The organism is Micromonospora sp. CA-240977 (assembly GCF_050942285.1).
GTDB lineage: Bacteria > Actinomycetota > Actinomycetes > Mycobacteriales > Micromonosporaceae > Micromonospora.
In genome coordinates this window covers 7,218,467-7,273,650 of record NZ_CP192055.1, presented here as the reverse complement: position 1 = coordinate 7,273,650, position 55,184 = coordinate 7,218,467, and the positions used below count along the sequence as shown (strand labels likewise).

At 71.2% G+C, this 55,184-nt stretch carries 53 protein-coding genes, 1 tRNA gene and 1 pseudogene (1 of these 55 cut by a window edge); 33 read left to right on the top strand and 22 right to left on the bottom strand.

Features of this window, described 5'->3' with window-relative positions; translation table 11 throughout:
* Positions 1–170: 170 nt before the first annotated feature.
* A complete protein-coding gene (locus ACQPWW_RS33150) occupies positions 171–3,149 on the top strand; it encodes a DNA polymerase III subunit gamma and tau (RefSeq protein ID WP_433127731.1) in 2,979 nt (992 codons plus the stop codon).
* A 26-nt stretch (positions 3,150–3,175) separates the two neighbouring features.
* On the opposite strand, the gene ACQPWW_RS33145 is transcribed toward ACQPWW_RS33150, so the two are convergent.
* Positions 3,176–3,763, bottom strand: a complete 588-nt coding sequence (locus ACQPWW_RS33145; protein ID WP_357100274.1) for an NADPH-dependent F420 reductase — start codon at positions 3,761–3,763, stop codon at positions 3,176–3,178.
* Positions 3,764–3,829: 66 nt separating this feature from the next.
* Between ACQPWW_RS33145 and ACQPWW_RS33140 the strand changes: the two genes are divergently transcribed.
* The gene (locus tag ACQPWW_RS33140; protein ID WP_433127730.1) at positions 3,830–4,234 is read left to right on the top strand and encodes a winged helix-turn-helix transcriptional regulator; all 405 of its coding nucleotides are present in this window, start codon (positions 3,830–3,832) and stop codon (positions 4,232–4,234) included.
* Between the two features lie 121 nt (positions 4,235–4,355).
* On the opposite strand, the pseudogene ACQPWW_RS33135 reads toward ACQPWW_RS33140, so the two are convergent.
* Positions 4,356–5,271: pseudogene (locus ACQPWW_RS33135) on the bottom strand (IS982 family transposase).
* 67 nt (positions 5,272–5,338) lie between these two features.
* Positions 5,339–6,016: a DUF998 domain-containing protein gene (locus ACQPWW_RS33130; RefSeq protein ID WP_433127729.1), complete on the bottom strand. Its 678-nt coding sequence runs from the start codon at positions 6,014–6,016 to the stop codon at positions 5,339–5,341.
* Between the two features lie 202 nt (positions 6,017–6,218).
* On the opposite strand from ACQPWW_RS33130, the gene ACQPWW_RS33125 reads away from it, so the two are divergent.
* The 7 genes from ACQPWW_RS33125 to ACQPWW_RS33095 all read left to right on the top strand — a co-directional run bounded on the left by ACQPWW_RS33125 (position 6,219) and on the right by ACQPWW_RS33095 (position 13,374).
* Positions 6,219–6,527, top strand: coding sequence for a YbaB/EbfC family nucleoid-associated protein (locus ACQPWW_RS33125; RefSeq protein WP_238433593.1), 309 nt, complete (start codon positions 6,219–6,221; stop codon positions 6,525–6,527).
* 8 nt (positions 6,528–6,535) lie between these two features.
* Entirely contained in the window at positions 6,536–7,129 is a 594-nt protein-coding gene (recR, locus tag ACQPWW_RS33120) for a recombination mediator RecR (RefSeq protein WP_433127728.1), read from the top strand.
* Positions 7,130–7,374: 245 nt separating this feature from the next.
* On the top strand, positions 7,375–9,048 hold the full coding sequence (locus ACQPWW_RS33115; RefSeq protein WP_433127727.1) for an ABC transporter substrate-binding protein: 1,674 nt from the start codon (positions 7,375–7,377) through the stop codon (positions 9,046–9,048).
* A gap of 97 nt (positions 9,049–9,145) precedes the next feature.
* A complete protein-coding gene (locus ACQPWW_RS33110) occupies positions 9,146–10,153 on the top strand; it encodes an ABC transporter permease (RefSeq protein WP_433127726.1) in 1,008 nt (335 codons plus the stop codon).
* Between the two features lie 65 nt (positions 10,154–10,218).
* Positions 10,219–11,178, top strand: a complete 960-nt coding sequence (locus ACQPWW_RS33105) for an ABC transporter permease (protein ID WP_433134728.1) — start codon at positions 10,219–10,221, stop codon at positions 11,176–11,178.
* 112 nt (positions 11,179–11,290) lie between these two features.
* Positions 11,291–12,277, top strand: a complete 987-nt coding sequence (locus ACQPWW_RS33100; protein WP_433127725.1) for an ABC transporter ATP-binding protein — start codon at positions 11,291–11,293, stop codon at positions 12,275–12,277.
* Positions 12,274–13,374 carry an ABC transporter ATP-binding protein gene (locus tag ACQPWW_RS33095; RefSeq protein WP_433127724.1) on the top strand — a complete coding sequence of 367 codons (1,101 nt, stop codon included), beginning with the start codon at positions 12,274–12,276 and terminating at the stop codon, positions 13,372–13,374. Before ACQPWW_RS33100 ends, ACQPWW_RS33095 begins: the two co-directional genes overlap by 4 nt.
* Before the next feature lie 57 nt (positions 13,375–13,431).
* Here ACQPWW_RS33095 and ACQPWW_RS33090 read toward each other — a convergent pair whose 3' ends face one another.
* The gene (locus ACQPWW_RS33090; protein ID WP_433134726.1) at positions 13,432–13,821 is read right to left on the bottom strand and encodes a hypothetical protein; all 390 of its coding nucleotides are present in this window, start codon (positions 13,819–13,821) and stop codon (positions 13,432–13,434) included.
* Positions 13,815–14,456, bottom strand: coding sequence for an HNH endonuclease family protein (locus ACQPWW_RS33085; RefSeq protein WP_433127723.1), 642 nt, complete (start codon positions 14,454–14,456; stop codon positions 13,815–13,817). The genes ACQPWW_RS33090 and ACQPWW_RS33085 overlap by 7 nt, the downstream gene beginning before the upstream one ends.
* 107 nt (positions 14,457–14,563) lie before the next feature.
* On the opposite strand from ACQPWW_RS33085, the gene ACQPWW_RS33080 reads away from it, so the two are divergent.
* A complete protein-coding gene (locus ACQPWW_RS33080) occupies positions 14,564–16,057 on the top strand; it encodes an MFS transporter (RefSeq protein WP_433127722.1) in 1,494 nt (497 codons plus the stop codon).
* 56 nt (positions 16,058–16,113) lie between these two features.
* Here ACQPWW_RS33080 and leuA read toward each other — a convergent pair whose 3' ends face one another.
* Together leuA and ACQPWW_RS33070 are read right to left on the bottom strand one after the other, a co-directional pair.
* A complete protein-coding gene (leuA, locus tag ACQPWW_RS33075) occupies positions 16,114–17,865 on the bottom strand; it encodes a 2-isopropylmalate synthase (protein ID WP_433127721.1) in 1,752 nt (583 codons plus the stop codon).
* Positions 17,866–18,064: 199 nt separating this feature from the next.
* On the bottom strand, positions 18,065–19,375 hold the full coding sequence (locus ACQPWW_RS33070; RefSeq protein WP_433127720.1) for an MFS transporter: 1,311 nt from the start codon (positions 19,373–19,375) through the stop codon (positions 18,065–18,067).
* Between the two features lie 77 nt (positions 19,376–19,452).
* Between ACQPWW_RS33070 and ACQPWW_RS33065 the strand changes: the two genes are divergently transcribed.
* On the top strand, positions 19,453–20,439 hold the full coding sequence (locus ACQPWW_RS33065) for an ArsR family transcriptional regulator (protein ID WP_433127719.1): 987 nt from the start codon (positions 19,453–19,455) through the stop codon (positions 20,437–20,439).
* 12 nt (positions 20,440–20,451) lie between these two features.
* Here ACQPWW_RS33065 and ACQPWW_RS33060 read toward each other — a convergent pair whose 3' ends face one another.
* A complete protein-coding gene (locus tag ACQPWW_RS33060; RefSeq protein ID WP_433127718.1) occupies positions 20,452–20,982 on the bottom strand; it encodes a nitroreductase family protein in 531 nt (176 codons plus the stop codon).
* An 84-nt stretch (positions 20,983–21,066) separates the two neighbouring features.
* Positions 21,067–21,855, bottom strand: a complete 789-nt coding sequence (locus tag ACQPWW_RS33055; RefSeq protein WP_433127717.1) for a hypothetical protein — start codon at positions 21,853–21,855, stop codon at positions 21,067–21,069.
* 256 nt (positions 21,856–22,111) lie between these two features.
* On the opposite strand from ACQPWW_RS33055, the gene ACQPWW_RS33050 reads away from it, so the two are divergent.
* Both ACQPWW_RS33050 and ACQPWW_RS33045 read left to right on the top strand, forming a co-directional pair.
* Entirely contained in the window at positions 22,112–23,377 is a 1,266-nt protein-coding gene (locus ACQPWW_RS33050) for an aspartate kinase (protein WP_433127716.1), read from the top strand.
* A 5-nt stretch (positions 23,378–23,382) separates the two neighbouring features.
* Positions 23,383–24,444 (top strand): aspartate-semialdehyde dehydrogenase, encoded by a 1,062-nt coding sequence (locus ACQPWW_RS33045; protein WP_433127715.1) that lies wholly within the window; start codon positions 23,383–23,385, stop codon positions 24,442–24,444.
* Positions 24,445–24,462: 18 nt separating this feature from the next.
* Here ACQPWW_RS33045 and ACQPWW_RS33040 read toward each other — a convergent pair whose 3' ends face one another.
* The gene (locus tag ACQPWW_RS33040; RefSeq protein ID WP_433127714.1) at positions 24,463–24,969 is read right to left on the bottom strand and encodes a GNAT family N-acetyltransferase; all 507 of its coding nucleotides are present in this window, start codon (positions 24,967–24,969) and stop codon (positions 24,463–24,465) included.
* Between the two features lie 23 nt (positions 24,970–24,992).
* Positions 24,993–26,357, bottom strand: coding sequence for a diguanylate cyclase (locus ACQPWW_RS33035; RefSeq protein ID WP_433134724.1), 1,365 nt, complete (start codon positions 26,355–26,357; stop codon positions 24,993–24,995).
* 249 nt (positions 26,358–26,606) lie between these two features.
* Here ACQPWW_RS33035 and ACQPWW_RS33030 point away from each other — a divergent pair, with 249 nt between their 5' ends.
* The 6 genes from ACQPWW_RS33030 to ACQPWW_RS33005 all read left to right on the top strand — a co-directional run bounded on the left by ACQPWW_RS33030 (position 26,607) and on the right by ACQPWW_RS33005 (position 29,845).
* Positions 26,607–26,948 (top strand): ArsR/SmtB family transcription factor, encoded by a 342-nt coding sequence (locus tag ACQPWW_RS33030; RefSeq protein ID WP_433127713.1) that lies wholly within the window; start codon positions 26,607–26,609, stop codon positions 26,946–26,948.
* On the top strand, positions 26,949–27,176 hold the full coding sequence (locus ACQPWW_RS33025) for a hypothetical protein (RefSeq protein ID WP_357403855.1): 228 nt from the start codon (positions 26,949–26,951) through the stop codon (positions 27,174–27,176).
* On the top strand, positions 27,173–27,763 hold the full coding sequence (locus tag ACQPWW_RS33020; RefSeq protein WP_433127712.1) for a CDP-alcohol phosphatidyltransferase family protein: 591 nt from the start codon (positions 27,173–27,175) through the stop codon (positions 27,761–27,763). The genes ACQPWW_RS33025 and ACQPWW_RS33020 overlap by 4 nt, the downstream gene beginning before the upstream one ends.
* Positions 27,764–27,774: 11 nt before the next feature.
* Positions 27,775–28,260, top strand: a complete 486-nt coding sequence (locus ACQPWW_RS33015; protein WP_433127711.1) for a hypothetical protein — start codon at positions 27,775–27,777, stop codon at positions 28,258–28,260.
* Positions 28,261–28,406: 146 nt separating this feature from the next.
* Positions 28,407–29,186 carry a phosphodiesterase gene (locus ACQPWW_RS33010; RefSeq protein WP_433127710.1) on the top strand — a complete coding sequence of 260 codons (780 nt, stop codon included), beginning with the start codon at positions 28,407–28,409 and terminating at the stop codon, positions 29,184–29,186.
* A gap of 11 nt (positions 29,187–29,197) precedes the next feature.
* Entirely contained in the window at positions 29,198–29,845 is a 648-nt protein-coding gene (locus ACQPWW_RS33005; protein WP_433127709.1) for a histone deacetylase, read from the top strand.
* Between the two features lie 60 nt (positions 29,846–29,905).
* Here the strand turns inward: ACQPWW_RS33005 and ACQPWW_RS33000 are convergent, their stop codons facing one another.
* On the bottom strand, positions 29,906–30,694 hold the full coding sequence (locus ACQPWW_RS33000) for an alpha/beta fold hydrolase (RefSeq protein ID WP_433127708.1): 789 nt from the start codon (positions 30,692–30,694) through the stop codon (positions 29,906–29,908).
* 289 nt (positions 30,695–30,983) lie between these two features.
* Between ACQPWW_RS33000 and ACQPWW_RS32995 the strand changes: the two genes are divergently transcribed.
* Positions 30,984–32,711: a bifunctional metallophosphatase/5'-nucleotidase gene (locus ACQPWW_RS32995; RefSeq protein ID WP_433127707.1), complete on the top strand. Its 1,728-nt coding sequence runs from the start codon at positions 30,984–30,986 to the stop codon at positions 32,709–32,711.
* Between the two features lie 602 nt (positions 32,712–33,313).
* Here ACQPWW_RS32995 and ACQPWW_RS32990 read toward each other — a convergent pair.
* A complete protein-coding gene (locus tag ACQPWW_RS32990; RefSeq protein WP_433127706.1) occupies positions 33,314–34,600 on the bottom strand; it encodes an MFS transporter in 1,287 nt (428 codons plus the stop codon).
* Between the two features lie 140 nt (positions 34,601–34,740).
* On the opposite strand from ACQPWW_RS32990, the gene ACQPWW_RS32985 reads away from it, so the two are divergent.
* Entirely contained in the window at positions 34,741–35,214 is a 474-nt protein-coding gene (locus tag ACQPWW_RS32985; protein ID WP_433127705.1) for a hypothetical protein, read from the top strand.
* A 45-nt stretch (positions 35,215–35,259) separates the two neighbouring features.
* Here ACQPWW_RS32985 and ACQPWW_RS32980 read toward each other — a convergent pair whose 3' ends face one another.
* Both ACQPWW_RS32980 and ACQPWW_RS32975 read right to left on the bottom strand, forming a co-directional pair.
* On the bottom strand, positions 35,260–36,726 hold the full coding sequence (locus ACQPWW_RS32980; protein ID WP_433127704.1) for a hypothetical protein: 1,467 nt from the start codon (positions 36,724–36,726) through the stop codon (positions 35,260–35,262).
* Positions 36,723–37,289: a SigE family RNA polymerase sigma factor gene (locus ACQPWW_RS32975; RefSeq protein ID WP_433127703.1), complete on the bottom strand. Its 567-nt coding sequence runs from the start codon at positions 37,287–37,289 to the stop codon at positions 36,723–36,725. The genes ACQPWW_RS32980 and ACQPWW_RS32975 overlap by 4 nt, the downstream gene beginning before the upstream one ends.
* A gap of 141 nt (positions 37,290–37,430) precedes the next feature.
* On the opposite strand from ACQPWW_RS32975, the gene ACQPWW_RS32970 reads away from it, so the two are divergent.
* Together ACQPWW_RS32970 and ACQPWW_RS32965 are read left to right on the top strand one after the other, a co-directional pair.
* Complete coding sequence (locus ACQPWW_RS32970; protein ID WP_433127702.1) at positions 37,431–38,075, top strand: class I SAM-dependent DNA methyltransferase; 645 nt, start codon at positions 37,431–37,433, stop codon at positions 38,073–38,075.
* Positions 38,076–38,136: 61 nt separating this feature from the next.
* Complete coding sequence (locus ACQPWW_RS32965; RefSeq protein WP_433127701.1) at positions 38,137–38,568, top strand: hypothetical protein; 432 nt, start codon at positions 38,137–38,139, stop codon at positions 38,566–38,568.
* 177 nt (positions 38,569–38,745) lie between these two features.
* Here the strand turns inward: ACQPWW_RS32965 and ACQPWW_RS32960 are convergent, their stop codons facing one another.
* A complete protein-coding gene (locus ACQPWW_RS32960; protein WP_433127700.1) occupies positions 38,746–39,090 on the bottom strand; it encodes a hypothetical protein in 345 nt (114 codons plus the stop codon).
* A 155-nt stretch (positions 39,091–39,245) separates the two neighbouring features.
* Between ACQPWW_RS32960 and ACQPWW_RS32955 the strand changes: the two genes are divergently transcribed.
* The gene (locus ACQPWW_RS32955) at positions 39,246–39,779 is read left to right on the top strand and encodes an AAA family ATPase (RefSeq protein ID WP_433127699.1); all 534 of its coding nucleotides are present in this window, start codon (positions 39,246–39,248) and stop codon (positions 39,777–39,779) included.
* A gap of 79 nt (positions 39,780–39,858) precedes the next feature.
* Here the strand turns inward: ACQPWW_RS32955 and ACQPWW_RS32950 are convergent.
* Positions 39,859–39,935, bottom strand: a tRNA-Pro gene (locus ACQPWW_RS32950).
* 199 nt (positions 39,936–40,134) lie between these two features.
* Complete coding sequence (locus ACQPWW_RS32945) at positions 40,135–41,028, bottom strand: metallophosphoesterase (protein WP_433127698.1); 894 nt, start codon at positions 41,026–41,028, stop codon at positions 40,135–40,137.
* 25 nt (positions 41,029–41,053) lie between these two features.
* Here ACQPWW_RS32945 and ACQPWW_RS32940 point away from each other — a divergent pair, with 25 nt between their 5' ends.
* Entirely contained in the window at positions 41,054–41,509 is a 456-nt protein-coding gene (locus tag ACQPWW_RS32940) for a GatB/YqeY domain-containing protein (protein ID WP_393369297.1), read from the top strand.
* 117 nt (positions 41,510–41,626) lie between these two features.
* Here ACQPWW_RS32940 and ACQPWW_RS32935 read toward each other — a convergent pair whose 3' ends face one another.
* Complete coding sequence (locus ACQPWW_RS32935) at positions 41,627–44,059, bottom strand: penicillin-binding protein (protein WP_433127697.1); 2,433 nt, start codon at positions 44,057–44,059, stop codon at positions 41,627–41,629.
* A gap of 407 nt (positions 44,060–44,466) precedes the next feature.
* On the opposite strand from ACQPWW_RS32935, the gene ACQPWW_RS32930 reads away from it, so the two are divergent.
* Positions 44,467–44,787, top strand: a complete 321-nt coding sequence (locus ACQPWW_RS32930; protein WP_184179440.1) for a WhiB family transcriptional regulator — start codon at positions 44,467–44,469, stop codon at positions 44,785–44,787.
* Positions 44,788–44,793: 6 nt separating this feature from the next.
* On the opposite strand, the gene ACQPWW_RS32925 is transcribed toward ACQPWW_RS32930, so the two are convergent.
* The 3 genes from ACQPWW_RS32925 to ACQPWW_RS32915 are packed head-to-tail and all read right to left on the bottom strand — an operon-like array spanning position 44,794 to position 47,594.
* The gene (locus ACQPWW_RS32925; protein WP_433127696.1) at positions 44,794–45,945 is read right to left on the bottom strand and encodes an ArsA family ATPase; all 1,152 of its coding nucleotides are present in this window, start codon (positions 45,943–45,945) and stop codon (positions 44,794–44,796) included.
* Positions 45,946–45,999: 54 nt separating this feature from the next.
* Positions 46,000–46,977: an ArsA-related P-loop ATPase gene (locus ACQPWW_RS32920; protein WP_433127695.1), complete on the bottom strand. Its 978-nt coding sequence runs from the start codon at positions 46,975–46,977 to the stop codon at positions 46,000–46,002.
* A gap of 26 nt (positions 46,978–47,003) precedes the next feature.
* Positions 47,004–47,594: an Rv0361 family membrane protein gene (locus ACQPWW_RS32915; RefSeq protein ID WP_433134722.1), complete on the bottom strand. Its 591-nt coding sequence runs from the start codon at positions 47,592–47,594 to the stop codon at positions 47,004–47,006.
* A 529-nt stretch (positions 47,595–48,123) separates the two neighbouring features.
* On the opposite strand from ACQPWW_RS32915, the gene ACQPWW_RS32910 reads away from it, so the two are divergent.
* The 7 genes from ACQPWW_RS32910 to ACQPWW_RS32880 form a co-directional block, all read left to right on the top strand.
* The gene (locus tag ACQPWW_RS32910) at positions 48,124–48,606 is read left to right on the top strand and encodes a hypothetical protein (protein WP_433127694.1); all 483 of its coding nucleotides are present in this window, start codon (positions 48,124–48,126) and stop codon (positions 48,604–48,606) included.
* A 44-nt stretch (positions 48,607–48,650) separates the two neighbouring features.
* Positions 48,651–48,806 (top strand): DUF4177 domain-containing protein, encoded by a 156-nt coding sequence (locus tag ACQPWW_RS32905; protein ID WP_007466198.1) that lies wholly within the window; start codon positions 48,651–48,653, stop codon positions 48,804–48,806.
* On the top strand, positions 48,803–49,264 hold the full coding sequence (locus tag ACQPWW_RS32900) for a RidA family protein (protein WP_433127693.1): 462 nt from the start codon (positions 48,803–48,805) through the stop codon (positions 49,262–49,264). Before ACQPWW_RS32905 ends, ACQPWW_RS32900 begins: the two co-directional genes overlap by 4 nt.
* Positions 49,265–49,386: 122 nt before the next feature.
* Positions 49,387–50,223 carry an MBL fold metallo-hydrolase gene (locus ACQPWW_RS32895; RefSeq protein WP_433127692.1) on the top strand — a complete coding sequence of 279 codons (837 nt, stop codon included), beginning with the start codon at positions 49,387–49,389 and terminating at the stop codon, positions 50,221–50,223.
* Positions 50,220–53,855 carry an adenylate/guanylate cyclase domain-containing protein gene (locus ACQPWW_RS32890; protein ID WP_433127691.1) on the top strand — a complete coding sequence of 1,212 codons (3,636 nt, stop codon included), beginning with the start codon at positions 50,220–50,222 and terminating at the stop codon, positions 53,853–53,855. The genes ACQPWW_RS32895 and ACQPWW_RS32890 overlap by 4 nt, the downstream gene beginning before the upstream one ends.
* A 159-nt stretch (positions 53,856–54,014) precedes the next feature.
* Positions 54,015–54,518 (top strand): hypothetical protein, encoded by a 504-nt coding sequence (locus ACQPWW_RS32885; protein ID WP_433127690.1) that lies wholly within the window; start codon positions 54,015–54,017, stop codon positions 54,516–54,518.
* 30 nt (positions 54,519–54,548) lie between these two features.
* Positions 54,549–55,184: the 5' portion of a serine/threonine-protein kinase gene (locus ACQPWW_RS32880; RefSeq protein WP_433127689.1), read on the top strand. Its footprint extends 861 nt past the window's final position; only the first 636 of its 1,497 coding nucleotides appear in the window; it begins with the start codon at positions 54,549–54,551; its stop codon lies beyond the right edge, outside the window.

Genomic DNA, 55,184 nt, shown 5'->3' with positions numbered 1-55,184 from the left:
CCGGTTGATCCACTCGACATCCGTGATGTCGGGGCATCCCGGGCATGCGGACACCCCGATTTCCAGGAAGCCGAGTCGATCAAGCCCGAGGGCCCAGGCGTCCCGGCGGGGTGGGTGGTCACCCGCGCCCGACCGGCGCAGAATGGCTCGGTCGAGAGGAGGCGGGACGAGTGACGCTGGCGCTCTACCGCAAGTACCGGCCGCGTACCTTCGCTGAGGTCATCGGTCAGGAGCACGTGACCGAGCCGCTGTCGCAGGCGCTGCGCAGCGGGCGGCTCAACCACGCCTACCTCTTCTCCGGCCCGCGCGGCTGTGGCAAGACCTCCAGCGCCCGGATCCTGGCCCGCTCACTCAACTGTGAGCAGGGCCCCACCCCCGAGCCGTGCGGCAAGTGTGAGTCCTGCCGCTCGCTGGCCACCGACGGCGCCGGCTCGATCGACGTGATCGAGATCGACGCCGCCAGCCACGGTGGTGTCGACGACGCCCGCGAGCTGCGCGAACGCGCGTTCTTTGCGCCGGCCAGCAGTCGCTTCAAGATCTACGTGATCGACGAGGCGCACATGGTCTCGACCCAGGGCTTCAACGCCCTGCTCAAGCTGGTCGAGGAGCCTCCGGAGTACGTCAAGTTCATCTTCGCCACCACCGAGCCGGAGAAGGTCCTCGGCACGATCCGGTCGCGGACCCACCACTACCCGTTCCGGCTGATCCCGCCGAAGGTGCTCCGCCCGTACCTGGAGCAGCTCACCCAGGCCGAGGGCGTCGCCGTCGAGCCGGCGGTCTTCCCGCTGGTGGTCCGCGCCGGTGGCGGCAGCGCCCGGGACAGCCTCTCGGTGCTCGACCAGCTCATCGCCGGGGCCGGCCCGGAGGGGGTCAGCTACGCGCGGGCCGCCGCGCTGCTCGGGGTCACCGACGCCGCGTTGATCGACGAGATGTGCGACGCGCTGGCCGCCGGTGACGGCGCCGCCGCGTACGCCACCGTCGACCGGGTCGCCGAGGCCGGCCACGACCCGCGCCGGTTCGCCTCCGACCTGCTGGAACGGCTGCGCGACCTGATCGTGATCCAGCAGGTGCCGGACGCCGCCGCGAAGGGCCTGATCGACGGCCCCGCCGACCAGATCGAGCGGATGGCCGCCCAGGCCGCGCAACTCGGCCCGGCCACGCTCTCCCGCTGCGCCGACATCGTGCACGACGGCCTGGTGGAGATGCGCGGCACCACAGCGCCCCGCCTGCTGCTGGAGCTGATCTGCGCCCGGATGCTGCTGCCCGGCGTGGACGACTCCACCGGCGGCCTGCTCCAACGCCTCGAACGGATGGAACGCCGGCTCACCCTGAGCGGCACCGACGCGCCGTCGGCCGCCGCCGGCTCCGCTCCGGCCACCCACCAGGGAGTACGCCCACAGCCAGGCACCCCGGTCCCGGCTGCCGCGACCCCCGCACCCGTCAACGCCCCGACCTCCGCGCCGCCCTGGGCTGTCGACCCGGCCGCGTCCCCGGCCCACAGCACCGCTGCCCCGGGTGCTCCCGCGTCGGCTGCGGTGGTCTCCGGCGCACCGGCCTCGCCCGGCCCGGTCCCGGGCGTACCGGCTCCGACCTCCGGCGTACCGGCCTCGCACGTCTCGGCCGCCGACTCGCCGATCCCGGCAGCACCCGGCGCGTCGGCCGTCGCCGGGTCGGCGCCCGTCTCGCCCGACGGGTCGGCCCCCCGTCGTGTGGTGCCACCGTCGGCGGTGCTGCCCGACCCGGCCACGCCCCAGCCGCCCCGACCGGGCGCGCCGGCCGCAGCGCTGGACGCCGTCGCGGTCCGCCGCGTCTGGCCCGACGTGGTCGGCAAGGTCAACCGGACAAACAAGCGGATCGCCGCCCTGATGCGCGACGCCGTGGTGCGTGAACTTGACGGCGACATGCTGGTGCTCACTGTGAAGTCCACGGTGTTGGCCAAGATGATGGCCGATCACGCGGCGGTGCTCACCGACGCGCTCTACGAGGAGTTGGGCGGGCGCTGGCAGATCCGCTGCGAGGTCGCCGGCGAGCGCGGTGGGGTGTCGTTGTCCGGTCCCCAGCGCTCGCAGTCCGCCGCGCCGACCCGACCCGCGGCCCCCGCGACGAATCCGACCGGCGCGTCGAACGCGCCGAACGGGAACGCCGCTGCCGGCCCGACGAGCGCACCGCCCGCCGCGCCGAACTCGTCCGCGGCTGCCGACCTGCCGGGTGGGTCGCCCAGCGCGCCGAATCCGCGCGGCTCCGCCGGCCCGGTGACGGCGTCGCCCAGTGCACCGAACTCGACAGGCGGCGCTGGCTCGGGTGCCCGTGGTGGCCCGCCGGGAGGCGTGGGCGCGCGGGCCGAGGAGGGCGGCGGTGCACACGGTTCGGGACGGCAGGGCGGAACGCCGCCCGCCGCACACGCTCCGACCCGGCCGGGCACAGCGCAGCCGGTCGCGTCGGCGAACGACGAGGACGACTGGCCGGAGGCGGCCCGCCCTGGTGGTGGCGCACTTGCCGCCGAGGCGACCGACGACGAGGACTGGCCGGAGGCCGCCCGTCCCGGTGGCGCGTCGGCCGGGAACGACCCGGGCCCTGATGCCGGACCGGGCGGCCCCGGCTCGGCGCCGATCCCGACCGGCCCGAACGGCGGCGGCCCGAACGGTGGCGGCGGCCAGGGTGGCGGCGCGAACGGCAGCGGCCCGAACGGCGGTCACGCCAACGGCGGCGGCCCGAACGGTGGTGGACCGGGCGGTTCGGGTCGCCCCGGGCTGGCTGCCGGCGGCGGTAACCCGGGTGGGCGGGGCAACCCGACACCGGCGGCCCGGCAGCCGGCGGCAGCCGGTGGCGCGCCGGTGAGCAGCGCCATCGCCGCGGCTCGCGCGGCGGCGGCGGGGCGCGGTGTGCGTACCGGAGCGGCGGCCCGGCCCGTCGCGGACGCCGACTGGGCCGGCGAGCCGCCCTACGACCCGGACTTCGACGGCCCGGCGCGGGCCGGCCGGCCGGGTGGCGCGGCGACCCCGGTCTACGAGGGCTTCGACCCGGGCGACGAGCCGTTGGACGAGATCATCGACGAGAAGACCGCTCGGGAGTCCAGCGAGGAGCAGGCGGTACGGCTGCTGCGCGAGACGTTCGGGGCCGAGAAGATCGACGAGGTCGACGCCCGCTAGATGATTGAGTCTTAAATCTGGGCTGGTCAGTGGGCGATCGCCAGCGCGAACGGGACCGGTCCCAAGGCGGTGATGAGCGGGCGGACCATGAGCACAAATGACTCTGGCCACCAGGCAGTTTCGACGCCGCCGAGGTCGATGATCCGCTGTGGTGCCCAGCGAAGGTCGGTGAGCAGCCCTGCCACCGTCTTCTTGGCATCCGCGTCGTCGCCGCATAGGAAGGTCGACGGCGGTACGGCCAAGCTGACGGGGTCAGCCATCAACGCCGCCGGTCCCACCGTGTTCAGCGCCTTGACCACGCGAGTATCGGGAAGCAGGCGTTGAAGCTCCGCGGCGAGGTTGTGGTAGAGCAGGCGGGACGCGAAGCCGTCCGGCCCCTGCTCCACGGCGTTGGCGATGTCAACGAGCACCTTGTCGGCCAGGGCTTGGCGCAACCCCCCGAGTACCTCGACGGACACCACACCGGGTAGCGCGTTGACGACAATCTCAGCAGCGGCGGCCGTGGATTCCAGACGGTCGCGGGTACCGACGATGACGTCGTGTCCGGCGGCGGATAGCGCCGGAGCTAGCGCCCGGGACACGTTGCCGGCGCCGAGGATTCCGATCACACTCATGCGCTGACGGTAGGCTGGATGATGTCTTAACGGCAGTAGGCACCTTGAGGTGCCTGGAGAGACCGGATGGCCAGCAGCAGCGCACATGAACACCGGACCAGTGCACGCTCGACGTACCTGACATCAATGGCCGTGTGCCCGACACACCGCGTTCTGGATCGGCTGGGTGACCGCTGGGTCAGTCTGATCCTTAAGGAGCTCGCGCATGGGGCACGCCGGCACGGCGAGCTGGCCCGCGCCGTCGCCGGCGCCACCCAGAAAATGCTCACCCAGACGCTGCGGGCTCTGCAACGCGACGGTCTGATAGCTCGATCCGTGACCGATTCAATGCCCCCACGCGTCGAGTACCGGCTCACGCCACTCGGCGAGAGCATCCTTCCGGTGATGGCCCTGGTGACCCAGTGGGCCGAGCGACACATCGACGACATCGAAGCCGCACGCGTTACATACGATTCAGTCACGTCAAGCTGATCACGCCGATACCCCACGAACAGCCTCGCGTCACCGGATCAAGGCTTTCAACACAGTACGGACCGCTGTCGTATCTATACCTGGCAGTCACACGAAGTGACCGGCCGTTACCGGGAATGGCTCAATGGTCGTACGCGATGAGTGATCGTGGATGTGGTGCGCCGATGTTGGTGTTGTGCCAGATCACCGCGGCGAGGGCGAGTAGGCGCTGACCGATCCGGGCGAACAGGCCTGCCTGGTGGCGGGCGCCATGACGCTCGAGTGAGAGCTGGCCTTTGAGTGTCTGGAAGATCGATTCGATCCACTGGCGGCAGCGGAGCAGGGCTTTCTCGGCTGGGGTGCGGACCGGGTCCGACTTCGCGTTGGCGCGTTTCGGGCGGACGAGGTGTATCCCGGCCTCGTCGCAGAAGCGTTCGAACTCGGGTCCGGCGAATCCCCGGTCGGCCAGGATCACCTGCCCGCTGCTGATCAGTTCGTGATCGGCTTCGAGCAGGGCGGTCATGACCTCGCGTTCGTCGAGTTTCGGGTTCGCCAGGCACCAGAGCACGGGCATGCCCTCTGCCGTGGCCAGTAGATACAGGCGCATACCTACCCCAGAAGAACCGGGAATGCGAGGCGCTGTAGCCGTAGCCGGCGTCACCGGCCAGGTCGCTGCGTTTGACGGTCTCCCGTGACGTCCCGCAGGGCACCGGTGTCGAGTCGATCAGTCGCATGACCGGCACACCCGATCGGGTGACCTGAGCCAGGGCGCGGATGACGGTAGCGATCAACTCGCCGCTGGCGCGCACGCGTTTGCCGTACCCGGACGCGGTGGGCAGGTAGGGGAACAGGTCCCGCAGGTGAGCATGGGCATAGCGCATCCAGTGCCGCTCACGCGGGTATTCGAGCAGGACCTGGGCGATCAGCAGGCAGACCAACTCGGCGTCGGACAGTCGTTGCGGGCGGCCACGCCGACGACGGCCCCGAGGAATCAGATGATCGTCAACGAACACGTACAGTGCGGTCAGAAGGGTGTCGATGTCAGCAGTTACGAGCAGACAACGACACCCTTCGCTATGCGGTACGACCACACGCCTCACCAGCCCAGATTTAGGACCCAATCATCTAGTTCGCCACTGTCGACCGGGTGCGCGACGCCTGGCCGGCCGGCGTCTCGGCGAGCAGGACGCCGAGGCAGCAGGCCCAGAGGGGGAAGGGCAGCACGGCGACTCGTTCCATGCCGCCCACCCCGATCCCCGAGCCCTGCTGGGCGAAGAACAGCACGGTCCCGACCAGCGCGACGAGCCCGGCGGCGAGGGTGAGCCGTCGCTGCCGGCCGAGCGTCGTGGTGCCCGGCGCGAAGCCGGCGAGGAGCAGACCGACGTTGCCCAGTCCCATGATCAGGAATGCGCCGAGGACGTGCAGGTTCTCGTTGACGTCGGCCGGGTAGAGGGCCGCCAGGGCGTACCCGCCGGTGGCCAGCAGCAGGAGGCCCTGCGCCGAGCGCACCACGCCGCCGCGGCCGAGGAGCCGCCAGGTCAGCAGGAGCCCGGCGGCGAGCAGGACGGCGGTGACCAGGATCGCGGCGTTCATCAGGGGATGCCAGGGCGAGCAGACGTAGCGGGGTCTGGTGGTGTCCCAGGTGCCGCAGTAGGCGTTGCCGAGGTCGCTGATGTTGTGGGTGGCCCAGCTGTAGGCCGGCTGTCGCCAGCGAAGTCCGGTGACCAGGCTGGCGACGAGGAAGACCGGTGCGGCTGCCGCCCAGCACAGCGCGCCGGCCCGGCCGGTGCGGTTGAGGTTCATGCCGTCGAGCACACCAGCGCGACGGCTCCCGGCGCACTACGGGCAGATGGCCGGTTCGGGGTAGTGACAGCCGTACCCGGAGGGCTCGGCGTGGGGCACGCACCGGACGGGGGCATGGTCGGTCCCAGCGGATAGGCTGGGCGGCGGCCGAGCAGACGAGTGCGAGAAGGAGCCATCCGTGCGCCCAGGTGGACAGCCGAACATGCAGCAGATGCTGAAGCAGGCGCAGAAGATGCAGCAGCAGATCGCCGCCGCCCAGGCCGAGTTGGCCGAGGCCGAGCTGACCGGCACCGCCGGCGGTGGGCTGGTCACCGCTACCGTCTCCGGCGCTGGTGAGCTCAAGGCCATCAAGATCGACCCGAAGGCCGTCGACCCGGACGACGTGGAGACGCTTGAGGATCTGGTCGTCGCGGCAGTGCACAACGCCGCCGAGGCGGCCCGGGAGCTGACCGAGCGCAAGATGGGCCCGGTCGCCGGTGGCATGGGCGGCCTCGGCCTGCCCGGTTTCTGAGCCGACAGATGTACGAAGGTGCCATCCAGGACCTGATCGACGAGTTGGGCCGGTTGCCGGGCGTGGGTCCGAAGAGCGCTCAGCGGATCGCGTTCCACGTCCTGTCGGCGGATCCTGCCGACGTCAACCGGCTGGCCGGCGCGCTGCGCAAGGTCAAGGAGCTGGTGCGGTTCTGCACTACCTGCTACAACGTGGCCGAGTCCGAGCAGTGCCGGATCTGCCGCGACCCGCGCCGCACCGACGAGGTGCTGTGCGTGGTCGAGGAGCCCAAGGACGTGGTCGCCATCGAGCGGACCGGTGAGTTCCGTGGTCGCTACCACGTGCTGGGCGGCGCGATCAATCCGCTGGAAGGGATTGGTCCGGACAATCTGCGCATCCGGGAGTTGCTGATCCGGCTCGGTGGTGGCGGCATCCGGGAGTTGATCCTGGCCACCGACCCGAACACCGAGGGCGAGGCGACCGCCACCTATCTGGCGCTGATGGTGAAGCCGATGGGGATCGCGGTGACCCGGTTGGCCAGCGGTCTGCCGGTCGGCGGCGACCTGGAGTACGCCGACGAGATCACCCTCGGCCGGGCCTTCGAGGGCCGCCGGGCCGTCTGAGTCGTACCCCGCGGGGGTGGTGCCGTCGTCGACGGCGCCGCCCCCGTTCCGGTGTCCGGCCCGGCACGGATCGATGTGTCGCTCCATGTATTCACCGTGCCGTCGACTGTCAGACCTCGGCCCAAGGTGTCGGCTTGGTAGCGATTGCCTAACGCCCGTTCCGCTTCGCGTGTGACATGTCATAGCCTCCCGCACACGGACCGAGCCACAGCTCGGCGTGGTCATGCGCATGACAGAGGTGAGAGATGCAGGCGAGAAGGCTAAAAACGGCCGTGGCCATCGCGGCCGTAGCCGCTCTGGCGGTCGGCGCGGCCGGCTGCGCGAAGAGCGAGCGCGACGGCGACAGTGGCGAGGCCAAGACTGGCGGCACCTTCATCTTCGCGGGTGCCGGTGACCCGAAGAACTTCGATCCGATCTTCAACGATGACGGTGAGTCGTTCCGGCCGGTCCGGCAGATGTTCGACACCCTGGTCAGCCACAAGCCGGGCACCGCGGAGCTTCAGGGCGGTCTGGCGGAGAGCTGGGAGCACGACCCGGCGGGCAAGGTCTGGACGTTCAAGCTCCGTCAGGGCGTGAAGTTCCACGACGGTACGCCGTTCAACGCCGCAGCGGTCTGCTACAACTTCGACCGCTGGTACAACATGAAGGGCGCTGCCGCCCAGTCCCAGATGATCTACTACATGGACGTCTTCGGGGGCTTCGCCAAGAACGAGAGCGAGTCCGCCGGCAAGCCGATCTACAACAAGTGTGAGGCGCAGGGCGACGGCACCGCCGTCGTCACGCTGAACCAGTACAAGGGCGCCTTCCCGGGTGCCTTCGCGCTGACCTCGCTCTCGATCGCGAGCCCGGAGGCGCTGAAGAAGTACGACGCCGACACCGTGAAGCAGAGCGGCGACTCGTTCGAGTACAGCGCCTTCGCCACGACCAACCCGGTCGGCACCGGCCCGTTCACCTTCGGTGGCTGGGACAAGGCCAAGAGCGAGATCACCCTGAACCGCAACCCGGACTACTTTGGCGACAAGGCCAAGGTGGACAAGATGATCATCAAGGTCATCAAGGACGAGAGCACCCGCAAGCAGGAGCTTCGTGCCGGCACCGTCCAGGGCATCGACTTCCCGGCCCCGGCCGACCGCAAGGCGCTCGAGGGTGAGGGCTTCCAGGTCATCAACCGCCCGGCGTTCAACATCCTCTACCTCGGTCTCAACCAGAAGAACCCGAAGCTGAAGGACCTGCGGGTGCGTCAGGCGATCGCCTACGCGCTCAACCGTCAGCAGCTCGTGCAGACCAAGGGCCCGGGTGGCGCGAAGGTCGCCGACGAGTTCCTGCCGGACACCGTGCTCGGCTACGCCCCGGACGTGCAGAAGTACGACTACAACCCGGAGAAGGCCAAGCAGCTCCTCAAGGACGCGGGCGCCGAGGGTCTGACGCTCAACTTCTACTACCCGCCGGACGTCACCCGGCCGTACATGCCGAACCCGCAGGAGATCTTCACCGTCCTCGCCAACGACCTGCAGGCTGTCGGCATCAAGGTCAACGGTGTGCCTCGCCCGTGGAACGGTGGCTTCAAGGACGACGTGCAGCAGTTCGGCAAGCAGGACCTGCACATCCTCGGCTGGACGGGTGACTACAACGACCCGGGCAACTTCGTTGGCACGTTCTTCGGCCGGGCCAAGACCGAGTTCGGCGACCAGTCGATGACCGAGATGTTCGACGCCATCACCAAGGCCGACGGCACCGTTGACGACGCCGGCAAGAAGGCGGCCTGGGAGCAGGTCAACCGGGACATCGCCGCCAAGTGGCTGCCGGCCGTGCCGCTCTGGCACGCCCCGCCGGCCATCGTCGTCACCAAGGATGTCAAGGGCCTGGTGGCCAGCCCGTTGACCGACGAGCGATTCAACACGGTCAGCATCAGCAAGTGACGTTCCTCGGCTGAGGCCGTAGGCGTGATCGGCCCGGGTCCGGGGTTCCTCCCGGCCCGGGCCGATCCGCGATCTTTGAGAGTCTGGTGTGTGAGAGATGTTGCGAGTCATAGTTCGCCGCCTGTTGCAGCTGGTGGTGACCCTCATAGCGCTGTCGGCGTTGATCTTCGTCTGGCTGCGGAACCTGCCCGGTGGCCCGGTCGAGGCGCTGCTCGGCGAGCGGGCCACGCCCGAGCGTCGCGAGTTGCTGACCAAGGCGCTCGGCTACGACCAGCCGATCCTGGTGCAGTACGGCAAGTTCATGCAGCGGGTCATGACCGGCGACTTCGGCAACTCGATCCGAACCGGTGACCCGGTCACCGAGGTGATCAGCCGCGCCTTCCCGGCCACCATCGAACTGGCCCTCGCCGCGATGATCATCGCCGTCGGCCTCGGTGTGCCGCTCGGCTACCTCGCTGCCCGCTGGCGCGGACGGTGGCCGGACAACCTCACCATCGCCGGCACCCTGCTCGGCATCTCCATCCCGATCTTCTTCCTGGGCTACCTGCTCAAGGACGTCTTCACCCAGAACATCCACTGGTTCCCGCCGTCCGGGCGGCTCACCACCGGCCTGGACAACACGAACGTAACCGGGTTCTTCGTGCTCGACGGCCTGTTGACCAGGGAGTTCGACGTCAGCGCCGACGCGTTGTGGCACCTGATCCTGCCGGCGATCACCCTCGCCACCATTCCGTTGGCGGTGATCGTGCGGATCACCAGGGCCAGCGTGCTCGACGTCCTCAACGAGGACTACGTACGGACCGCCGAGGCGAAGGGCCTGCGCCACCGTACGATCCGCGGCCGGCACATCCTGCGCAACGCGCTCCTGCCCGTGGTCACGACCATCGGCCTGCAGACCGGTGCGCTGCTCTCCGGCGCGGTGCTCACCGAGAAGGTCTACAACTGGGGCGGCATCGGCACGCTGATCACCGACTCGATCAGCGGCGGCCGGGACTACCCGGTGCTCCAGGCGATCATCCTGCTGGCCGCGCTGGTCTTCGTGGTGGTCAACCTGCTTGTCGACCTCTCCTACGCCTTCATCGACCCGAGGGTGCGTGTGCGATGAGTGACCCGATCACCCAGGCCGGTACGCCGGCTCCCCGTCCCGGGGACGACAAGCCACGTCCCGGCATGAGCGAGCGCAGCATCGGCCTGCTCGGCGACCGTAAGAAGGCACGGCTCGACGAGTTGGCCCAGGCGAGCGCCGCCGACCGGGGCGGGATCAGCCTCGTCCGCGACGCCGTGCGCCGGCTGCGGCGCAACCCGGTCGCCATCGTCGGGGCCGTCATCGTGGGGCTGTTCGTCCTGGTGGCGATCTTCGCTCCGCTGATCGCGCCGCACGATCCGGTGCAGCGCTTCGACGCGCTGACCAAGGGCCTCACCGTGGACACCATCCCGGGGGCCAGCAACGGGTTCCCGCTCGGCTCCGACCCGCTCGGCCGGGACTTCCTGTCCCGCATGATCTACGGCGCCCGGCAGACGCTCTTCGTGGGCGTACTCGCGACCCTCATCGGTCTCGCGCTCGGGGTGCTGATCGGCGCGATCGCCGGCGCGTTCGGCGGCTGGGTCGACGTGGTCCTGATGCGGCTCACCGACGTGATGCTGGCCCTGCCGAGCCTGCTGCTCGCGATCACCCTTGTCGCGATGGCCAGCCGGTCGAGTCAGTGGACTGTCATCTTCGCGGTGGCCATCGTGAGCGTGCCGATCTTCGCCCGGCTGCTGCGCGGCTCGATGCTGGCCCAACGGGAGAGCGACCACGTGTTGGCCGCCCGCGCGCTCGGCGTCAAGGAGCGCAACATCGTGCTGCGGCACATGTTGCCCAACTCGTTGACCGCGGTGATCGTGCAGGCGACCCTGACCTTCGCGGTGGCCATTCTGGACGCAGCGGCGCTGTCCTTCCTGGGCCTCGGCGACCCGGACATCAACCGGGCCGAGTGGGGCCTGATGCTCGGCGTGGACGGCCAGCGCTACTTCGAGGTCCGCCCGGAGCTGGCGTACTTCCCCGCGCTCGCGATCATCGTGGTCGCGCTCGGCTTCACCCTGCTGGGTGAGGCGATGCGCGAGGCGATCGACCCGAAGAATCGGCGGTGACCACGGTGAGCGCTGTCAGCGCGCCAGGACCCCGTCCCGGGCGAGCGCGAGAAGTGAGCTTGCGAGCCCCACAGTCGCGAGCGAAGGACCACAGCAGTGAGGAAGTGACCCGATGAGCCTGCTCGACGTCCGTGACCTGAGCGTCGTGTTCCAGCGGCGCGGCGAGCGGCCCTTCACCGCCGTGGACAAGGTCAGCTTCACGGTGGAGCCGGGGCAGACGGTCGGCCTGGTCGGCGAGTCCGGCTGCGGCAAGAGCGTGACAAGCCTGGCCATCATGGGTCTGCTGCCCAAGCGCGGCAACAAGGTCACCGGGGAGGTGCTCTTCGACGGCACCGACCTGCTGAAGCTGCGCCTGGACGACATGCGCGACCGACGCGGCCGGGAGATCAGCATGATCTTCCAGGACCCGCTCTCCTCGCTGAACCCCGTCATCCCGATCGGGGTCCAGGTGGCCGAGGTGTTGGAGCGCCACCAGGGTCGGGATCGCAAGCAGGCGCTGCGCGAGTCGCGGGACCTGCTCGACGCGGTCGGCATCCCCGACCCGCAGCGGCGGCTCACCGAGTACCCGCACCAGATCTCCGGCGGAATGCGCCAGCGCGCGCTGATCGCCATCGCGCTGGCCTGCAAGCCTCGGCTGCTGATCGCCGACGAGCCGACCACCGCGCTCGACGTGACCATCCAGGCGCAGATCCTCACCCTGCTCAAGCAGTTGGTCGACGACACCGGCACCGCGCTCGTCATGATCACGCACGATCTGGGCGTGGTGGCCGGGCTCTGCGACACCGTCAACGTCCTCTATGGCGGCAAGGTGGTCGAGCGGGAGCGGCGGCACGAGTTGTTCGCGCACGCCCGGCACCCGTACACCCATGGGCTGCTCAGCTCGGTGCCCCGGCTGGACTCACCGCGCGGCGAGCGACTGCACGCGATCCGCGGGTCGGTCGCCGACAACATCCCGTGGGCCGAGGGGTGCGCGTTCGCGCCGCGCTGCGACAACGTTGTGGACGCGTGTCTCGAAGGGCCGCCGCCGCTCGAACCCACCGCCACCGGCGGCGACCTCCGCTGCAACAACCCCGTCTCCGAGGAGGTGGCGGTCCGATGACCGAACAGACCGAACCCCTGATCGAGCTGCGCGACGTCAAGGTCCATTTCCCGATCAAGAGCGGCCTGCTCTTCGACCGCACCGTCGGCTACGTCTACGCGGTGGACGGGGTGTCGCTGAGCATCCGCAAGGGCGAGACGTACGGCCTGGTCGGCGAGTCCGGCTGCGGCAAGTCGACGTTGGGTCGCGGCCTGCTGCGGCTCGTCGAGCCGACCGAGGGCGAGATCGTCTTCGACGGCACCGACGTGCGCTCGCTGAAGGGCGAGGCGATGCGGCAGGCCCGCCGCCGGATGCAGATGATCTTCCAGGATCCGCTCTCCAGCCTCGACCCCCGACAGTCGGTGGAGTCGCTGTTGGTGGAGGGGCTCAAGGCGCACGGGTTGGCCGGCGACAAGGTCGAGACGAACAAGCGGCTGCGCGAGACGCTGGAGGCGGTCGGCCTGCCGGCGTCGGCCCTCGGCAAGTACCCGCACGAGTTCTCCGGCGGCCAGCGCCAGCGGATCGGCATCGCCCGCGCGCTGGTGCTCGACCCGGACCTGATCGTCGCCGACGAGCCGGTCTCCGCGCTTGACGTGTCCATCCAGGCCCAGGTGCTCAACCTGCTCGAGGACCTGCAGAACGAGCGTGGCCTGACGTATCTGATCATCGCGCACGACCTGGCGGTGGTGCGGCACATCGCCGACACGGTGGGCGTCATGTACCTCGGCGGGCTGGTGGAGGAGGCGTCCAGCGACGACCTCTACCGCGAGCCGATGCACCCGTACACCCGGGCGCTGATGTCCGCGGTGCCGGTGCCCGATCCGCTCGTGGAGGACCGCCGGGAGCGGATCCTGCTCGCCGGTGACCTGCCGTCGCCGACCAACCCGCCGTCCGGCTGTCGGTTCCACACCCGGTGCCCGTGGGCGCAACCGACCAGGTGCGCCGACGAGCGGCCGGAGCTGCGCGACGTCGTCGGCGGACACCGGGTGGCCTGCCACTTCGCCGAGGACATCGCCGCCGGCCGGATCCGGCCGCACGAGGTGGAGGTGGAGCTGGTCCGCCCGAGCGAGGGCACCGGCCCCGTCGACCCGCCGGGGGAGCTGATCCCCACCCCGTGACGCCGCCAGGGGTCGTCCGGTGACGGACGGCCCCTGCCGGTGCGGGGTTCGGCTGGCTCAGCCCTCGGGGCGGTGCAGCAGGCCCACCGCGACGCCGTGCACCGCGTCCAGCCCCGCCGGGTCGGCAAGCGCGACCGACGTACTGGTCACCACGTACCACTCGTCGGCGTCCTTGTACTGCACCCGCAGCGTGACCTTGCCGTCCGCGTACTCGGTGCGCAACGTCAGATCACCGGTGACGACGCCGACCTCATCGGTCATCACGCCACCGGGACCGGGCACGATGTCGCTGGTGCGGCTCTGCGGGCCGGCCGCGCCGCCCGAGTCCGCGACCATGCCGGCGCCCGGCACGGCGGCGGGAGTCTCAGCGGTGCCGTCCGCGGTCATGCCGGCGGCGGCCGGGCCGCCCTCTCCGGCGGCGGTCACGATTCGCTCCCCACTCAACAGCCCTCCAACATGTCGGTCAGGGCGGCCTTCTCGGCGCTTGTCACAGTCAGCCGCCAGTGGTGCTTGACCGTCACCCAGTCCTGGGCATATTTGCACCAGTACGATCGGTTTGCCGGCTTCCACTGGGACGGGTCCTGGTCACCCTTTGCCCTGTTCGACGACGCGGAAACCGCGAAGAGCTGCGGACGGGTCGTGTCGTTTGCGAAATCACCGCGCTTCGCGTCGTCCCACTCGTCGGCACCCGAGCGCCACGCGTTGGCCAACGGCACCATGTGGTCGATGTCCACGTCGGAGGGATCGGAGAAGCTGCGGCCGTCGTACACGCTCTCCCAGCGCCCACCGACCACGTTGCAGCCGGAGAGCTTCACGTCCTTGCCGTCCCGCTGGAGGATGCTGTCCCGCACGTCGCAGTTCTTGCCGGTGTCCCGCCAGTGCGGGAAGCGGTCCCGGCTGTAACCCTTCATCGAGCCGGCGGTGGCCACGGTGAGCTGGCTCAGCTGCTCCGCCGCGTTGCCGCCGTCGGTCGAGGGCGGTGGCGTCACCGGCTCGTCCTGTGGGACGCAACCGGCCACGCCGAGCGCCAGCGCCGCGGCGAGCGCGGTCACCGCCGCTCGCGGTCCTGATCTGGTACGCACAGACGACACCTCTCCAGCTTGCGGTCTCCCGGCGATTGCGCACAGTACCCGGGAATGGTTTCGGCGTTTCGTGGCGTCTCCCACATGATGCAAGGCAGATTGGTGGGATGACCGCACCCGTACCGGCATCCGCCCTCCGGATGGGCACCACCGCCGGCCGGGGCACGCTCCTCGCCGCCGTACTCGCCTCTGGCATGGTCTTCCTCGACAGCACCGTCGTCAACGTGGCGCTGCCGAAGCTCGGGCAGGACCTCGACGCGAACGTCGCCGATCTCCAGTGGACCATCAACGGCTACCTGCTGATGCTCGCGGCGTTCGTGCTGCTCGGCGGCGCGCTCGGGGACCGCTTCGGCCGGCGGCGCGTCTTCCTCATCGGAGTCGTCTGGTTCACCGTCGCCTCGGTGCTGTGCGGGCTGGCCCAGGGCACCGGTTGGCTGATCGCGGCCCGGTTCCTCCAGGGCGCCGGCGGCGCCCTGCTCACCCCCGGGTCGCTCTCCGTGCTCCAGGCCAGCTTCCACCCGGACGACCGGGGTCGGGCCATCGGCGCCTGGGCCGGACTGTCCGGGGTGTCCACAGCGCTGGGCCCGTTCATCGGCGGCTGGCTGATCGACGCGCTGTCCTGGCGCTGGATCTTCTTCCTCAACCTGCCGATCGCCGTGCTCGTGGTGCTTGCCGCCATGCGCTGGGTGCCGGAGAGCCGGGACGAGAGCGCCTCCCGGACCGCGGTACCGGGTCGGGCCCGACGGCGGTTCGACGTCGAAGGGGCGCTGCTCGGCGCGCTCGCGCTGGCCGGCGTCACGTACGCCCTGATCGACGCGCCGGCGCGGGGTTTCGACTCGGCCCCGGTGCTGATCGCGGCGCTGGTCGGGGTGCTGTCCGCTGTGACATTCGTACTGCTGGAACGGCGACGGGGCGACGCCGCGATGCTGCCCACCGGGCTGTTCAGCAGCCGGCTCTTCTCGGTGCTGAACATCTTCACGGTGGTCGTCTACGCGGCGCTCGGCGGGTTCACCTTCTTCTTCGCCGTCTACCTCCAGAACGTGGTCGGGTGGTCGGCCTTCCGCACCGGCATCGCGTTGCTGCCGATGACCCTGCTGCTGTTGGCCGGGTCGGCCCGAGCCGGAGCGCTGTCGGCGCGGATCGGCCCGCGACTGCCGCTGACCGTCGGGCCGGTGCTCGCCGCGATCGGTCTGCTGCTGCTGCGCGGCGTCGGCCCGGGAGCGTCGTACTGGACCGACGTGCTGCCCGGGGTGCTGCTCTTCGGCATCGGGCTGACCCTTGTGGTGGCGCCGCTGACCGCCTCGGTGCTCGCCGCCGTGCAGGACCGGTTCTCCGGGGTGGCGAGCGGCTTCAACAACGCCGCGTCCCGGGCCGGCGGCCTGCTCGCGGTGGCGGCGCTGCCGCTGCTTGTCGGCCTGTCCGGCAGCGGCTACGCGCAGAAGGTCGAGCTGACCAACGCGTTCCGGGGCGCCATGGTCTGGTGTGCGGGGTTGTTGCTGGCCGGGGCCGTGCTGGCCCTCGTGCTTGTGCACCGGCCGCCCCGTGCGGCCCCACCGTCGCAGCCCTGCCCCTCGCTGCCCGCGGCCACGCCCCCGAGGTAGCGAACCATCCTCGGGGGCGCAGCGCGTGCGGTCAGCCGCGGACGCGGCCCGTGTGGTCAGCCGCGGGCGCGGTTGACGGCGCTGGTGACCGCCTTGATCGAGGCGGTGACGATGTTGGCGTCGGTGCCGACACCCCAGACCGTCCGACCGTCGACCTCGCACTCCACGTACGCGGCGGCCTGCGCGTCCCCACCGGAGGAGAGCGCGTGCTCGTGGTAGTCGAGCACCCGTACGCCCACCCCGACCGACTGGAGCGCGTTGACGTACGCGTCGATCGGGCCGTTGCCGATCGCGGCGAGCGAGTGCCGCTCGGTGCCCATGACGACCTGGGCCTCGATGTCGACCTTGCCGTCCGTGGTGCCGATCGTGTAGCTGCTCAGCCGGACCGCCGGGTCGGGCTGGTGGTCGAGCAGGTAGTGCGTCGCGAAGATCTCCCACATGGCGGCCGGGTCGACCTCGCCGCCGTCGTGGTCGGTGACGTGCTGCACCACACCGGAGAACTCGATCTGGAGCCGGCGCGGCAGGTCCAGTTGGTGCTCGCTCTTCATGATGTACGCGATGCCGCCCTTGCCGGACTGCGAGTTGACCCGGATGACCGCCTCGTAGGTGCGGCCCAGGTCCTTCGGGTCGATCGGCAGGTACGGAACGGCCCAGGTGTGCTCGTCCATCGGCACCCCGGCGGCCTTGGCGTCGGCGGCGAGGGCGTCGAAGCCCTTCTTGATGGCGTCCTGGTGGGACCCGGAGAAGGCGGTGTAGACCAGGTCGCCCGCGTACGGGTGGCGCTCGTGCACCGGCAGCTGGTTGCAGTATTCGACGGCCCGCCGGATCTCGTCGATGTTCGAGAAGTCGATCATCGGGTCGATGCCCTGGGAGAAGATGTTGAGGCCCAGCGTCACCAGGTCGACGTTGCCGGTGCGCTCGCCGTTGCCGAACAGGCAGCCCTCGATGCGGTCCGCGCCGGCCAGCAGGCCCAGCTCGGCGGCGGCGACCCCGGTGCCCCGGTCGTTGTGCGGGTGCAGGCTCAGCACCACGCTGTCCCGGCGCGGCAGGTGCCTGTGCATCCACTCGATCGAGTCGGCGTACACGTTCGGCGTGGCCATCTCGACGGTGGCCGGCAGGTTGATGATCAGCGGCCGGTCGGGCGTCGGGTCGATCACGTCGATCACCCGGGAGCAGACCTCCAGCGCGTACTCCAGCTCGGTGCCCGTGTACGACTCCGGCGAGTACTCGTAGAAGATCTCGGTGTCCGGGGTGTGGATCTCCGCGTACTTCTGGCAGAGCCGCGCGCCGGTGGTGGCGATGTCGGCGATGCCGTCCTTGTCCAGCCCGAAGACCACCCGGCGCTGGAGGGTGGACGTCGAGTTGTAGAAGTGCACGATGGCCCGCTTCGCGCCGCGCAGCGACTCGAACGTCCGGTCGATCAGGTGCTCCCGGCACTGGGTGAGCACCTGGATGGTGACGTCGTCGGGGATCATGTCCTGCTCGATGAGCTGCCGGACGAAGTCGAAGTCGGTCTGGCTGGCCGACGGGAAGCCGACCTCGATCTCCTTGTAGCCCATCTGGACCAGCAGCTGGAACATCCGCCGCTTGCGCTCGGGCGACATCGGGTCGATCAGTGCCTGGTTGCCGTCGCGGAGATCCACAGCGCACCAGCGTGGGGCGGCCTCGACAGTGCGGGTGGGCCAGGTGCGGTCCGGCAGGTCGATCCGGAACTGCTCCCGGTACGGCTGGTAGCGGTGGTACGGCATCCGGCTCGGGCGTTGCCGGGCGATCGGATCGGTATCGGCGTCGGTGACAGGTTGAGCCATCTCGGAGTGCTCCCTGGAACATGTGGCGTCAGCAGATCGGAAGGTGTCGGCGAGGTGCCGGGCGACGGTGCGCGGCGGTGCCGAGAGGAAGATCAGATGTGCTGGACGGCGCGATGCGACTCCGCGACGAGGTGCCGGCCGGTCAGGCCTCGTCGCGGCGGCTAAGGAGGAGAAGCGCCCGCCACATGACCAAGTCACCCTACGTGATGGAGCGGAGGGTGGAAAGGTTGGTCCGGACTATGGGATCGGAGTCATGGCCTGCTCCTCGACCTCGGCACCCAAGCCTCGGCGTCCGTCCGGCCCAGGCCACAGCGGGCACGATCGCCACTCCGACCAGCACGAAGATCGCTGCCGTCGGTAACCATCCCCAGCCGCCGGTGGTCACGCCGAGCGCGGTCAGCCCCGCCGGGGCGATCAGGTACTGCACCTGCTCGCCGAGCCGGAACGCCCCCACGTACGCGCCGCGTTGGCCGGCCGGCGGCAGGGTGGCGGTGAGCCCCCAGGTGCCCGCCGACTCGATCAGCTCGGCCAGGATCAGTACCGTCGCGGCGGCCACCAGCACCACGATGGTGAGCCAGCCCCGGGTGATCCCGGAGATCGGCAGGACCAGGCAGAACGAAGCGATCAGCAGGGCGCCCCGGCGAGAGGCCCGCGCCGCGTCCGCGGCGGTGTCGGCGCCCCGGCTGACGCGTACCTGGAGCAGCACGATCAGGACGGTGTTGAGCAGCACCAGAGCGGCGATGACCGTCTTCGGGGCGTCGGTGTGGGTGAGGATCCACAGCGGCATCACCGTCAGGTAGAGCGCCTGGTGGGCGGTGAGCAGCCCGGAGAGCAGGGACACCGCCATGAACGGGCGGTCCCGCAGCACGGCCAGCCGACTCATCGGCTCCGCTGGCCGGGTCACCTGCGGCAGTCGGGGCAGTCGCCGCACGAAGAGCGCCGTCACCAGGTAGACCGTCGAGATGAACCAGACCATCCCCCGGTACGCCTCGATCGTGTCCACCGCCAGCACCAGGCCGCTGATCACCGCGCCCAGGCCGAAGCCGACGTTCAGCGACGACCGCTGGTACGCCATCGCGGTGACCCGTTCGGCCGGGGCGAGCGCGTTGATCGAGTAGACCTGCCGGGCCACGCCGGTCGACGCGTCCACGGCCGCCAGCGCCACCACCACGGCGAGGAACCCGGCGAAGCCGCCCACGAACGGGTACGTCGCGAAGAGCGCCGCGTCCAGCACCAGCCCGACGATCCAGACCCGCTGCGGTCCGTACCGGTCGGTGAGACCGCCCAGCGGCACGGTGCCCAGCAGCGACACCCCCGCGGCGACGGAGAGCCCCAGCCCGACCTGGGCGGCGCTGAGCCCCAGCGCCCTGGTGAAGAAGACGGCGCTGCCGGCGTGGAACAGGCCGCTCCCGACGGCGTAGACCATGGCCTGCACAGCCAGGGCGCGGGTCAGCCCGGCCGGCGGCACGACGTTTCGGACAACGGTGCGGATGGTGTCTCTGGCCCCCATGGCCGCCGAGTGAACCGGGCACCCATGAGATCGGTCGAGTCTTTTAGGCTGGACCGAATCCTGCGCCGGGGGTGCGAGTGTCCGAGTTGCGGTTCAGCCTGTCCGACGTGGCGGGGGTGCGGCTCGCCGTGTCGCCGGTCAACGAGACGGTCATGAGCATGTGGGCGATGGCCAGCCCGGTCCGCTACGCGGTGCACCTGCCCTGGATCGACAGGGCCCGGGTGATCCTGCGTCGCCCCGAGGTGGCCGCCCGGGTCCGACCGCTGACGGCGCTGGCCCGGCGGGGGTGCTGGTTGCCCGACTTCCTCACCCCGGCGGCCCGGCCGAACGTGGAGATGGCCGAGCAGGTTGAGCAGATCGCCGCGACGCCGCCGCGCGTGGTGGTCCAGGATCTGCTGGCGACCACCCCGCGCCGGCCGCTGAGCCCGTTCGGGCAGGCGCTGCTCACCGACCCCCGCGGGCTGCTGCCGCAGCTCGTCGACGCGGTGCGGGTCTGGCACGAGGAGGCGATCGCCCCGGACTGGCCGCGGATGCGGGCGCTGCTCGACGCCGATGTGGCGTACCGGGCCGCCCAGCTCGCCGAGGGCGGCGCCGGTCGGTTCTTCGACCAGCTCCACCCGAGCCTGCGCTGGCTCGGCGACCGGGTGGTCAGCGACGACCCGTTCGAGCGGGACTTCGACCTGCGTGGTCGTGGGTTGGCGCTGAACCCGACGGTGTTCACGGACCGCCGGGTGCTGTGGAACCTCCTGGAGGACTCGCTGCCGGCCGGCGCGTACCCGGTACGGGCGGTCGGGACGCTCTGGGAGGCGGCCGAGCCACCGCCCGGCGATCCACTGGCTCGGGTGATCGGCTCGGGCCGGGCCGCGCTGCTGTACCTGCTCGACGCCGCGACCACCACCACCGACCTGGCCCGCCGCACCGGGATGTCCGCCGGAAACGTCTCCGCGCACCTGACCGCGCTGCACGCCGCCGGCCTCGTCTCCCGGTCCCGGCAGGGTCGGCACGTCCTCTACCGCAACACCGACGCCGCGCGGGTCCTGCTGCGGGCCGGCGGCGGTGGGTGAGCCCGCTGTCGGTCAGCGGAGCAGCAGGTCGGCGATCGGGCGGCGGTGCCGCAGGCCGGTCTCCCGGGCGCGCAGATCGGGCGGCAGGGTGAACGGGTCACCGAGCCGGCCGACGGCGGCGACCACCAGCGGGCGAACGCCGCCGGGCAGGTCGAGTTCGGTGGCGAGGCCGGTCTGGTCGAAGCGGGTCAGTTGACGCACGTGCAGGCCGAGCGCGGTGGCCTGGAGGGTCAGGTGGGCCATGGCCTGACCGAGGTCGTACGCGGCCCGCTCGGCGTCGCCGCCGGTGTGCGCGCCGACCACCAGTGTCGACGCGTGTCGGACCCAGCCCTGGTCGCCGTGCGGCAGGCTGATCAGGATCCGCTTCCAGGTGTCGTCGTCGCGGTGGCCGAGGGCGAACCGCCAGGGCTGGCGGTTGTCCGCCGACGGCGCCCAGCGGGCGGCCTCCAGCAGCGAGGCCGCCTCGTCCGACGTCACCTCGGCGCTCGGGTCGAAGGCCCGGGGGCTCCAGCGGAAGGCGAGTAGCGAGGTCAGATCGGCCATGGGTGAAGTGTTCCGGATGGGCGATTCGCCCCCCTTGGTGGGGTGGGCGAAATGTGGGCAAGGGCACCCGTAACGGGACGAAGATCAGGGCGTTCCCGCGCTTGGGCTGTCCGACGGGTCGGGGGTCGGGGGCGCGGCGGTGTCGAGCGGGTCCCGGTCGAGCACCACCGGGCCGGCCAACTGCACGGTGGCCGGCGCCGGGCCCGGCGGCGCGGCCAACCGCAGCGTCCCCGCCCCGGTCCGCACCCCGGTCGGAGTGCCGTCCCGCTCGTAGCAGTAGATGCCCACGTCCACCGGGGCGTTGAGCGACGCCGAGGTGGAGTCCACCGAGTAGCAGACGCCGGTGAGTCCCTCGGGTGGGCTGGCGGGAGCCACCGCCAGCGGTGCGCGCCGGTCGGTGAGCACATCCAGCCAGTCGGTGAGCGGATGCTGGACCCGGGGGTCCGACCGGCGGGGGATCGCGTCGTCGCGCTCACCGAGGCGTACGCAGCTCGCCGACTCCGGTCGCCCGGCCGACGGCAGGGCGCACTGGAACAGCCCCTCGGCCGTGGCGGCTATCGAGACGTCGGCGGCGCCACCCAACGCGCCGCCCGGCACGTCGACCCGCCAACTGCCGTCGTTCGCGCTGGTGAACGCGATGGTGCGAACCGGTTGGCCGGTCTGGGTGTACACGTACTGCGCCACCAGGTGGCGATCCTGGGCGGCCGCGGCGAGGGCGGCCAGCTCGTCCCGCGCGGCGTCCACCGTGACCGGTCCCGGATCGGCGGGCGGCGGGGCCGGAGGCTGCGCGTCGGTGCAGGCGACCAGGAGAGCTGGCAGGGCGAACACGAGCGGCCCGAGCACGCGGCCGGCCGAGCGGGTGGGGACGGGCACCGGCCCATTCTGGTGGGTGCGGGCTGTTTGGCGGGTGCCGGCACGTGATGGGCCGTTCCGGCGTGTCGGACGGGTCGTCCCCGCGTACCGCCGGAGCTGGTGGGAGCGGCCCGGCCGCCCCGCGCGGGCCGGATGGTGGGATCACCTGACCCGGCGTCGTTACCCGCCGGATACCCTCAAGGGGATTGACACGCGCCGCCGGCACCGGTTCCGGCGGCGTCGGCACGCTCAGGGTCGCTGGGAGGGAGTGCACGTCGTGGCACTCGTGGTGCAGAAGTACGGCGGGTCCTCCGTCGCCAACGCCGAGCGGATCAAGCGGGTGGCCGAGCGCATCGTCGACGCCCGCAAGGCCGGCGACGACGTGGTGGTGGTGGTCTCCGCGATGGGGGACACCACCGACGAGCTGCTGGACCTGGCCAACCAGGTCAGCCCGCTGCCGCCGGGCCGCGAGCTGGACATGCTGCTCACCGCCGGGGAGCGGATCTCCATGGCGTTGCTCGCCATGGCCATCCACAACCTGGGGTACGAAGCCCGCTCGTTCACCGGCTCGCAGGCCGGTGTGATCACCACCTCGGTGCACGGCCGCGCGCGGATCATCGACGTCACCCCCGGGCGGCTCAAGGGCGCGCTCGACGAGGGGTCGGTGGTCATCGTCGCCGGCTTCCAGGGTGTCTCGCAGGACACCAAGGACGTCACGACGCTGGGCCGGGGTGGCTCGGACACCACCGCCGTGGCGCTCGCCGCCGCCCTGCACGCCGACGTCTGCGAGATCTACACCGACGTGGACGGCATCTTCACCGCCGATCCGCGGATCGTGCCCAACGCCCGGCACATCCGCACCATCACCTACGAGGAGACGCTGGAGCTGGCCGCGTGCGGCGCGAAGGTGCTGCACCTGCGTAGCGTGGAATACGCCCGTCGGGCGGGGTTGCCGATCCACGTCCGTTCGTCATACTCGACCAACACCGGCACGATGGTCACCGGATCGATGGAGGACCTTTCCGTGGAGCAGGCACTGATCACCGGGGTCGCGCACGACCGCAGTGAGGCCAAGATCACGATCGTCGGGGTGCCCGACGAGCCGGGTGCCGCCGCGCGGATCTTCGACACTGTTGCCGGCGCCGAGATCAACATCGACATGATCGTGCAGAACGTCTCCACCGAGGGCACCGGCCGGACGGACATCTCGTTCACCCTGCCCAAGGCCGACGGCCCGACCGCGATGGCCGCGCTCAGCAAGATCCAGGAGCCGGTCAAGTTCAAGGGCCTGCTCTACGACGACCACGTCGGCAAGGTTTCGCTGATCGGTGCCGGCATGCGCTCGCACCCCGGGGTGGCCGCCGGCTTCTTCGCCGCGCTCGGCGCGGCCGGGGTCAACATCGAGATGATCTCCACCTCCGAGATCCGGGTCTCCGTGGTCTGCCGGGACACCGACCTCGACGCCGCCGTCCGCGCCATCCACGACGCGTTCGAGCTGGGCGGCGATACCGAAGCCGTGGTCTACGCGGGGACAGGTAGGTAGCGCCGATGACGGCGCTGCCCACCCTCGCCGTGGTCGGAGCGACAGGTGCCGTCGGCACCGTGATGTGTGAGCTGCTCAGCGGGCGTCGCAACGTCTGGGGCGAGATCCGGCTGCTCGCCTCCGAACGCTCGGTCGGCAAGCGGGTGCGCTGCCGAGGTGAGGACGTCGTCGTCCAGGCGCTGACCCCGGAGGCGTTCGACGGCGTCGACGTGGCGATGTTCGACGTGCCCGACGAGGTCTCCGCCGAGTGGGCGCCGATCGCCGTCGCTCGTGGCGCGATCGCCGTCGACAACTCCGGCGCGTTCCGGATGGACCGGGACGTCCCGCTTGTCGTTCCGGAGATCAACCCCGAGCAGGTCCGCAACCGGCCCCGGGGCATCATCGCGAACGCCAACTGCACCACCCTCGCGATGATCGTCGCGGTGGCGCCCCTGCACCGCGAGTACGGCCTGCGGGAGTTGGTGCTCGCCTCCTACCAGGCGGTCTCCGGCGCCGGCCAGGCCGGCGTGGACATCCTGCACGACCAGCTCACCAAGGTCGCCGGGGATCGCGCGCTCGGCTCGCGCACCGGCGACGTCCGCCAGGCGGTCGGCGACGACCTCGGCCCGTTCCCGGCCCCGCTGGCGCTCAACGTGGTGCCCTGGGCGGGCTCGCCGGCCGACGGCGGCTGGTCATCGGAGGAGATGAAGATCCGCAACGAGTCGCGGAAGATCCTCGGCCTGCCCGACCTCAAGGTCTCCGCCACCTGCGTCCGGGTGCCGGTGGTCACCGCCCACTCGGTGGCGGTGCACGCGGTCTTCGGCACCGAGGTGGACGCCGAGGGCGCCCGCGAGGCACTGCGCAACGCGCCCGGGGTGATCCTGGTCGACGATCCCGCCGCCGGGGAGTTCCCGATGCCGATCGACGCGGTCGGCACCGACCCGTCCTGGGTCGGCCGGATCCGCCGCGCCCTGGACGACCCGCGCGCCCTCGACTTCTTCGTCACCGGCGACAACCTGCGCAAGGGCGCGGCCCTCAACACCGCCCAGATCGCCGAACTCCTCGCCAAGGAACTCCGCAACGCCTGATTCGGCCTGAGCCGACTGTCACTCGGGTTCGACGTCGGTGCGATAGACGGTCAAGCCGCGTCGCTGGTAGTTGCCTAGTGCATTCGGGTGGTCCAGCGAGCAGGTGTGCAGCCAAACCCTGCGTACGGCCGGAGACTCCGCTGCCGCACTGTCCCATGCCTGCCGGATGGTCAGCGTCAGCGCATGGCCACCGAGACCCCTCCCGACATACTGGGGCAACAGTCCGAAGGTGGTGATCTCCACGTCTCCGTCGGGCTGGGGTTCCATATTCGCGACCCCCACGGTCTCGTCCCTCAGGGTGAGGAACCAGTACTGGCGCAGCGGATGACACCGCACCAGCTCCTGCCACTCCTCATCAGTGCGAGACGCGCTCCGCCACCCGTAGGGGGCTCCGACCTGGGCATTTGTGGCACGCACCAGCGGCAGGCCACCGTCGACGCGCCGGAGGAGAAGCTCCGGCACCACCTTCCCAGGTCGCAGGTCCCTGGCGTTGCGCATCTCCAGGTAGGTGACAACCTTTGCCATGCCGGCAGGCTACCCATCGACGTTCAGGCGGCGGACAGGTGCACGCCGTCCCGGCCTCGGCGTTTCACCGCGTAGAGGGCCTGGTCGGCTCTTTTCAGGGTGCCGTTGGGGGACTCGCCGGGTCGGGGCAGCGCGACGCCCACGCTGATCGTGCGGCCGATGCGCCGGGCCGCCTCGGTCAGCCGTTCGGCGATCCGGACCGCCTCCTCGGGGCGACTCACTTCGATCACCGCGACGAACTCGTCGCCGCCGATCCGGTACAACTCGTCGCCGTGCCGAAGGGCCTCCTCCAGAGCGCGGGCCAACCCGACCAGAACCCGGTCGCCGGCCTGGTGGCCGTACGTGTCGTTGACGGTCTTGAAGCCGTCCACGTCGATCGCCAGCAGGGCCGTACGCCCCGGGGTGGCCGCCGCGATCCGCTGCCCGAACGGGCCGGTGTGCCGCAACCCGGTCAGCGGGTCGGAGCTGGCCTGCTCCCGTAGTCGGGCCAGCGTGCGGAGCCGGTCCAGGTTGGTCCACGCCTGCCCGGCGAGCAGTTCCATCAGGCTGACAGTTGTCGGGTCCGGTCGCAGGGCGCGTTCGTCGGCGACCAGCAGCACCCCGCCGGCCTCCGGCGGCCCGACCGGAACGGCGACCAACGTCTGCGCCCCCGACCGGGTCAGCGGCCGGTAGTCCTCGGTCGGGGGGTGCCCCGCCTCGCCCAGCGTGTACCCCGCGCCGTAGCGGTGTGCCCGGTCGACCATCCGGGCCAGGGCCGCCGGACCCGCCTCGGCCAGCTCGGCGCGGATCCGGGTCTCCAGGTCGCTCGGCGTCGCCGGGGGCGGGCCGAGCTGGCCGGCGATCAGGAGCACCGCGGTGGAGAGGGTGGAGACCTCCCGGGCGGCGTGGGCCGCCGCGCCCATCAGCTCCTCCTCGGTGAGCGCGGAGGAGAGTGCGGCGGCGTGCCGGAGCAGCTTCTCGCTGCGGCTCTCCTCGGGTGGGCCACCGAGCGCGGCGATCCGCGCGCCGAGCCGGTCGGCCAACCGCTGCGTCGTCTCCCGCCACAGCTCCAGGTCGGCTGGCTCACTCCACTGCAGGTCGAGCACTCCGATCGCCAGGCCCGTCGGGTCCAGCACCGGTACGCACAGCTCGGCGGTCACGTCCGGGCGTACCGGGAGGTAGTCCGGGTCGGTGGTGACGTCCGGGACGACGGCGGGGGTGCCGGTGGCGTACACCCGCCCGACGATGCCGGTGCGCGCCGGCACTGTCGCGAAGACCTGCCAGGCCCCGGTCGCCGCGACGCAGCGCAGCCGGTCGTGGGCCGCGAGCAGCACGGAGATCGTCGCGGGGGTGTGGCGGGACAGCGCGGTGACCGTCCACCGACAGGCCTCCGGCACGCTCGACGCCATCGGGAGGCGGACGATGACGTCACGGCTGACTCGCTGATGATCCACTCGCACGTCGTTCCAGGTAGGGGAGGGGTCGGCCGGCGCCGAGCCGCGCGATCAAGCGTACTCACGGTGCGAAAGTTGCTCAGCTTCGTACACGCGTTCTATCCACAGGCTGTGGACGCAGCCTGTGGGCGGAGCCGGAGGGTGTTCGAGTTGACGATTGCGCTTGCCCCTGCCAATAATAGTTGGCATGAGCCAAGGTGAGCTATGGGAGAGCTGAGCGGCGACCGGTTGGTCGAGGTCCTTGCCACGCTGGCCAGCCCGCACCGACTGCGGGTGCTCGCCGCGCTGACCGGCGGACGCGCGTACGTCTCACAGCTCGCCCGCGATCTGGGCATCAGCCGCGCTCTGCTGCAGGTGCACCTCAAGAAGTTGGAAAAGGCCGGGCTGGTCACCGCGCATCTGGAGTTGTCCGAGGACGGCAAGGCGCTCAAGTACTACGAGACCGCCCCGTTCTCGTTGCACCTCACGCCCGACGTGGTGGCGGTCGCCGCCACCACCCTGAGCACCGCCGCAGACGGCGATGCCGTACCGAAAGGAACAAGTTAGATGGACGTCACCGCCTCGGTCTTCCTCGTCGTCGTCGCCGCCGTGCTCATCTCGGTCGTCTGGTACGCGGGCGTCCGCACCCGGACGGCGGTCGCCGGCGAACTGCAGCGGCAGTACGCCGAGCAGGCCGCCGAGACCCAGCGCCTGCTCACCGACGTGAGCGCACAGTTGGCCGACCTGAACCGGCGCACCGCCGACATGCAACGCATCCTCAAGGACGCCGAATGACCGCCCTCGGCCTCAGCCCGCCGGTCACGCTCCTCAACGTCCCCAACGCCATCACCGCCGTCCGTACGGCCGGCGCCGTCGGGCTCGCCGTGGCGGCGCTGACCCAGCGCAGCGCGCACCTGCTGGTCGCCGCCTACCTGCTCTACTGGATCGGCGACATCCTCGACGGCGCCGCCGCCCGGAGCCTGGGACAGGAGACGCGCGCCGGCGCGGTCTTCGACATCGTCGCGGACCGTGCCTGCACGTCGGCCTGCGCCGCAGCACTGATCGTGCTCCGGCCCGCCACCGCCCTGCCGGTCGCGGTCTTCCTGGTCCAGTTCATGGTCATCGACCAGTTGCTGAGCCTGATGTTCCTGCGCTGGCCGCTGCTCAGCCCGAACTACTTCGCCCGCGTCGACACACGCATCTACCTGTGGAACTGGTCTCCGCCGGCCAAGGCGCTGAACACCGCGGCGGTGGTGCTGCTGGCGATCTTCGCGCCGCTGGCCGTGGCCGTCACGTTCGCCCTCGCGGTCGCCGCGGTGAAGGTCGTCTCGTTGGTCTGCGCCGCCAGGCTGCCGGCGGGCCTCCCGCGCGCCCAACCATGATCGCCGTCCTGGTGGCTGCGGCCGTCGGACTCCTGTCGGCCTTTCTGCCGTTCACCCCGGCCGAGCCGTACCTGATCGCGACAGTGACAACGACCAGCGCGCCGCCCGTGGCTCTCGGCGTGGCCGCCGCCTGCGGTCAGACGGTCGGCAAGGTCCTGATCTTCCTCGGTGCGCGCGGCGCGATCCGCTCGGCGTGGCTGCAACGGCGGCTCCGCAGACACCCGCCCGCCGCGTCGGCCCGACCGGGTCGACTGGGCACGATCCTGGCCGGGCCGAAGGCCGCCGGCGCGCGACTCGTCGAGGTGCTGGAACGCCCCCGCCAGTCCACCGGGATGCTGCTGGTCAGCGCGGTCACCGGGTTGCCGCCGCTGCTGGCCGCCAGCGTCTACCTGGGACGCACACCCATGCGCCCGGCCGCCTTCGCGGTGACGTGCCTGCTGGGCCGGGCGATCCGCTTCGTCACTGTCGCGCTGGCCCCGCAACTCGCCGGCTACTGAACCGGCGACCGTCGGCCCGACATCGAGAACGGGCCGGAACGCACCGCACCGCCACCGGATCGGCTCCGCCAGGCGTCGCGCTCAGGCACACCCGAACACCGCGCCCACCGATAGCGTGAAGCTCCCGACGCCGAGGAGGCGAGCCCATGCTCATCGCTCAGCTCAGCGACCCGCACCTGACCACCGGCCTGCTCGCCGCCGCACCGGCCGCCGGGCTGCACCGTGCGCTCGGCCGGGTACTGGCGGTGCGACCCCGACCGGACTGCGTGGTGATCACCGGCGACCTGGTCAACAACGGCCGGCCCGACGAGTACGCGGCGCTGCGCGAGCTGGTCGGCCGGTTCCCGGTGCCGGTGCACCTGGCCCCCGGCAACCACGACGACCGCGAGGCGCTGCTCGACGCCTTCGGCGGCACACCGTTGCTCGGGGGCGGCTTCTCGACCTACTACCACGTCGATCACGAGGCGGCGTCGGTCGTGGTGCTCGACTCGCTCGTCCCCGGCAGCAGCAGCGGCCAGCTCGGCGAGGAGCAGCTCGGTTGGCTCGACGGGGTGCTCGCCGGGCGGCCCGACGTGCCCGCCGTGGTCTGCCTGCACCATCCGCCGGTCGCGGTCGGCATCCCCGCGGCCGACTCCCTCCGGCTTGCCGACTCCGACGCGTTCGCCGACGTGATCCGTCGGCACCGGCACGTCGTCCGGGTCACCGCCGGGCACCTGCACCGCCCGGTCACCACGGCCTACGCGGGCACTGTGCTCACCGTGGCGCCCAGCACGTGGAAGCAGAGCACGCTCACCATGAGCGCCGACGAGCACATCGGCTGGGTCGACGAGCCAACCGCCTTCCTGCTGCACCTGGTCGAGGCGGGCGGCTGCGTGACCCACACCGTGCAGGTGAGCCACTCGGCCGGTCAGACCTGTAGCTCCTGAGGGAGCCCGTCGTGGTGCTCTGGTACGTCGCGTACGGCTCGAACATGCACGCCGCCCGCCTGCTGTGGTACATCGGTGGCGGCTGCCCGCCCGGCGGGAGGCGCACGTACCCGGGCTGTCGGGATCGGCGCCCACCGAGCAGGTCGGTCCCGGTGTCGTTGCCCGGCGGGATCTACTTCGCCGGCGAATCCCGGGCCTGGACCGGGGGCATGGCCTTCTACGACCCGCAGTTGCCGGGCGAGGCCGCGGCCCGCGCCTACCTGGTCACCGAGGAGCAGTTCGCCGACATCGCCGCCCAGGAGATGTACCGCCCGGCGGGGGCCGCCGACCTGATCCCCGCGACCGGGGCGGCGATCGAGGCGGCCATCGCCACCGGACGGGCGACGCTCGGCCCCGGCCGGTACGAGACGTTGGTCTGCCCGGGCAGCCACAGCGGCGTCCCGATGCTCACCTTCACCGCGCCCGAGGGGGCGTCGGCCAGCCGGTGCCGGCCACCCGCGCCGATCTACCTCGGCATGATCGCCCGCGGTCTGCGTGAGGCGCACGGCTGGCCGGTCGAGCGGATCACCAGCTATCTGGCCGCCCGGCCCGGCGTGGCCGACGGGTGGTCTTCCGATGCCGTCGCCGCCCTGGTCGGCGAGGTGCTGGTCGACGTGTGACCGCCGACGTGGTGCGGCGGGCAGGCCGTCAACCGGCCAGGCTGGTAACCGGGCAGGCCGTCAACCGAGCAGGAACTCCCGCAGCGCGGGAGCGAGCGTCGCCGGCGGCACCTCGTGGTAACCGCCGTCGAGGCTGATGGACCGGCCTCCCGGGACCGCCTCGGCCGCGGCCCCACTCGCGTCCCTCAGCCACTGTGGACTGCCGGTGCTGTGTACCGCGAGAGTCGGCACGGTGATGGCCGCCAACCGGTCGGTGGGCAGTCGCCCTCCGGCGGTGAGGATCGAGTCGTACACCAGGGTGTGCGCGATTGCGGTAAGTGCGTCCCACATCGGTTGCGACCGCATTTTGGTGATCTCCTCCGCCGGCAGCCCCACCGAGTCGCTGAGGAAGAGCTCCACCGCGCCATCCCTGTCGTCGGCGGCGATCAGCTCGATGAGGCGCGCGGTGAGGTCCCTCCAAACGCCCACGTGCGGACCGACCTGGAACGGCGGCTCGAACACTGCCAACCTGGTCACCGGAAGGCCCTGCGCGGTGGCGAGGGCGGCAAGGACCGCGCCGGAGGAGATCCCGTAGACGGCGGCGGAACCACCTGCCGCCGCGATCACGGCGGCCAGGTCGTCGAACTCGCGGCCGATCTCGTAGGGCGCGGTGTCGCCGCTGTAGCCCCGCCCTCGGCGGTCATAGCCGAAAACGGTGAAATCCGGTGCCAACGCCGTGGCCAGTGCACGGGTCGCGGCGCGATCGCTGAACGCCCCGCCGACCAGGACGATCGCCGGCCCGGCACCGGAGCGCTCGAACGCGATGGGTGTGCCGTCCGCCGAGCGCACCTGCTCCACCTGCGGTGCCATGTCACTCACGATGGTCTGTCCCTCCGCGTCGACTGTCCCGTCCTTTCTAGACCCTGGGTACGACGATGTCCGGCAGACGACGGTAAACGGTGCTCGATCCGACGCGCGGGTGTACCCGCAGCTCTGATGTGCTGCCCGGCTCGACCCGGTGCCGTTCGGATGAGAGGCTGTCGGTGCAGGCGGCCATCCCCAACCGCCGCCAACCGCGACCCTGACGACGGCGTCGCTCGGCGGCCCGATCGACCCACAGGCCGGGCCCCGGCAGGCGCCGATTCTTCCGAGGAGATCCATGTCCACAACCGGGATGCGACGGGCCGCTGTCGGCCTGACCGCGCTCGCGGTGGCCGCGTTCGGCGCGGTCGCCACCAGCCCTGAGCACGCCGACGCGCGACCGAAGCCGGTCGACGTCACCCTGCTGGCCCTCAACGACTTCCACGGCAACCTCGAACCGCCGACCTCGTCCAGCGGCACCATCGCCGGGCAGACCGCGGGCGGCGTCGAATACCTGGCAACCCACCTGGCCGAGCTGCGCGCCGCCGCCAAGAAGCAGAACACCATCACGGTCGCCGCCGGTGACCTGATCGGCGCGTCCCCGCTGCTCTCCGCCGCGTTCCACGACGAGCCGACCATCGAGGCACTGAGCATGGCCGGGCTGGACTACGCCAGCGTCGGCAACCACGAGTTCGACGAGGGCGCCGCCGAGCTGCTGCGGATCCAGAACGGCGGCTGCCACCCGGTGGACGGCTGCGCCGACGGCACCCCGTACCGGGGCGCCGGCTTCCAGTACCTGTCCGCGAACGCCTTCAAGACCGCCACCGGCAAGCCGCTCATGGCGCCGTACGCGATCCACAAGGTGCAGGGCGTCAAGGTCGGCTTCATCGGGATGACCCTGGAGGGCACCCCGCAGATCGTCAGCCAGCAGGGCGTCGCCGGCCTCACCTTCGCCGACGAGGCGGACACCGCCAACCGGTACGCCCGCGAGCTGCGCCGCAAGGGCGTGGAGACGATCGTCGTGCTGCTGCACGAGGGTGGTGCCCAGGCGGCGACCGGTGGCATCAACGACTGCGTCGGCATGACCGGACCCATCGTGGACATCGCCAACCGGATGGACCCGTCGATCGACGTGGTGGTCAGTGGGCACACCCACCAGGCGTACAACTGCGACATCAACGGCAAGCTGGTGACAAGCGCCAGCTCGTTCGGCCGCCTGATCACCGACATCGACCTCAAGATCGACCGTCGGTCCGGCGATGTCATCTCCGCCGCCGCGAACAACGTGGTGGTCACCCGGGACGTCGCCAAGGACCCGAAGCAGACCGCGCTGATCGGCCGGTACAAGACGGTGCTCGGTCCGGTCGCCGACCGTCAGGTCGGGGTGACCGCCACCGCCCTCCCGACGACGCAGGAGAACCTGCTGGGCACCTGCTCAGCGCAGGTGCCGAACTCGTGCGGGGAGTCGCCGATCGGCAACGTGATCGCCGACGCGCAGCTCGCCGCCACAGACGACGAGCAGGGCGCGGTTGCCGCCCTCATGAACCCGGGCGGTGTCCGGGCCCCCCTGGACGCCGGACCGGTCACCTACGGGGAGGCCTTCACGGTGCAGCCGTTCGCCAACAACCTGGTGACGCTCGACCTGACCGGCGCGCAGCTCTACTGCGTGCTGGAGCAGCAGTTCGTCACCGGCCGGACGCTGTACCCGTCGTCCACCCTGCACTACGTGGTCGACCTGAACGGCACCAGCGCCACCGCGGCCGACCCGTGCGCCGGCACCCGGGTGGTCCGGGGCAGCCTCACCATCGGCGGAACCGCCGTCGACACCGCCGCCACCTACCGGGTGACGGTGAACAACTTCCTGGCCGGCGGCGGCGACGGCTTCAGCGCCCTCACCGCCGGGACCAACCAGGTCACCGGCCAGATCGACCTGGACGCGTTCGTGGCGTACCTGACCGCGCAGTCGCCGGTCTCCGCCCCGACGCTGGACCGGATCCGCACCACCGCCGAGGTCCCCGCCGCCTGACGGCCGATCTCGCCACGGCGGGCCCCGGAGCGAACGCTCCGGGGCCCGTCCCCGTTCTCGGCCCTGTCTAGTCCGTAGCCCGCCTCACCCTTCCCGACTGCCCCTGCCTCGTCCCGCCCTGCCCCGTCCCGCCCTGCCCCGTCCCGCCCTGCCTCGTCCCGCCCTGCCTCGTCCCGCCCTGCCTCGTCCCGCCCTGCCCCGTCCCGCCCCGTCCCGCCCCGTCCCGTCCCGCCCTGCCTCGTCCTTCGCCCGGATGCGTCGGCCGCATGATCACGCTAAAACATGGAAGTAGTGGCCTCCGGGCGCGCGGATGCCACTCGATCCAGGATCGAGCGGGATCTTGCGGCGCCAGCGGGACCCGCGCCCAAGATCCGCGCAACATCGGGGATGTTGCTGCCTCCCGCGCGCCGGAGACAGCAACATCGGGGAACTTGCGCGGACCTTGGGCGCTGGGCGCCGGGGTGCGGGCGCCGGGGTGCGGGCGGGGTGGCGGGGTGGCGGGTGCGGGCCGGGCGCCGGGGTGCGGGCGGGGTGGCGGGGTGGCGGGTGCGGGCCGGGCGCCGGGGTGCGGGCGGGGTGGCGGGGTGCGGGCGGGGTGCGGGTCAGGCGGGGGCGGGGGCCGGCTCGGGGGAGGTGACGGTGGTCGGCGTCAGTCGGCCGTCCTGCTCCGCGCTGAGCAGCCGGCGCAGGGAGAGCGCGATCAACGACGCGACCAGGCAGCCGCCGACCACCGTGGCCACCCAGACTCTGCCGTCGGCGGCCCCGATGAGCGGGCCCGCGGTCACCGGGCCGATCACACCGCTGATTCCGAAGATCATCGAACTCATCGCGTTGTACCGACCGCGTAGGTCGTCAGTGGCCAGGGCGTTGGTGAGGGCGGGCATCACCGGCGACAGCATCGTCTCGCCGAAGCCGAAGATCGCCGAGCAGGCCACCACGCAGAGCGCGGCCATCAGGGCGCTTTCCCCGGTGACCAGGCCGGCCGCGCCGAGGACCAGCCAGGCGGTGGCGAACACCGCCCCCACCACCGCCAGTGCCCGGGTGCGGCTGCGCCCCTCGATCCGGCGGATCACCAGCAGTTGCGCGAGCACGATCATCACGGTGTTGGCCGCGAGCGCCCAGGCCACCACCCGGGGGTTGACCTCGGCCACCCGTACGGCGTACGCGGCGAAACCCACCTCGATCTGCGCGTACCCGCAGGTGGTGAGGACCAGCCCGAAGATCACCAGCCGCCGGAACGGGCGGTCCCGCAGGACGGTCAGGTAGCCGCCGGGCGACGGATCGTCGACGCCTCGACGGTTGCCGAGTCGGTGGCCCACTGCGGGCAGGGTCAGCAGGATCAGCGCCGGTAGCAGGTACGTCACCGCGTCCAGCAGGTAGATCATCTGGAAGGTGCCGGGCCGGGCGGTGTCGACGATCGCGCCGGAGGTCATGCCGCCGACGCCGATACCGAGATTGAGCAGGGCGAAGTTCAGCCCGAAGACGCGTTGCCGCTCATCGTCGTCGGTCAACGACGCGAGGATCGTGTTCTGCCCGGACCAGATCGCCGAACTGCCGATGGCGATCACCGTCATCACCAGCACTGCCGAACCGGTCGAGTGGACGAGCGCGAGCGAGCCCGTGCCGATCGCCTCCAGCACCAGGCAGGGCACCACCACCCAGCGGGCGCCGAACCGGTCGATGAGCGTCCCGCCCAGCGGCGACAGCACCAGCGTGACCGCGCCGTACCAGCCGATCACGAGCCCGGCGCGGGCGTCGGTGAGCCCGCGTACGTCGGTCAGGTAGATGAACAGGAACGGCAGGGTCAGACCGCGCCCGATCGCCGACAGCAGAGTGCCGAGCATGATCCGGCGGGCATCCGTTCGGCGGGGCAGGGCACGACGCAGCATGTCCGGCATTCTGTTGGTCAGGTGTGACAGCGCGCGAACCGTTTTGGCCCCGGCGGGCCCCTCGGGTGACCAATCCCACGGTGATCCACTCGGCTCGGTGGTGGTCGGCCGGTGTCCGCCGGGTCTGCGATGCTGACCCGATGACCGGCACCTGGCGACATCTGCCCGCTACCGCCCGCGCCATCGCGGTCACCGCCACCGCGGCCGTCGCCGCCGCCCAGGCGCGCGACGGTCAGGCGTACGACGAGGCGGTCGGTGGTCTTGCCGCCGACGAACGATCCGGTCTGGTGCTCGGCGCGGTGGTTCGGCTGCTGCTGGAGGAGAGCCACCCGGAGGGGCTGACCGGCGACGACATCCGCCAGGTGTTGACCCGCTGCGTGCAGAGCGCGACCCGGTGGCGTTCGGACGTGGACCCGCACGTGGTGCTCGTACTGCTGGCCGGCGCGCTCGGCGTGTACGACCCCGAGAGCGACGAGTCGCCTCCGGACGCGTCGGCGCTGGCCCGGCATGCCCCGCTCCTGGTGGCCGACCTGTTGGCGACGACCAGCGTGCCGTTTGACGACTACCTGGCCGCCGCGTTCACCGAGATCGAGCGCACCGAACGACAGGACTGACCACCGGTACCTAGGTTGGTGGCAGTTTCGGCAGGCAGGGCGCGATCAGTCCTGGTTCCAGGCATCCGTCTCAAGTGTCGACGGCGCGCCCTCCCTGGCCACCTGGCCGCTGGCGAGCGTCCGGCCGGACGCGTCGAGCGCCTCGACGACGAGGTCTGTCATGGCGTGGGGCACGGGCAACACCGCCCCGGAGTCGGTGACCGCAGCCGTAGCCACGTCGCGTCCGTCGTGCGTCCTCACCCGCACCTGGGTGGCTGCCGTCGGCGTCACCACGAGCAGGGACCGTCGACCCTCGACGCCGATGATGTCGTTGTCGATCGACACAGCCAGGACGCTTGCGGGATCGGTCGGGTCCGCTGCGACGGCGAAGGAGGTGCCGGTGCCGACCACGCCGTTGGGCCTTGGTTGATCCAAGTCGATCGTCACCTCGCCGACCCAGCCGCCGCCGGCTGCGGGAGCAGCCAGGATCATCGCCTTTCCGCTCTCCACCGAGGGCTCGCCGGCGGCCGGCGATCCACCGACGGAGCGGACGGGGAGGCCAGCGACCTGCCCGCCCCACACCGCGCTCGGCAGGGTGGTCAGTCGGTACCCCGCCGACTGGGCGTACTGCGACACCAACACTCGGGCCCGCTGCTCCGGGACACTGCCGCGTACGCGGGACATCGCTGTCGCGAGCTGCGCGTCCGTGATCGGCTTCGGCGCCAGCGAACCCGGGCCCGGGATTATCTTGCGCGTCACAGTGCCGCAGTCGACCCGCCACCACTCGGGCCGCTGGGTCTGCGGGGTACGGATCAGGTAGGACCCGGTCGGCTCCGGGGCCCACTGGAACACCCGGTTGCTGGGCAACGGTGAGGTGAGGAAGACACACCCGGCGGGTGCGATCGCCACATGTGTCGCCTTTCCCGGATCGGACGGGTCCACGGCGAAGCTCTCGTAGGGTTCCAGGCCGTCGCCGACGCCCTGAACGGCGGCGGTGCTGGCCAGCTTCTCGGCGCTGGCGCCCTCCTCGGCGACCAGCCAGATCGCGGCGCTCGGCCAGCCGGTGGCCGGATCGGGCTGGTCGCGGACGAATGCGGCGAGTGCGATCCGCTGGCCGCCGACGTCGTCGACGAACAGCACCTTCACCGTGTTTACCGGCACTGCCACCGCCAGCCGGGGAAAGTCTCCCCGACGCTGCGCGGCCAACAGGAGTCCGGAGAGCTGGCGGACATAGCCGCTGTCCTGGCCGACGACGCCGCGCGGTGGCGACTGGAGGAGTTTGTCCGACCAGGCCAGCACGGGTGCGATGGACTCGTTCGAGTCTGCCGGTGGTGGTGGGGTGGTCCGACCCGGGTCGGCGATCGCGACTGCCGCTCCAACCAGGGAGAGCACCACCGCGAGGGCCACACCGCCGAGGCGACGCTGCCGGTCCCGTCGATAACGTGCCCTGGCCCGACCGTACGGATCCGGCTGTGGGGTCAGGGTCCTGCTCAGCTCGGCCAGGGCCTGGCTGACTTCCTCATCGACAGTCATGGTGTTGCCCCCGTCATCGTCGTCGTCCCGGTCGGTACTGGATCGGCTGCCGCTGAAGTCGTCGTCGGCCCCTGGTGCGGCGTCGGCGCGTCGGACGCCAGTGCCAGGCGCAGGCGAGCCAGACCTCTCGACGCGCGGCTCTTGACCGATCCCACGGAGCAGCCCAGGGCAGCCGCGACCGCCACCTCCGGCAGGTCGACCACGTAGCGGAGCACGATCACGGCCCGGGTGCGGGGCGTCAGCTCCCGCATCGCCTCGTACAGGGCGTGCCGTTCCGTCACCGCCTCGGTCATGTCCCGGCCGGGCCGGTCCGGCAGGATCGACGTCACCACCTCGTGCACGCGGTGGCGACGCCAGCTGCTGATGTGGTGATTGACCATGACCCGTCGCAGGTACGCCATCGGATCGTCGACCCGACGCCAGCGACGCATCACCTTCACCAGCGCCGTCTGCACCAGATCCTCGGCATCCTGGGCCGAACCGGTGAGGTGGTACGCCACGCGCAGGAGATCCATGTAGCGCGTCTCGACGAACTCTCGAAAACGCTCGTCGTCAACTGCCATAAGCCCCCGCCTCGGTTGGTTACCCATCACGACTCCGTCGAGGGCCAATAGGTTGAAGGCCGGCCGCGGGGTTCCTGGTCGACCTCCCGGCGCGCCCGCAATGGGCGGTGCGCTGTCGACCGCCGCACTACTGTGCCCGGGATGAGCGCCGACGACTGGCTGGCCGACACCCGGGCGTCCTACGACACGGTGGCCGGAAGTTACGCCGAGATGCTGCGCGACGCACTCCACGCCGCGCCGTACGAACGGGCGGTCCTTGCGTTGTTCGCCGAACTGACCCGCAGCGGCGGCGAGGGATCCGTGGCGGACATCGGTTGCGGGCCGGGACGGATCACCGCCCACCTGCACAGCCTCGGTGTCGACGCCTTCGGCATCGACCTCTCGCCCGCAATGATCGACATTGCCCGGCGCGACCATCCTGACCTGCGGTTCGCTGTGGGTTCCATGACGGACCTCGACCTCACCGACTCATGCGTCTCAGGCATCCTGGCCTGGTTCTCACTCATCCACATTCCCGACGACGAGGTGCCCGCGGTCCTGGCCCACTTCCACCGGGCGCTGCGTCCCGATGGGACCCTGCTGCTCGCCTTCCACGTCGGTGACGGGCGTCGGTTGAAGACGGAGGGCTACGGCGGTCACCCGATGAACGTGTACGTGCACCGCCGCCCACCGGACCGGGTCGCCGCCTGGCTCGCCGACGCCGGGTTCACCGTCGAGGCCCAACTGCTGCACCGCCCCGACGAGAGCAGGCGCGGAGCGTTTCTCTTCGCACGCCGGCGGCCCTGACGAGCAATCCTCGCGGGCGGCCGTGCGGCTGCCCGGGAGCGAACGCTGGACAATCAGCTCCATGACGCTGTTCGCGTGCCTCCGCTGCCGAACCGCACTCACCGACGATCTGCACGAGGCACAACTCGCAGAGCTGCCCGAGCCGGTCTCACCCTCTGATCTTCAGCCCGGCGACGTGTGTCCGGCGTGGGTGCCCCCGGGGATGTTCGCGGTTGACCCCCAGCCTTTCGGGCCGCCCCATGTGCCGATCGAGACGGACGGCCGGATGCTGGTTTCCGCCGGACCTCGCAACACCGTCCTGATCAATCCCGACGACCTGCTGGTGCGGCAGCTACATTTGGACGGCAGGCGCCGAAACGGCTGCTGCGGCCTGGACGGTTGCGACGGCCCCAACCTGGTGTGCAGCTGCGGGGCGGAGATCGCGACCGAATCGTCGGACTGCTGGACGGCTCAGGTTGTCCGGTTGCAGCCGCTCGCCGTGGTGCGAACGTAGCCTCGCTGTTACCTCTGGTCGGGGTGGCCGGATTCGAACCGACGACCTCTTCGTCCCGAAGGAATGATCGGCCGTCGTTGAGCTGTGCAAACAGGCCGGGCGAGCCGCGGCAACGGTCCACCAACGTCCATCTGCCTCCCGGTCGTGGTCGCGCCCGTCGTCACCCAGCACGGTGGCTCACGATGAGGGAGCCACTGGCCAGCCTCGGCGCTGCAGCGCGTCCACCACTTTGCCGGCACGGAGCGCCCAGAAGATGACCGCCTCGTTGTGGCCGTTCCGCGCGAGTCTGACACCGTCGGCCAGCACGGGGACACGACCGAATCGGGAGATCGATACCAGGTTCGTGCGAGTGATACGGAACTCTCCGAACAGAGACGAGACTGTGATGTAGCTCGTTCCCACGCGGAGCCGAGCGAATGGCCATGTGGCGTTCTTGTTGCTCTTGAAACCCGATCCCCACGACCGCACATCAGGGTCAACGTAGGCGATGCCCCCGCGCGTGCTGAACTCCTTGTCGATCACCTGCCGATCATCACTGACGCTCGCAACATCCGGGCCGGCCGTTCACAGGCGTGATGGATGCGAACCCACGCCCGCAGAGCTGGTTGCCATCCCGGCTGCCGCCGCTACAAGTCCTGTGCAAATCGTCCGGTTACTCACGCGCGTTAATGTGTCCCGTGATCGTATGGCTCAACGGCACCCACGGCGCGGGCAAGACGACGACCAGCTCGCTCGTGCAGCAACTGATCCCGGATTCCCGGGTGTTCGACGCCGAGAAGGTCGGCGAGACGCTCATGGACATCACGCCGGGGCTGCCCGAGACGGACAACTTCCAGCACTGGCCGCCGTGGCGGCAGCTCGTCGTCGAGACAGCCCGCCGCGTGCTCGACTACACCGGTGGCACTTTGGTGATACCCATGACTGTCCTGGTCGAGCAGTACTGGCGCGAGATCAGTGTGGGCCTCGCCCAACACGCCATCCCGGTGAGGCACTTCGTCCTCCATGCTGATCAAGACACCCTTCGCCGGCGTATCGAGGGAGAACACCCCGTTCCGTCGCCGTTCCGTCTCAGGTACCTCGAGCCCTACGCCGAGGCGGCCCGCACGTGGCTGCATGCCGAGGCCGAGGTCATCGACACCACGCACCTGACTCCCGCACAAGCCGCCATGCAGGTCGTCCTCCGAGCTACCGGGGGAAGCTCAGGGGCGTGACCTCAGCCTGCGCTGACCGCTGCTGCGGTACGGAAACACCAGAGGGCACATCCATGGATCGGATGTGCCCTCTTACCTCTGGTCGGGGTGGCCGGATTCGAACCGACGACCTCTTCGTCCCGAACGAAGCGCGCTACCAAGCTGCGCCACACCCCGAGGCGTGCCGACAAATAGTAGCCCACCCGCTCGGATGGTCAAACTCGGTACCCCCGCCGCCCGGCCCGGCCCACGAGCGGTCGAGCGCCGCTTGCGGGGTGATCGACTCGCTGTCCGTGAACCCGGGGTGTCCGGCCCGGGTGGATGGGCCGGTTTGCAGGAAACCGGGTCGATCACGCCAGGGGCGGCGGTGGGGCGGTCAGCGGGGGATGAGGGTGAGGATGCTGGCTTCCGGGGGGCAGGCGAAGCGGACCGGGGCGGTCGGGTGGGTGCCGAGGCCGGCGGAGACGTGCAGCCAGGAGTCCGAACCGGGCCAGCGGTGCAGACCGCGCGCCATCGACCGGGGCAGGCCGCAGTTGGTCACGAGGGCGCCGTAGCCCGGTACGCAGACCTGACCACCGTGGGTGTGCCCGGCGAGCAGCAGTCCGAATCCGTCCGCCGCCATCTGGTCGAGCACCCGCGGCTCGGGGGAGTGCGCCAGCGCGATGGACAGGTCCGCCGAGGACGAGACCGCCCCGGCGACGGAGGGATAGTCGTCCCGGTCGATGTGGGGGTCGTCCACGCCGGCCAGGTCGAGCTGCCGACCGCCGGCCTTCAGCGTGGTCCGGGCGTTGTTGAGATCCGCCCAGCCGGCGCCGGTGAACACCTGACGCAGCTCCTCGTAGGGCAGGTCGACGCCCTCGGTGTACTCCCGGTCGGGCAGGAAGTAGGTGAAGGGGTTCTTTAACACCGGCCCGGTGTAGTCGTTGGAGCCGAACACGAACGCCCCGGGGTAGTCAAGCAGCGGCTGTAGGGCCCGCAGCACTCCGGGCACCGCGGCCGGGTGGGCCATGTTGTCGCCGGTCACCACCACCAGGTCGGGGTCGAGGGCGGCCAGCGACGCCACCCAGCGCTGCTTGCGCGCCTGGTCGGGCATCATGTGCAGGTCCGACAGGTGCAGCACGCGCAGCGGCTCCGCGTCGGCCGGCAGCACCGGCACGTCGTACCGCCGGAGGGTGAACATGTTGCGCTCGATGAGCGACGCGTACGCGAGGGTGGCCGCGCCGACCGTGGCGGTTCCGGCGGCAAGCCGGAATAGTGTGCGCTTTCGCATGGCGTTCAGGGTAGTTTGACCGTCCATGAGCACGCTGAAGGACCGCCTCACCGCCGACATGCGTTCCGCGCTCAAGGCGCGCGACGAGCTGACCACCTCCACGCTGCGGATGGCCCTGGCCGCCGTCGGCACCGCCGAGGTCGCCGGCAAGGCCAAGCGCGAGCTCACCGATGACGAGGTGCTCGCGGTGCTGACCAAGGAGGCCAAGAAGCGCCGGGAGGCGGCCACCGCCTTCGCTGACGCCGGCCGCGCCGAGCAGGCCGCGAAGGAGACCGCCGAGGGTGAGGTGCTGGACCGCTACCTGCCCAAGCAGCTCTCGGACGCCGAGTTGGCCGAGCTGGTGTCGGGGGCGCTCGCCGCGGGCGGCTTCACCGGGAAGACCCAGATGGGCCCGGCGATGAAGGCGGCCCAGGCCGCGGTGGCCGGCCAGGCCGAGGGTGGTCGGGTGGCCGCCGAGGTACGCAGGCAGCTCGGCCTCTGATCCACCGGCATCCCGGTCGGCGTTCCCCGGAGCGCGGGCGGTTGGCGGTGGTCCGGACAGACGGAGACGGGCGGGCACCCGTACTGGGTGCCCGCCCGTCGTGTCCTGATCGTCGGCTCAGCCGCCCGGTCGACCGCCGGGTCGACCGGTGTTGCCGGGCTGCCCGCCACCGGGGTTGTCCGGCGGGGCGCCGCCACCACCGTTGCTGACCTGGATGGTGACCACACCACCCTTGATGGTGCGCCCGTCCGGGCTGGTGCCGTGGGCGGTGCCCGGCGGGCAGGACGACTTCACCTTGGCGTCCGAGACCACCGGCTCGAAGCCCGCGTCCTTGAGCCGGGACTTCGCCTGATCCACCGAAATGCAGCTCACGCCGGGGATGCTGCGCTGGTCACCTTCGGAGATCTTCTGGCCCGGTGGCTCGAACTGGATGCGTTCCTTGCCCTTCATGGCATCCCGCAGCGTCTCCTGGACCGGTGGGTTGATGCCGTGCGGGACATCGTGCCCCATCTCGACGTTCGTCTGCGGCCAGTCCGGGTCGGCCATGATGCCGGCGACCGAGTACTGCTTGGTCATGGCGACCAGGGCGGCGGTCTTCTCCGAGTCGGTGGTGCCGGACTTGCCGGCCACCGGCGCGTCGACGATGCCCTTCACCCGGGAGGCGGTGCGGCTGCCCCCGCACTTGCTGGTGCTGGAGTTGTCGCCGACCGGGCAACGGGCGGCGTCCACCGCGGCGCGGGCCACCTCGGTGCTGAACCGCTTCTCACAGCGCGGGTTGGCGATGTCCAGCTTGTTGCCGTCCGGGTCCCGGATCTCCTGCACCGGGATCGGCTCGCAGTACTTGCCGTCCGCAGCCAGGGTCGCGTACGCGTTGGCGAGGTCCAGCGGGGTGGTCTGCGAAACGCCGAGGGTGAAGGCGCCCCACTGGTGTGCGGCCTCCTTCGTGCCGGCGAGGTCGAGATCCTCGTCGGTGCGGAACTGGATGCCGGCCCGCTTGGCGACGTCGACCACGTTCTCCGCACCGACCTGCTGCTGGAGCGGAACGAAGAAGGTGTTGATCGACTGGGCGAAGGCGGTCCACATGTTCTGTGGGCCACCGGCCTTCAGGCCGGAGTTGGTCGGGCAGTACAGGTTGGTGCCGGGGCACGCGGCGGGGCCGGGTTTGATCTTGTATTCCGACCGGAACTGCTGCGGCGCGTTGAAGGTGTAGCTGAGGGGGATGCCCTTCTCCAGCGCCGCCACGATAGTGAAGATCTTGAAGGTCGAGCCGGCCTGGTAGCCGGTGATGCCGTCACCACCGGTGAGCAGCGGGTTGACCGTCGCCGGGTAGTTGCCCCGGATGTTCTTCCTGCTCTTCGCCGGATCGCTGGAGATCTTGTTCTTCGGGTTCTTCGGGTCGTCCAGCTTGAACTGCCTGTTGACCGCGAGCGCCCGGACCCGGCCGGAGCCGGGCTCGACCACCGCGACCATCGCGGCTTCCTTGCTGTTCTCGCTCTTGGACCGGCGGACCGCCGCGTCGGCGCCCCGCTGCGCCTGCACGTCGATCGAGGTGACGACGGTGTAGCCGCCGCTCTTCAGCCGCCGGTCCCGGTCGTACCTGGTCGAGCCGAACGTCTCCTGCTGCAACCACCAGCGGTAGAAGTAGTCGCAGAAGAAGCCCCAGCTGTTGACGTTGGCGGCGACGCAGCCGTTCGGGGTGCGCTTGTCCTTCACCACCAGCTCGACGGCCTTGGCCGCGTCGGCCTCCTGCTGGGTGATGGCCTTGATGTCGACCATGTTCTGGATGACGTAGTCGCGACGGTCCTTGGCGAGCGGGTAACCGGCCTCGGTGGTCGGGTCGTTCGTGGTGGGCGCCTTCACCATGCCGGCCAGCAGCGCCGCTTCCTCGATCTTGAGCTTGCTCGGCGGCTTACCGAAGTAGACCTGGCTGGCGGCATAGATGCCGTACGCGCCGTTGCCGAACGAGGCGAGGTTGAGGTAGCGGGTGAGGATCTCGTCCTTGGAGAATTCCTTGTCGACCTGGAGGGCCAGCCGCATCTCGCGAAGCTTGCGGGCGCTGGTGTCCTCGGTCGCCGCGACCACGTCGGCCGGGTGGGTGGCCGAGTAGGCGATGGCCAGCCGGACGTACTGCATGGTCAGCGTCGAAGCGCCCTGCCGGCCGGAGCCTTCGCTCTGGTTGTTGACGAACGCGCGGGCGACACCGTTGATGTCGACGCCGTTGTGCTTGTAGAAGTCATGGTCCTCGGCCGCGATGATGGCCTTCTGCATGTACGGAGAGATGTCGCTCTGTTTCACGTCGCGGCGGTTCTCGTCGTACATGGTCGCAAGCGGTGTCTTGCCGTCCGATGCCAACAGATAACTGATCTGTGGCGCGCGGGCCACCGTCAGCTCCGTGGGCAGGGCGCCGAATGTCTCGGCGCCGGCCTTCGCGGCCAAGCCGGACATCGCCACCGCGGGGAAGGCCGCCGCAGCGACCACCACGCCAGCCAACAGGCCGCACACCAGCAGCGATGCGGCGTTGGTCAGCACATTGTGGTCACGTTTCCGCATCCAGGTCACCTCGACAGGGTACGCGAGTAGGGAATGAGGGGCGCTGGGGCGTTCTTTCCCCATTTCCTGCGCGCGCTGCCCTCGTTGTGCTAAACGCACGACCCCCGGTGCTTGGTTGCGTGTGACCTGGCGTGAGTCTCCTCCGATCGAAGGAGGCCGCGCAGCGTTATCGGCGACCTCGGCGGGGTAACCGGCGGTCGAAGGCCCGGGAAGCCGGGAGTGTCCGGAATGATGGATTTCGCCGACAACGTTGCGTAATCAGCCGACTACAGAGCATGATGGGGGCGGCGACAGCGCCACATGTCGTCCGTGCCGCCTTGGGGAAGGCGAGCCGGGCGATCGGGGGGAATTGCCGGCTGGCGTGCATCGACGAGGTCGGTAGGTACTGCAAGGGGGGACGTGTACACATGGGCATGATCACTGACTGGCCGTCGCTGGCGGCGTGTCAGAACGGGGACCCGGACGCGTTGTTCGTACAGGGCGCCGAACAGAACGTGGCGAAGCGGATCTGCCGGAGCTGCCCAGTTCGGTACGAGTGCCTGGCCGACGCGCTGGACAACCGGATCGAGTTCGGTGTGTGGGGCGGCATGACCGAACGCGAACGGCGGGCACTGCTGCGGCGACACCCGCAGGTGACGAGCTGGCGCAAGATGTTCGAGGCCGCGATGAAGAAGAACAGCAAGGAAAAGGCCGGAAAGGACAAGATCCTCGTCAGTGCGGCCAACTGACGACGGTCACGGCCGGCTGATCGCCGCGCCGATCGTCCGTAGCCCGTCGACGTCGTGCACGTCGGCGGGCTGTGCCGTCACCGACACCGCCGGCACCGCCGGGAACGCCTCGGTGAACCGCGCAGCGACCTGCTGCTCGCGTACCGCCTGCCGGGCCAGCGCCGCGTGCGCCCGCAGCACGTCGGCGGTGGCCTCGTGCCCACCCAGCTCGGTCAGCCGTTCGGCGGCGACCCGGCTCTGCTCGGCGTCCAGCTCCGGCACCGCGAGCCGGTGCACCCGGTTGAGCACCAGGCCGGCCAACGGCATCCGCTCCTCCCGCAACCGGCCCGCGAAGTAGGCGGCCTCCCGGACCGCGTCCGGCTCCGGCGTCGCGACAAGCAGGAAGGCCGTCTCCCGGGCCTGCAGGATCCGGTACGTCTGCTCGGCTCGCTGCCGGAAACCACCGAACATCGAGTCCAGTGCGGCCACGAAGCCGGACAGGTCGGTGAGCAGTTGCGCGCCGAGGACCTTCTGCACCACCTTCGAGAACATCCCGAACGAGGCGGTGACCAGGCTGAACATGCTCCGCCCGCCGCTGCGCGCCGGGGCCAGCAACAGTCGGAGCATCCGACCGTCGAGGAACCGGGAGAGCCGGGCCGGGGCGTCCAGGAAATCCAGTGCCGAGCGCGACGGCGGGGTGTCCACCACGATCAGGTCCCACTCGCCCCGGGCGTGCAGCTGGCCGAGCTTCTCCATCGCCATGTATTCCTGCGTGCCGGCGAAGGTCGAACTCATCGCCTGGTAGAACGGGTTCGCGAAGATCTCCGCGGCCTTCGTCGGATCGGTGTGTTGCAGCACCACGTCGTCGAAGGTGCGCTTCATGTCCAGCATCATGGCGTGCAGCTCGCCGCCGCTGCTCTCGACGTCGATCCCCTTGACCTGGCGGGGGGTGTTGTCCAGCTCGGTCAGGCCCAGCGACTGGGCCAGCCGGCGGGCCGGGTCGATGGTGAGCACCACGGTGCGCCGGCCGTGGTGCTCGGCGGCCCGCAGCGCCAACGCCGCGGCCGTTGTCGTCTTTCCCACCCCGCCGGCACCGCAGCACACGACGATCCGTACGCCCGGGTCGGCGAGGATCTGGTCGACGTCCAGCTGCGGCGCCGCGTCTTCGGAAGGCACCAATCGAGCGTATCGGGCCGCGTCGGTCCACGCGCCCGTGCTGCGCTCAGGTGTGAGTCAATCGGCGTGCACGAGGGCCTGGGCCAGCGCCGCGAGCCCGGCCCGGTCCACCCCGTCGGGCAGCAACGGCAGCTCGACCATCGGCAGCCCCAACTCCACCAGGTCGGCGCGGAGCGAATCCTCCAGTTCGCGCCGGATGAGCTGGTCACGCGCCTCGTCGTGCAAACCGGCAACGGTGTCCCGATCGGTTGGCAACCCGGCGGCGACCAGGCCACGCCGCAGCTCCGCGGCGGTGACCGCCGGACCGGCGGGCAGCGGCGGTCGGGTGCCGTTGACGATCACCTTCCCGGTGCCGAAGCCGAGGGCGGTCAGGTCGGCGATGGCGTCCACCGTCTCCTGTACCGGCATCTCCTCCAACAGCGTGACCACGTGGACCGCGGTTATCGGGGAGCGCAACAGCGCGGCGACCCCCTCGCTCTGGGTCTTGATCGGGCCCACCTTGGCCAGCCGGGCCGTCTCCGCCGTGACGTTGAGGAACCGACCGATCCGCCCGGTCGGCGGGGCGTCCAGCACCACCGCGTCGTACGCGCGCCGCTGCCCCGAGGTGCGGGTGGTGGCCTCCTTCACCTTGCCGGTGAGCAGCACGTCCCGCAGACCAGGTGCGATGGTGGTGGCGAAGTCGATGGCGCCGAGCTTGCGCAGCGCCCGACCCGCCGCGCCCAGCTTGTAGAACATGTCCAGGTATTCGAGCAACGCCTCCTCGGCGTCCACCGCGAGGGCGCGCACCTCGCCGCCGTCCGGCGCTTCGGCGAGGTGCCGCTCCTCGTACGGCAGCGGGTCGATGCCGAAGAGTTGGGCGATGCCCTGCCGCCCCTCGACCTCGACCAGCAGGGTGCGCCGACCGCCGGCGGCGAGCGCGAGGGCCAGGGCCGCCGCCACGCTGGTCTTGCCGGTGCCACCCTTGCCGGTCACCACGTGGAGGCGGGCCGACCATCCGGTACCGGCCGGGTCGAACGGCCGCTCAGCTGCACACACCCGTCGAGCCTATCCACGCCTGGCGGTCAGGCGACCTCGCAGACCCACCAACCCGTCTTCTGCACGACGGTGAAGCGCAGGTCCTGGTCGGCCACCTTCTCGTCGGCGGTGGTCATGGTGACCCGGGTGGAGACGGTGGCCCGGTCGCCGGTCTGGTTGTCCACCTTCGGGGTGGTCCACTTGAACCGGGGGTTCTGGTACTGGGACGCGTACTTCTGCACCTCGGCCACCTTCGCGGCGATCTTTCCGTCGTCGCGAGAGGTGGCGCACACGCGCTTGGCCGCCTTTGTCGCGTCGCGATCCTTGTAGACCGCGGTGAGGAACTCGTCGACGGCGACCGCCGGCTCCTTGGCGCCCTCGCCGGTCTCGGCGTTGCGCAGGGTCAGGAACGCCAGCACGCCACCGCCCACGCAGAGCACCATGATCACGACGAGTGCGACCGCCGCGATCAGCAGGCCGCGCTTCTTCTTCGGCTCGGCCGTACCGGGATAGGCCGGGTACGCCGGCGGGGCTGGCGGGATGGTCGAGGCGCCCGGCGTGCCGGGTTGGGTCGGCGTCGCGGCCGGCGTGCCGGCACCGTCGGCCCCACCGGTCGGCGCGGGGAAGGTCTGCTGGATGGGGATGGTCGGTGGCGCGGGCACCGCCGCCGGTGCGGGCGGCGCGGGGAGCGCGAGCTGCCCGGACGGCGCGGCGGGGGCCGGTTGGGCGGGGGCGGCCGCAGCGCCGGGCGGATCGGTGGGTTCCGGCGGGAGGGCGGATGGACCGGCCTGGTCGCCGCTGGGCGGTTGGGTCATCGTCTTCCCCCGGGGGTGCGGCGCCCGCCGCCACCCCTGGCGTCGAGCGTGATCGAGCGGGCTGTCGGGCGCTGCGCGACCGCCCGACCGGAAGGGTAGCGGTCGATGACGGCAGCGGTGTCGCCTGTGCCGCGCGGCTGCCCACCGATCCGGCCGGCGAGACCCGCGTCCGGCGCGCCAGCGGGCCTCCGACCTGCGGGGTGTCGCATATGTGACTGTAGGTGGCCATTCGGGCGCGTCCTATTGGCGGGACTGCGGCCCCGGACCTACCTTCGTCCCGGCGCGGGGGGCGGAACGGACGAATGGGTCCGGACCGGAAGAGTGATCCGAGCGGTACGACCGGAGGCAGTGCATGCGCGACGTGGACAACATCCCTCGCACCCAGTTCCCGACCAACGAGCGGCCGCACCGGTCCGGGTCCACGTACACGGCGAGTGGGCAGATCGGCGGCCAGCCGGTCAACGAACGGTCGTACCGCCGGATGCCGGAGCAGGCGGAGGCGGGCCGGGCGCCGGGCCACGCCGCCGACCGGGCCCGCGACGACGACGAGCCGGGCTTCGTCATCCACCTGCCGATCCGGGTGCCGAGTCTGGCGGCGGCGACAGTGCTGGCCGGCCGGGTCGCGGTGTCGCTGGGCTTCCTGCCCGAGTTGGATGCGGGCGAGACCACAGTGTCCAACGCCGACGATCAGAACAACAGGCACCGGGTCTTCTGCGACCTGCTGCTGCCCGACCGGTCCCGCTGCCCCCAGGGTTACGAGCACGAGGGGCTCTGTGGGGAGGTGCCGGCCGCGCCGGAGCAGCGTCCCGCGCCTCGCCCGGCCAGCGGACCGTAGGCTGTGCCTCGAACAATTCCGCACCGAGAGGGAGCCCTTCAGCGATGCAGAAGTGGGAATACTCCACGGTCCCGCTGCTGGTCCACGCGACCAAGCAGATCCTCGACAACTGGGGCGAGGACGGGTGGGAGCTCGTCGCCGTGGTCCCCGGACCGAACCCCGACCAGTTGGTCGCCTACCTGAAGCGACCGAAGGCGTGAGCAACGGTCCGCACGCGAAGCTCGCCGAGCTGGGGCTCGACCTGCCCGAGGTCGTGCCGCCGGTGGCCAGTTACGTGCCGGCGGTGCAGTCCGGGCAGCACGTGTACGTCTCCGGCCAGTTGCCGATCGCCGAGGGCAAGCTGCTCGCGACCGGCAAGGTCGGCGCCGGGATCTCCGCCGAGCAGGCGAAGGACCTGGCCCAGCGGTGCGCGCTCAACGCGCTGGCCGCTGTCGACTCCCTGGTCGGCCTGGAAAATGTGGTCAAGGTGGTCAAGGTGACCGGTTTCGTGGCCTCCGCGCCCGGCTTCACCGGTCAACCCGCGGTGATCAACGGCGCCTCCGACCTCTTCGGCACCGTCTTCGGTGAGGCCGGCCGCCACGCCCGCAGCGCCGTCGGAGTGGCCGAGCTGCCGCTCGACGCCCCGGTGGAGATCGAACTGATCGTCGAGGTCGCCTGACGCTCGGCCACACCCCGCGATCTTGTGCCGCTGGCACGGCGAAAAGCCCTGAACGGTGACGAATCAGGGACCGCGCGGGCAAGATCGTGGGGTGTGGCGGGCGGGGTCGTACGATCGCAGCCATGAGCGGGCACGTGACGGCGCCGGCGGCGGCTGTCGCCGACGAGCTGCCGACCTGGGTGACACTGCTGCGCGCGGCGAACCCGGGGCCGATGACCCTCGACGGCACCAACACCTGGGTGCTGCGCGCCCCGGCGGCCGAGTCCGCCATCGTTGTCGACCCGGGGCCGGCCGACGAGGGGCACCTGAGTCGGATCGCCGAGCACGGCCCCATCGGGCTGATCCTGATCACCCACGGCCACCCCGACCACACCGAGGGCGCGGCCCGGCTGAGTGAGCTGCTCGGCGGTGTGCACGTCCTCGCCGTCGACCCGGCGCACACCATCGGGGCCGAGCCGCTGACCGAGCCGGTCGAGCACTTCGGCGGCTTCGGCCTGGCGGTCCGTCTGCTGAACACCCCGGGACACACCGCCGACTCGGTCTGCTTCCTGGTCGAGCACGGCGACGAGCGGGTGGTGCTCACCGGTGACACCATCCTCGGCCGGGGCACCACAGTCGTCGCCCACCCGGACGGGCACCTCGGTGACTACCTGAGCAGCCTGGAGCTGCTGTCCGCGTACCGGGGGATTCCGGCGCTGCCCGGACACGGCCCGGCGCTTGCCGACTGCGCCGCCGCCGCCGACTTCTACCTCGCGCACCGCCGGGCCCGGCTGGACCAGGTCCGGGACGCGGTCGCGGCCGGTGCCGCCACCCCCGCCGACGTGGTCGCGGCGGTCTACGCGGACGTGGACCGCTCGCTCTGGTGGGCGGCTGAGTGGTCGGTCCGTGCACAGTTGGAGTATCTGGGTGTCGGCACCGGGGAATCCGCGCCCGGGGTCAGTGGGTTGGAGCACATGTGACCTGCCCCGTGTGCGGAACCGTTGCCGTTCCCGGTGCGCGGTTCTGCCACAACTGTGGAGCCGCGCTGCCGGCCGCCGCCACGTTGCCGGCGGCCGAGCGCCGGGTGGTCACCGTGCTCTTCGGTGACCTCTCCGAGTTCACCTCCTGGTCGGAGGACCTCGACCCGGAGCGCGTCGGCGCGGTCACCGACCGGGTGCTGGCCGCCCTCGCCGGCGCCGTGAAGACCTTCGGCGGGCACGTCGACAAGTTGACAGGCGACGGGATCATGGCGGTCTTCGGCGCCCCGGTGGCGCACGAGGACGACGCCGAACGCGCGGTGCGGGCCGCCCTGTCCATGCAGCGGGCCGTCCGCCGGGTGCTCGACGACGAGCGGGGCGGCGGCGCGCCGCTCGGGCTGCGGGTCGGGCTGAACACCGGCGACGTCATCGCGGGCATCCAGGCGGCCATCGAGTACACGGTCATCGGCGACACGGTGAACACCGCCGCCCGGCTGGCCGACGCCGCGGCGGTCGGCGCGGTCTACGCCGGTGGGCGTACCGCCGCCGCCACCCGGCACGTCTCCTCCTGGCGGGCCCTGCGGCCGCTGCGGCTCAAGGGCAAGCGTGAGCCGGTCGAGGCGTACGAGCTGCTGGGTCTGCTGGACGCCCCCGGCACCCGCTCGGGGCTCGGCGACGAGGCGCCGTACGTCGGCCGGGAGACGGAGATCGGCCGGATCGCCGGCCGGCTCGCCGAGGTGATCGACCAGGGTGACCCGCGGGTGGTCCTGATGACCGCCGAGGCCGGCATCGGCAAGTCCCGGTTCGCCGCCGAGGTGGAGCGCCTCGCCGCCGGATACGACGTGGGCGCTGGCCGGTACGCGGCGCACACCGGCGCCCGGGTGCTCTCGGTGCGCTGCGCCGCGTTCGGTGAGCGACGCCGGCTCGCGCCCCTCGCCGACCTGGTGCGGGCCGCCGTCGGCCTGCCCAGCGACGCCGCCACCGCACTGACCCGACCGGCGGTGGAGGAGAGGCTGCGGCGGCTCGGGCAGCGGCTCGCCCGCTCCGGTGGGGAGACCCCGCCGATCGCCATCGAGCAGTTGCTGGCCCTGCTCGGCTACGCCGAACTGGCGGCACACGGCGGCACCGACACCGGCGAGTGGAGCGGATCGGGCACCCCGGCCGCTGATGCCGAGGCGGTGCCGAACGCGGTTGCCGACCTGCTCAGTGGGCTCGCCTCGGAGGCGCCGCTGGTGATCGTGGTGGACGACCTGCACGACGCCACCGCCGAGACGATCGGCGCCCTCGGGCTGACCCTGTCCAGGCTCACCGGCCCGGTGCTGGTGCTGCTGCTCGGCCGCCCCGAGCTGGTGCGGACCGCGGGCGCGCTGACCCGGGTCGCGGACGCCGAGGTGCACTCCCTGCCGCCGCTGCGGGGCGCCGACGCGGCGCGGCTGCTCACCAGCTACCTCGGTGGCGGCAAGTTGCCACCGGCCGACGCGGACCGGCTGCTCGCCACCGCGCAGGGCAACCCCTTCTACCTGGCCGAGTTGGTCACCCTGCTCATCGAGCGCGGGGCGCTCACCACGGAAACCGCGCGCGGTGTCCGCGCCGCGAAGGACCGGCCCGGTTCCGGCGAGCGGGACCAGAGCCCCTCGGCCGGCTGGCGGTTGGTGCCCGGTTCGCTGGGCAGCCGGCTGCTCTCCCGCGACCTCGCCGCCGTGCTCGCCGCCCGGATCGACGCGCTGCCGCCGGACGCCCGCTCGGTGCTGCGCGACGCCGCGGTGATCGGTGACACGGTGCCGACCGGTGCGCTGGAGGCGATGCGCGAGCAGCGCGCCGGCCGCGACGGCCGGCCGTCGGCAGTGGTCGCCGTGGAGCTCGACCGGGCCGTCGAGGAGTTGCTGCAACGCCGGATGCTGCACCGCTCCCGGGCCGGCTACTCGTTCGCGACCCCGCTGATGCGGGAGGCCGCGTACGCCGGGGTGAGCAAGGCGGAGCTGGCCGAGCGGCACGCCGCGTTGGCCCGTTGGGCGGCACCGGCGGACGGGACCGAGGTCAGCACCGTGGGCGGCTTCAGCGACGAGGCCCGGGACGACTTCGTGGCGACGCACGTCGAGCGGGCCGCGACGCTCGCCGACGCGGTGAAGCTGCGCCCGGACGCGCCGGCCCGGGCGGTGGTGCCGCTCGGCGTCGCCGCGCTCGGCCGGGCCGCCCGCCGGTCGCTGTCCGCCGGCGAGCCGGTGCTGGCCGTCGAGTACGCCGAACGCGCCACCGAACTCGCCCGCGACGGGGTGCCGGCGGCCGATCGGGTGGTGCACGCGCGGGCGCTGCTCCAGGTCGGCCGCGTCGCCGACGCGCTGGCGTACGCGGAGAAGATCGCCGCGAACGCGGGGGACGAGGCCACCCGGGTCGGTGCCCTGCTGCTCGCGGGGCAGGCCCAGGAGACCCTCGGTGATCAGGGCAGGGCGATGACCGCGTGGCACGAGGCGTTGCAGGTTGCCACCGCCGGTGGGCTGCCGGTGCAGCGGGCGACGGCGATGCGCCGGCTCGGCATGGCCGACTTCGTGGCCGGTCGGCTGAGCCAGGCGAGCAGCCGGTTGGCTGCCGCGTACCAGGTCAGCCTCGGTGCGCAGGACCGGCGGGGACAGGCCTGGTCGCTACAGAACCTGGCCTGGGTGACCACCACCCGTGGTGACTTCGCCGGCACCGACGCGGTCCTCGGCCGGGCGGCCCGGCTCTTCGCCGAGCTGAAGGACCCGTACGGGCGGGCCTGGTTGCGCGGCACCACGGCGTTCGCCCGGCTGCTCGCCGGCCGGCTGCGCGAGGCGTGTCGGATGGCGCAGGTGTTCCTGCCCTTCGGCGAGCGGGTCGGTGAGGCGTGGGCGGTGGGCACGCTCCGTGCGGTGGCGGCGTTCGCCACTGCCGAGTTGGGTGACCTGGCCGAGGCGGACCGGGAGGCCCGGCGGGCGTACCGGGAGTTCGCCGCCGCCTCCGACGACTGGGGGCTCGGGTTCGCGCTCGTGGTCCGGGCGGTGGTGGCGCGCGGGCTGGGCGAGCCGGAGCACGCGGCGGACCTGCTCACCGACGCCCTGGCGTACGCCGAGCGCACCTCGCACCCGTTGCTCACCGGCATGGCCGGCACGCTGCGCGGTTTCGTGGCGTTGGACATGGGCGACCGCGAGACCGCCGAACGGGTGGCCCGCGCGGTGCTGACGGCCGTGGAGCCGCACAACCCGCAGGCCCCGGCCCAGGTGGCGCCCCGGGTGCTGCTGGCGACGGCCCGGCTTGCCGCCGGTGACTCGGCGACCGCCGTCGGGCTGCTCGCCCCGGTGGCGACGGCTGCCGCGAACGCACCCTCGCTGCTCTTCTCCCGCCGCCAGACGATGGCCCAGTACGCGGCGGCCCTGCTCGCGCACGGTCAGCGGGAGCAGGCGTTGGACTGGGCCCGGCGGGCGGTCACCGCGCCGGCCGAGGACGTGCGCAGTCAGGTGATCGCGGCCAGTGTGCTGGCCGAGGCGCTGGCCGCCTGCGGTCACCAGACCGAGGCCCGGTCCTGTGCGGACGAGGCGGTCCGCCTGGCGTACGCGACCGAGCAGCGCAGCGAACGCGCCTCCGCTGACGCCCTCCGCGCCCGTCTGACCGCCCCCGCCTGACAGTTGGTGACGCCTCCCTGACCGAAGCTTTCTGATCAATACCGAGTAGGGGAGTTTTTGTCGGTTCTGGGGATGTGTCGGTCGGGGCGAGGGGCTAGCGTGTCACCACCGTGTGCCGGTCCACAGTGGTGACCGTCGCCGTGCCTGGGGAGGCCCTTCATGAAGCTGCCGCGTTCCATCGCGGGCTGGACCATCGCGGTCTTCGGCGTGTTGGCGCTGGTGATGGGCGCGGTCGGGCTGCTCTGGCCGGAGGCGCAGTTGCGCATGCTCGGCTTCGAGGTGCCGGAGACGCGTGCCGTCGGTGACCACACCGGCACCTTCCTGTTGGCGTCCTCGATGGCGGCGTTCAACATGGGCGTCTACTACCTGCTCGCCACGATCACCGAGTGGCGGGTGTTCTACCGGTTCACAGTGGTCTTCCGACTTGTCACGTTCACCGTCTTCACCATCGCCGTGCTCTCCGACATCGCTCCGGGCCGGTTCTTCGGGGTGGCGGCCTGGGAGGGTCTGGGGGCCGTGGCCACCGCCGTCGGCCTGCGCCTGGATGCCCGCAGAGCGGTGCCGGCCGGCGGGGTCGCTCCGTCCGCCGGTGCCGGTGCGGTCGCGCCCGCCGAGGAGGGTACCGGTCCGGCCGGTGTCGCTCCGGCGGACACGGTGCGCTGAGCCGCCGGCCGGGTTGGGTATTTTCGAGCGGTGACCGACACCCCGACCGGCGGCCCGCCGGTGCCGATTGTGCCCGGTCTGACCGATTTGCGGGTCTTTGCCCGGGGTGGGTACGCGACCGTCTACCAGGCCACCCAGATCTCGGTGGGTCGCGAGGTCGCCGTCAAGGTGGAGAACCGGACGCTGGACAGCGAACGGGACCAGGCCCGTTTCCTGCGCGAGGCGCGGGCGGCCGGCCGGATGTCGTCACACCCGCACGTGGTGGACCTCTTCGACGTCGGGGTCACCGTCGACCAGCACCCCTACCTGATCATGGAACTCTGCGACGGCTCGTACGCCGAACGCATGCGGACCTCGCCGCTCGACCCGGTGGAGGCCCGCGACCTCGGCATCAAGATCGCCGACGCGCTTGCCCACTCGCACGCAGCAGGGGTGCTGCACCGCGACGTGAAACCGGCGAACATCCTCCACTCGGCCTTCAACTCGGCGGTGCTCGCCGACTTCGGGCTGGCCGTGCTCGCCGAGCACCGCGATGCCTCGGTCACCCTGGAGGTGCTCACCCCGGCGTACGCGCCGCCGGAGATGTTCAGCCACAGCCCGCCGTCACCGGCCGTCGACGTGTACGCGCTCTGCGCCACCCTCTACGCGGTGATGCACGGCCGGCCG

Bases quoted from the DNA above. Each gene is read 5' to 3' on its own strand.
- ACQPWW_RS33145 (WP_357100274.1), bottom strand. From the start codon at position 3,763: ATGAGTGTGATCGGAATCCTCGGCGCCGGCAACGTGTCCCGGGCGCTA.
- ACQPWW_RS33140 (WP_433127730.1), top strand. From the start codon at position 3,830: ATGGCCAGCAGCAGCGCACATGAACACCGGACCAGTGCACGCTCGACG.
- ACQPWW_RS33130 (WP_433127729.1), bottom strand. From the start codon at position 6,016: ATGAACCTCAACCGCACCGGCCGGGCCGGCGCGCTGTGCTGGGCGGCA.
- ACQPWW_RS33125 (WP_238433593.1), top strand. From the start codon at position 6,219: ATGCAGCAGATGCTGAAGCAGGCGCAGAAGATGCAGCAGCAGATCGCC.
- recR (WP_433127728.1), top strand. From the start codon at position 6,536: ATGTACGAAGGTGCCATCCAGGACCTGATCGACGAGTTGGGCCGGTTG.
- ACQPWW_RS33115 (WP_433127727.1), top strand. From the start codon at position 7,375: ATGCAGGCGAGAAGGCTAAAAACGGCCGTGGCCATCGCGGCCGTAGCC.
- ACQPWW_RS33110 (WP_433127726.1), top strand. From the start codon at position 9,146: ATGTTGCGAGTCATAGTTCGCCGCCTGTTGCAGCTGGTGGTGACCCTC.
- ACQPWW_RS33105 (WP_433134728.1), top strand. From the start codon at position 10,219: ATGAGCGAGCGCAGCATCGGCCTGCTCGGCGACCGTAAGAAGGCACGG.
- ACQPWW_RS33100 (WP_433127725.1), top strand. From the start codon at position 11,291: ATGAGCCTGCTCGACGTCCGTGACCTGAGCGTCGTGTTCCAGCGGCGC.
- ACQPWW_RS33095 (WP_433127724.1), top strand. From the start codon at position 12,274: ATGACCGAACAGACCGAACCCCTGATCGAGCTGCGCGACGTCAAGGTC.
- ACQPWW_RS33080 (WP_433127722.1), top strand. From the start codon at position 14,564: ATGACCGCACCCGTACCGGCATCCGCCCTCCGGATGGGCACCACCGCC.
- leuA (WP_433127721.1), bottom strand. From the start codon at position 17,865: ATGGCTCAACCTGTCACCGACGCCGATACCGATCCGATCGCCCGGCAA.
- ACQPWW_RS33070 (WP_433127720.1), bottom strand. From the start codon at position 19,375: ATGGGGGCCAGAGACACCATCCGCACCGTTGTCCGAAACGTCGTGCCG.
- ACQPWW_RS33060 (WP_433127718.1), bottom strand. From the start codon at position 20,982: ATGGCCGATCTGACCTCGCTACTCGCCTTCCGCTGGAGCCCCCGGGCC.
- ACQPWW_RS33045 (WP_433127715.1), top strand. From the start codon at position 23,383: ATGACGGCGCTGCCCACCCTCGCCGTGGTCGGAGCGACAGGTGCCGTC.
- ACQPWW_RS33040 (WP_433127714.1), bottom strand. From the start codon at position 24,969: ATGGCAAAGGTTGTCACCTACCTGGAGATGCGCAACGCCAGGGACCTG.
- ACQPWW_RS33035 (WP_433134724.1), bottom strand. From the start codon at position 26,357: ATGGCGTCGAGCGTGCCGGAGGCCTGTCGGTGGACGGTCACCGCGCTG.
- ACQPWW_RS33030 (WP_433127713.1), top strand. From the start codon at position 26,607: ATGGGAGAGCTGAGCGGCGACCGGTTGGTCGAGGTCCTTGCCACGCTG.
- ACQPWW_RS33025 (WP_357403855.1), top strand. From the start codon at position 26,949: ATGGACGTCACCGCCTCGGTCTTCCTCGTCGTCGTCGCCGCCGTGCTC.
- ACQPWW_RS33020 (WP_433127712.1), top strand. From the start codon at position 27,173: ATGACCGCCCTCGGCCTCAGCCCGCCGGTCACGCTCCTCAACGTCCCC.
- ACQPWW_RS33010 (WP_433127710.1), top strand. From the start codon at position 28,407: ATGCTCATCGCTCAGCTCAGCGACCCGCACCTGACCACCGGCCTGCTC.
- ACQPWW_RS33000 (WP_433127708.1), bottom strand. From the start codon at position 30,694: ATGGCACCGCAGGTGGAGCAGGTGCGCTCGGCGGACGGCACACCCATC.
- ACQPWW_RS32995 (WP_433127707.1), top strand. From the start codon at position 30,984: ATGTCCACAACCGGGATGCGACGGGCCGCTGTCGGCCTGACCGCGCTC.
- ACQPWW_RS32990 (WP_433127706.1), bottom strand. From the start codon at position 34,600: ATGCTGCGTCGTGCCCTGCCCCGCCGAACGGATGCCCGCCGGATCATG.
- ACQPWW_RS32985 (WP_433127705.1), top strand. From the start codon at position 34,741: ATGACCGGCACCTGGCGACATCTGCCCGCTACCGCCCGCGCCATCGCG.
- ACQPWW_RS32980 (WP_433127704.1), bottom strand. From the start codon at position 36,726: ATGACTGTCGATGAGGAAGTCAGCCAGGCCCTGGCCGAGCTGAGCAGG.
- ACQPWW_RS32975 (WP_433127703.1), bottom strand. From the start codon at position 37,289: ATGGCAGTTGACGACGAGCGTTTTCGAGAGTTCGTCGAGACGCGCTAC.
- ACQPWW_RS32970 (WP_433127702.1), top strand. From the start codon at position 37,431: ATGAGCGCCGACGACTGGCTGGCCGACACCCGGGCGTCCTACGACACG.
- ACQPWW_RS32965 (WP_433127701.1), top strand. From the start codon at position 38,137: ATGACGCTGTTCGCGTGCCTCCGCTGCCGAACCGCACTCACCGACGAT.
- ACQPWW_RS32945 (WP_433127698.1), bottom strand. From the start codon at position 41,028: ATGCGAAAGCGCACACTATTCCGGCTTGCCGCCGGAACCGCCACGGTC.
- ACQPWW_RS32940 (WP_393369297.1), top strand. From the start codon at position 41,054: ATGAGCACGCTGAAGGACCGCCTCACCGCCGACATGCGTTCCGCGCTC.
- ACQPWW_RS32935 (WP_433127697.1), bottom strand. From the start codon at position 44,059: ATGCGGAAACGTGACCACAATGTGCTGACCAACGCCGCATCGCTGCTG.
- ACQPWW_RS32930 (WP_184179440.1), top strand. From the start codon at position 44,467: ATGGGCATGATCACTGACTGGCCGTCGCTGGCGGCGTGTCAGAACGGG.
- ACQPWW_RS32910 (WP_433127694.1), top strand. From the start codon at position 48,124: ATGCGCGACGTGGACAACATCCCTCGCACCCAGTTCCCGACCAACGAG.
- ACQPWW_RS32905 (WP_007466198.1), top strand. From the start codon at position 48,651: ATGCAGAAGTGGGAATACTCCACGGTCCCGCTGCTGGTCCACGCGACC.
- ACQPWW_RS32895 (WP_433127692.1), top strand. From the start codon at position 49,387: ATGAGCGGGCACGTGACGGCGCCGGCGGCGGCTGTCGCCGACGAGCTG.
- ACQPWW_RS32885 (WP_433127690.1), top strand. From the start codon at position 54,015: ATGAAGCTGCCGCGTTCCATCGCGGGCTGGACCATCGCGGTCTTCGGC.